This window comes from Amycolatopsis sp. cmx-4-61, from assembly GCF_046548775.1.
Lineage (GTDB): Bacteria > Actinomycetota > Actinomycetes > Mycobacteriales > Pseudonocardiaceae > Amycolatopsis.
In genome coordinates, this window is the sequence record NZ_JAEBEI010000020.1 from 113,644 (window position 1) to 171,314 (window position 57,671).

The window sequence follows — 57,671 nt, forward strand, 5'->3', positions numbered from 1 at the left end:
CGCGACCTGCCCGAGCGAGGCCGCGTCCGTGGCCCGCGGGGCGGGGTGCAGCCAGTAGTGCTGCTGGTCGAAGGCGTACTTCGGCAGGTCGACCCACCCGGTGACCGGCGGCAGCAGGGCGCCCCAGCCGACGGCGGTCCCGCGGACGAACAGCTCGGCGACCGCGGTGAGCAGCGCGGTGCCGTCCGGCCGGTCGTCCCGCAGCGCCGGGACGCACGTGACCTCGGCCGTCTCCTCGACGAGGGCGGTCAGCGCCGCCCCCGGCCCGAGCTCCACGAACCGGGAAGCGCCGAACTCGGCCGCGGCCGCGACCCCCTCGGCGAACCGCACCGGCCGCCGCACGTGCTCGGCCCAGTAGCCCGGTTCGGTGAGCTCGCCGGGCCCGGCGAGCCGGCCGGTCACGTTGGACACGACCGGGATCTCCGGCTCGTGCCAGGTCACGCCGGCCAGCTCGGCGGCGAACCGCGCGAGCATCGGCTCCATCCGCGCGGAGTGGAACGCGTGGGACACCTTGAGCTGCTTGGTCTTGTGCCCGCGTCCCCGCATGCGGGCGGCGGCCGCGAGGACCGCGTCTTCGTCGCCGGAGAGGACCACGGCCGAGGGGCCGTTGACGGCGGCGAGTTCCACGCCGTCGCCGAGCAGCTCGGCGACTTCCGCTTCGGACGCGGCGACGGCGGCCATCGCCCCGCCCGGCGCGAGGGCCTGCATCAGCCGGCCACGCGCCGCGACGATCCGGGCCGCGTCGGCCAGCGAAAACACCCCCGCGGCGTACGCGGCGGTGATCTCCCCCACGGAGTGGCCGATGACCACGTCCGGCCGGAGACCCCACGACTCCGCGAGCCGGAACAGCGCGCTCTCCACCGCGAACAGCCCGGCCTGGGTGAAGACCGTCTGGTCCAGCAGCCCGGTTTCCGCGGGCACGTCACCGAAAACGACGTCCCGGACGCCGTGGCCCGCCCGCCCGGCCAGGCAGGTGTCCAGCTGCGCGCAGGCGTCGTCGAACGCCGTCGCGAACACCGGGTACCGCTCGTACAGCTCCCGGCCCATCCCGAGCCGCTGCGAACCCTGGCCGGGGAAGACGTAACCCACCTTGCCCGGCTTGGCCGAACCGGTCACCACGCCGGGCGAGGCCTCCCCGCGCGCCAGCGCCCGCAGCCCGGCCACGGCCTCCTCGTCCGTGCCCGCGACCACGACCGCGCGGTCACCGAGCAGGGCGCGGCCCGACAGCAACGCGCTCGCCAGCCGCGCCCGGGACGCGTCGCCGGACTCCAGGACGTCCGCGAGACGACCGGCCTGGGCGGCCAGAGACGTGGGGCTGCCCGCCGAAACGACCAGCGGCACCGGCCCCTCGACCGGGGTTTCCTCCGGGACGGCGTCGGCCGGGGGTGCCTCTTCCAGGATCAGGTGGGCGTTCGTCCCGCTGATCCCGAACGCGGACACCCCGGCCCGGCGCGGCCGGTCGGCTTCGGGCCAGTCCCGCGGCTCGGTCAGCAGCTCGACCGCGCCGGCCGACCAGTCGACCTCCGGCGTCGGCTCGGCCACGTGCAGGGTCGGCGGCATGGCGCCGTGCCGCAGCGCCTGGACCATCTTGATCACGCCCGCGACCCCGGCGGCCGCCTGCGTGTGCCCGATGTTCGACTTGATCGACCCGAGCCGGAGCGGCTTCTCCGGGTCGCGGCCCTGTCCGTAGGTGGCCAGCAGCGCCTGCGCTTCGATCGGGTCACCGAGCGCGGTACCGGTCCCGTGCGCCTCGACGATGTCCACATCGGACGCCACCAGGCCGGCCCCGGCCAGCGCCTTGCGGATCACGCGCTGCTGGGACGGCCCGTTCGGCGCGGTCAGGCCGTTGGACGCGCCGTCCTGGTTGACCGCGCTGCCGCGCAGGACGGCCAGGATCCGGTGCCCGCGTTCCTGCGCCACCGAAAGCCGTTCGAGCACCAGCACGCCGGCGCCTTCGGACCAGCCGGTGCCGTCCGCGGTCGACGAGAAGGCCTTGGACCGGCCGTCGGCGGCCAGCACCCGCTGCCGCGAGAACGCCACGAAGGTGCCGGGGGTCGGCATCACCGTCGCGCCGCCGGCCAGTGCCATCGAGCACTCGCCCACGCGCAGCGCCTGGGCGGCGAGGTGGATGGCGACCAGTGACGACGAGCACGCGGTGTCGATGGTGACCGCGGGTCCTTCGAGCCCGAAGACGTAGGACACCCGGCCCGAGGCCACGCTCGACGCGGCGCCGATGCCCGCGAACGCTTCGAGGTCCGGCGTGATCGCCCCGGCGCCGTAGCCCTGGGTGAACACCCCGGAGAACACCCCGATGTCGCTGCCCTTCAGCGAAAGCGGGTCGACCCCGGCGTCTTCGAAGGCTTCCCACGACGTCTCCAGCAGCACCCGTTGCTGCGGGTCCATGACGAGGGCTTCCCGTGGCGAGATGCCGAACAGGCCCGCGTCGAACCGCCCGGCGCCGCGCAGGAACCCGCCCTGGCTGGTGTAGGACGTCCCCGGGTTGTCCGGGTCCGGGTCGAACAGGCCGTCGGTGTCCCACCCCCGGTCGTCGGGGAAGTCCGAGAGGGCGTCGACCCCGCCGGCCACGAGCCGCCACAGGTCTTCGGGCGAGGCCACGCCCCCGGGGAACCGGCAGGCCATCCCGACGACGGCGAGCGGTTCGTCGGCGTGCCGGGACCCCTGCTTGCGCAGGCTGTGCAGCTCCGCCGTGACGCGCTTGAGGTACTTGAGGAGTTTCTCGTCCGTGGCCATTCCTGTGTCCTCACAAAGGTTTGCTGGGAGCGTGGGTCTCGGTCCTGGATCAGGTGAGACCCAGCTCCTCGTCGATGAAGTCGAGGACTTCGTCGGCGGACGCGGACTCGAGCCGGTCCGCCAGCGTTGCGCCGTCCGCTTCCCCGAGCACCCCGTTGCACCGGGCCACCAGGCCCTGCAGCCGGAGCGTCAGACCGGTCTTCGTGGATTCGTCGAGACGCAGGCCGCCGAGCAGTGCCTCGACGTCTTCGAGGCGGGCGTGCACGGCCGACAGAGCGTCGTCGCCGGCCCCGAGCTCGTCGCGCAGGTGCCGGGCGAGGACCAGCGGGGTCGGGTAGTCGAAGGCGAGCGTCGCGGGCAGCTTCAGCCCGGTGCTCTCCCGCAGCCGGTTACGCAGGTCCACCGAGGTCAGCGAGTCGAACCCGGCGTCCTTGAACGCCGTGTCCGCGCGGACCGCGTCGGCCCCGGCGTGCCCGAGGACCGCCGCGACCTGGCTGCGCACGAGGTCGACGAGCAGCGCCTCCTGCTCGGGCGCGGCCAGCCCGGCCAGCCGCCGCTTGAGCGAGTCGTCCACTGTGGACGCGGCTTGGGCCTGCCGCCGTCCGGTGCGGACCAGGCCGCGCAGCAGGTGCGGCACGGTCCCGCCGGCCCGCACCTCCCCCAGGTCGAGCTTGACCGGCACGAGCAGCGGGAACTGCGCGCCCAGCGCCGAATCGAACAGGGCCATGCCCTCCTCGGCCGTGATCGGCCGCACGCCGCCGCGGCTCATCCGGGCCTGGTCGGCGCCGCCGAGGTGCGCGGTCAGGCCGGTGGCCTGCTCCCACAGGCCCCACGCCAGTGACAGCCCCGGCAGGCCCGCCGCCCGGCGCCGCGCCATCGCCGCGTCCAGGAACGCGTTCGCGGCCGCGTAGTTGCCCTGCCCGGGCGAGCCGAAGACGCCGGAGCCGGAGGAGAACACGACGAAACTGTCGAGGTCGAGCTCGCGGGTCAGCTCGTCGAGGTGGCGGACCGCGTCGACCTTGGGGGCGAACACCTTGGCCAGCCGCTCCGGTGACAGCGTCCCGATGACGCCGTCGTCCAGGACACCCGCCGTGTGGATGACGCTCGCCGGGCGGTGCTCGCCGAGCAGGGCGGCCACCTGGGCGCGGTCGGCCAGGTCGCAGGCGACGACGGAAACGTCCGCGCCCTCGCCGGTGAGGTCGGTGACGAGGTCCTTAACCCCGTCGGCGTCGAGGCCGCGCCGGCTGGCGAGCACCAGCTTCCGCACGCCGTGGTGGGTGACCAGGTGCCGGGCCACGAACTCCCCGAGCACGCCGGCGCCGGAGACGAGGACTGTCCCTTGTAGACCGTCCCCGGCGGTGGCGTCGGCACGGGCCAGGCGCGGCACGAAGAGGGCGGTCCCGCGCACGGCGACCTGCGGCTCACCGGCGGCCAGCACCGCACCCAGCGGCAGCTCGCCGTCGGTGTCCACCAGCACGATCCGGTCCGGGTTCTCCGCCTGTGCGGACCGGACGAGCCCCCAGACCGCGGCCGCGGCCGGGTCGGTCACCGGGGTGTCCCCGGCGGGCACCGCCCCCCGCGTCACGACGACCAGGCGTTCCGCTTCCGGCTCGGTCAGCCACGTCTGGAGCTTCCCCAGGACGCGGGCGGTCGCCGCCAGCGGGGAGTCGCCCGCGGGAACCTCCAGCACGTCGGCGTCGTCGGCTTCCGCTGTCCCCCCTTCGGGGAGTTCGAGCCAGTTCACCTGGAACAGCGAGTCCCGGGTGGTGCTCGGCGGTCCGACGGACACCGGCCGCAGCACCACTTCCTGCGCTGTGACGACCAGGTTGCCGGCGCCGTCGACCGCTTCCAGGGCCCCGCCGGTCCCCAGCCGGACCCGCAGTGCCGACGCTCCCGCGGCGTGCAGCATCAGGCCGCGCCACTCCATGGGCTGCGTCCGGCCGTCTTCGCCGGACAGGGCCGCGTCCAGGAGCGCCGGGTGGATGCCGAACGCGCCGGCGTCCACGCCGTCGGGCAGGGAGACTTCGGCGAAGACCTCGTCGCCGGTCTGCCGTGCGCCCGGAGGGGGCGGCGTCGCCGAGAGCGTGCCGGTGGCGTGCCGGGTCCACTCGTCGGTGGCGTCGTCGGGCTGGGAGTACACCGCCAAAGCCCGGACGCCGTGCTCGTCCGGGCCGGACACGGTGACCTGCACGCGGATCGCGCCGCGGTCCGGCACCACCGGCGGCGTTTCGATGACGAGTTCGTCCACCACTGGAGTGCCTGCCTCGTCGCCGGCCCGCACGGCCAGTTCCACCAGGGCCGCGCCGGGGACGACCACGACGTCGTCCAGGGTGTGGTCGGCCAGCCACGGCTGGGACTTCAGCGACCACCGCGAGGTGAAAACGAGGCCGCCGGTCTGCGGCAGCCGCACCACCGGCCCCGCGGCGTCCGTCGCGGTCTCGACGTACTGCAGCCAGTAGTGCTGGTGGTCGAAGGCGTACGTCGGGAGGTCCACGCGCGCGGGCGGCACCAGCGTCGCCCAGTCGATGTCGACTCCGCGCACGAACAGCTGGGCCATCGACGTGAGCAGCCGCCGCAGGCCGCCGTCGTCCCGCCGCAGCGAGCCGGTGACGACCGTGTCGTCGGCGATTTCGCTGATCGCCTGGACCAGTACGGGGTGCGCGCTGACCTCGACGAAGACCCGGTGGCCCGAGCCGATCAATCCGGCCACCGCCGGGCCGAAGCCGACCTGGTTGCGGAGGTTGCGGTACCAGTAATCGCCGTCGACGACTCCGGCGTCGGTGATCCAGTCACCGGTCAGGGTCGAGAAGAACGGCAGCGACGGTGCCTGGGCCTCGATCCCGGCCAGCGCATCGGCGAGCGGCTCCTGGATGTCTTCGACGTGCCGGGTGTGCGACGCGTAGTCCACGGCCACCCGCCGGACGCGGATATCCTGGGCGGACAACGCTTCGAGCACCTGGTCCAGCGCTTCGGCGTCTCCCGCGATCACCGTCGACGACGGGCTGTTGACCGCGGCCACCTCGACCCGGTCCGCCCACGGCGCCAGCCGCGCGACGGCGTCTTCCTCGCTCAGCGCGACCGACGCCATGCCGCCGCGGCCCGCGAGTTTCGCCGCGATGGCCTGGCTACGCACCGCCACCACCTTCGCCGCGTCCGGCAACGACAGCGCGCCCGACACGCACGCGGCGGCGATCTCGCCCTGCGAGTGCCCCAGCACCGCGTCCGGGCGCACGCCCACCGACTGCCACACCGCCGCCAAGGCGACCATCACCGCGAAACAGGCGGGCTGCAGCACATCGACCCGGTCCAGGTCGCCCTCGCCGCGCAGCACGTCGGGCAGCGACCAGTCGATCCACGGTTCGAGGGCGGCCGCGCACTCGCCGATCCGCTCGGCGAACACCGGCGAAGAGTCCAGCAGTTCGCGGCCCATGCCCACCCACTGCGAACCCTGCCCCGGGAACACCCACACGACCTTGCCCGGCACGCCGGAAGCGGCCACCGTGCCGGTCACGACGTCCGGTGCGCTTTCCCCGCGCGCCAGCGCCGCCAGCCCGGCCGAGGCCTCCGCGCGGGTCCCGGCCACCACGACGGCCCGGTCGCCGAACACGGAACGGCTGGAAACCAGCGCCCCGGCGACCTCGGCGAGGGACGCGTCCGTCTCGCCGAGGAACGCGGCCAGCCGCTCGGCCTGGCCCGCCAGGGCCCCACGAGCCGACACCACCACGGGCACCACGCTGCCAACAGGCGCTTCGGCGGAAGGCATCTCCTCCTCGGGAGCTTCCTCGAGGATGAGGTGCGCGTTCGTCCCGCTGATGCCGAACGAGGAGACCCCGGCCCGGCGCGGACGACCGTTCCGCGGCCACTCCCGAGCCTCGGTCAGCAGCGAGACCGCCCCGGCCGACCAGTCGACCTCGGTGGACGGCTCGTCGACGTGCAGCGTCGGCGGCAGCACGCCGTGGCGCAGCGCTTCCACCACCTTGATCACACTCGCCACGCCCGCGGCCGCCTGCGTGTGCCCGAGGTTCGACTTGACCGACCCCAGCCACAACGGCTTTTCCGGGTCGCGGCCCTTCCCGTAGGTGGCGAGCAGCGCCTGCGCCTCGATCGGGTCGCCCAGCGTCGTGCCGGTGCCGTGGCCCTCCACGGCGTCCACATCGGACGGTGCCAGCCCGGCTTCGGCCAGCGCCGCGCGGATCACCCGCTGCTGTGCCGGCCCGTTCGGCGCGGTCAAGCCGTTCGAAGCGCCGTCCTGGTTCACCGCGATCCCGCGCAGCACGGCTAGCACCCGGTGCCCGCGCTCGCGAGCGACCGACAGCCGTTCCAGCGCGATGACACCGACCCCTTCGGCCAGCCCCATGCCGTCGGCGCTGTCCGCGAAGGCCTTGCAACGCCCGTCTCGGGCGAGCCCGCGCTGGCGTGAGAAGGACACGAACGAACCGGGCTGGGCCATCACCATCGCGCCGCCGGCCAGTGCCATCGAGCACTCGCCGCGCCGCAGGGCCTGCGCGGCCAGGTGCATCGCCACCAGCGACGACGAACACCCCGTGTCGACGGTGACCGCCGGGCCCGCCAGCCCGAGGACGTACGACACGCGCCCGGAGGCGATGCAGGGTGCCGCGCCGGTGCCGACGAAGCCTTCCAGCTCCGGCGGGACCACCCCGCCGCCGGCGCCGTAGCCCATGCTCGCGACGCCGGTGAACACGCCGATGTCGCTGCCCTTCAGCGAAAGCGGGTCGGTGCCGGTGCGCTCGATGGCCTCCCAGGACGTCTCCAGCAGCAGCCGCTGCTGCGGGTCCATCGCGACGGCCTCGCGCGGCGAGATCCCGAAGAACCCGGCGTCGAACAGGTCGGCGTCGTGCAGGAACCCGCCCTGGTCGGTGTACGTCGTGCCCGGGCGGTCGGGGTCGGGGTCGACGAGCCTGTCGACGTCCCAGCCCCGGTTGCCGGGGAACCCGGTGACGGCGTCGGTCCCGTCGGCCACCAGCCGCCACAGGTCCTCGGGCGAGGACACCCCGCCCGGGTACCGGCACGCCATGGCGACGATGGCGATCGGCTCCCGCGCCTGCTCCTCGGCCTCGCGCAGCCGGGTGCGGGCGTCGCGGGCGTCGGCGATGGCCCGCTTGAGGTAATCGCGGAGCTGTCCCTCGTCAGCCACTGAACTCAACTCCCAGAAGTCTCACGTGTGCGGTTGTCAGTCGAGCCCGTCGACGAGGGCGAACAGCTCCTCGTCGCTGGCCGTGTCAAGGTCGTCGGTCGCGGCTGGCCCGGCCTCGGCGGTCTTGAGCAGGTCCCGCAGCCGCGCGGTGATCCGGTCGCCGTCCGGCCCGTCGGCGGCGGCCGTGATGGCCGCCTCCAGCCCGGCGAGCCCGGCCAGCACCGCGTCGGCGGGGGACGCCTCGTCGACGGCGAGTTCTTCGCGCAGGTGCCGGGCCAGTACCAGCGGGTTCGGGTGGTCGAAGACGAGCGTCGCGGGCAGCTTCAGGCCGGTCGCTTCGCGCAGCCGGTTGCGCAGTTCCACCGACGTCAGCGAGTCGAACCCGGCTTCCTTGAACGCCGCGTCGGCGCGGACGCCGGAGCTGTCGGCGTGCCCGAGCACCACCGCCACCTGGCCGCGGACGAGGTCGAGCAGCAGCGCTTCCTGTTCGGCCACGGTCAGCCCGGCCAGCCTGCGGACCAGGCCACCGTCCTCGCCGGACGCCGTGCGGGCGGCCTGCCTGCCCGCCCGGACGAGCCCGCGCAGCAGGTGCGGCACGGTGCCGCCGCCTGCCGCGTCGGCCCGCACCTCGCGCAGGTCGAGTTCGATCGGCACGAGCAGCGCCTGTCCGGCGGAGAGGGCGGCGTCGAACAGCGCCATGCCCTCGGCGGACCCGAGTGCCCGGACGCCGCCGCGGCCCTCGCGCCGGCTCATCCGGGACAGGGTGAGGTCGTCGATGGTGTCCGCCATGCCGGTGAGCTGCTCCCACGGGCCCCAGGCCAGGGACATCCCGGGCAGGCCCGCCGCGCGGCGGGCGGTCATCAGGCCGTCGAGGAAGGCGTTCGCCGCCGCGTACCCGCCGCTGCCCGCGCCCATGAAGATCGAAGAGGCGGACGAGTAGACGATGAACGCGTCGAGGTCTCCGGTCAGCTCGTCGAGGTGCTGAACGGCATCGACCTTGGGGGCGAAGACCTTGGCCAGCCGCTCCCGGGTCAGTGCCCCGGTGACACCGGCGTCGAACACGCCCGCCGTGTGCACCACGGCGGTGACCGGGTGCTCCTTCAGCAGCGCGGCCACCTGCTCCCGATCGGAGACGTCACAGGCCACCACGGACACCGACGCACCCTGCCCGGTCAGCTCGGTGACGAGGTCTTCCACGCCCTCGGCGTCCCGCCCGCGCCGGCTGGCCAGGACCAGGCGCCGGACGCCGTGCCGGGTGACCAGAGCGCGGGCCGCGAGCGCGCCCAGCGTCCCGGCCCCGGAGACCAGGACCGTCCCGTCCGGGCGGAACGTCAGCGGGGCTTCCGCCGGCTCGGTGACGCGGGCGAGCCGGGGCACCGAGAAGGTGTTGCCGCGCAACGCGAGCTGCGGCTCGCCGGTCGCCAGCACCGCGTCCAGTGGCACCTCGCCGTCGGTGTCGAGCAGGACGAACCGGTCCGGGTTCTCCGACTGGGCGGCCCGCACCAGGCCCCACACCGCGGCCCCGGCGGGATCGGTCACCTCGCGGACGGCGCCGCGGGTCACCACGACCAGCCGGGCTTCCTCCGCCGCGTCGGCAAGGAACGCCTGCACGGCTGCCAGCACCCGGGTGGCCAGGTCCAGGGGTTCCTCGCCGGAGGCTTCGAGCACCTCGGCCGGGCCCGACGGCAGCGCACTGTCCACAGTGGCCAGTTCGGTCCAGTCCACCCGGTACAGCGAGCTGGTGCGGGTCGTGTCGAGCTGGTCGAGGGCGACCTCGCGCAGGACCAGCGAGTCCATGGTCAAGACCGGGGCGCCGGTTTCGTCGGCGGCCTCGACGGTCAGCGCGTCCGGCCCGCCGGGCGCGACCCGGACCCGCAGGCCCGCGGCGCCCACGGCGTGCAGCGCCAGCCGGTTCCACGAGAACGGCATGACCGACTTCCCGGGCTGTCCGGACGCGGCCGCGGCGATCGTGCCGGTCTGCAGGGCCGCGTCGAGCAACGCGGGGTGCAGGCCGAACCGGGCAGCCTCCTCCCGCCGGTCACCGGGCAGGGCGACCTCGGCGAAGACTTCGTCACCGCGTTGCCACACCGCCCGCACGCCCTGGAACAGCGGCCCGTACGCGTACCCGCGTTCGGCGAGGTCCTCGTAGAAGCCACCGATTTCGACGCGCCGGCCGTCCGGCGGCGGCCACGCGGTGAAGTCGAATCCGCCGGTGCGGCCCGGCGTCGCCGAAAGGACGCCGGTCGCGTGCCGCGTCCACTCGCCGTCGTCACGCCGGGAATGCACCTCCACCGTGCGGGAGCCGCTCGGGTCCGGCCCGCTCACCGTGACCTGGACGTTCACCCCGCCCTGCGGGGGCACGACGAGCGGCGCCTCCGTGACGAGTTCGTCCAGCACCGGGCAGCCGGCTTCGTCACCGGCCCGCACGGCCAGCTCGACCAGCCCGGTGCCGGGGAAGAGCACCACCCCGCCGATCGTGTGGTCGGCCAGCCAGGGGTGCGTCCGCAGCGACAGCCGCGAGGTGCACACCAGGCCGCCGGTCTGCGGCACCTCGACGACCGCGCCGAGCAGCGGGTGCCCGGCCGGGGCCTGGCCGAGCGAGACGGCGTCGGCCTGCTCGGCCGGCCGGAGCCAGAAGTGCCGGTGGTCGAAGGCGTACGTCGGGAGGGCGGCGCGGGCGGGCGGCACCAGCGTGGCCCAGTCGACCCGGACCCCGCGGACGAACAGGTCGGCCATCGACGTCAGGAGCCGCCGCAAACCGCCGTCGTCGCGTCGGAGGGTCCCGGTGACGACCGCAGTAGTGTCTTCGGTGTCTTCGGTGAGTTCGCTGATCGGCTGGACCAGCACCGGGTGCGCACTGACCTCGACGAAGACGCCGTGGCCCTGCTCGATCAGCGCGGCCACGGCCGGGCCGAACCGGACCTGGTTGCGCAGGTTCCGGTACCAGTACCCGCCGTCCAGGACGCCGGCGTCCCGCACCCACTCGCCGGTGACGGTCGAGAAGAACGGCACCGCCGGGGCCTGGGCGGTGATTCCGGCCAGTGCTTCGGCGAGCGTGTCGCGGATGTCCTCGACGTGCCGGGTGTGCGAGGCGTAGTCCACGGCGACCTGCCGGACGCGGACGCCGTCGCCGGCCAGTACCTCCAGTGCTTCGTTCAGAGCCTGGGCGTCCCCGGCGATCACCACCGAGGCGGGGCCGTTGACCGCGGCCACCTCGATCCGGCCGTCCCACAGCGCCAGCCGCGCGTTCGCCTCGGCTTCGCCCAGCGCGACCGAGGCCATCCCGCCGCGGCCCGACAACCGCGCCGCGATCGCCTGGCTGCGCAGGGCCACCACCTTCGCCGCGTCGTCCAGCGTCAAGGCGCCCGACACGCACGCGGCCGCGATCTCGCCCTGCGAGTGCCCGAGCACGACGTCCGGCCGGACTCCCACGGACTCCCACACCGCGGCCAGGCCCACCATCACCGCGAAGCACGCGGGCTGCAGCACGTCGACCCGGTCGAGGTCGCCCTCGCCGTGCAGGACGTCGAGCAGCGACCAGCCCGTCCAGGGGTCCAGCGCGGCCGCGCACTCCTTGATCCGCTCGGCGAACACCGGCGAGGAGTCGAGGAGCTCCCGGCCCATCCCGGCCCACTGCGTGCCCTGGCCGGGGAACACCCACACGACCTTGCCGGGCTTGCCCGCGCTGCCGGTCACGACACCGGGCGCGGCCGCACCGCGGGCCAGCGCGTCCAGTCCCGCACGGGCTTCCCCGGCCGAACCGGCTACGACGACCGCGCGTTCCTCGAGCACCGCGCGCCCCGACACCAGGGCACCGGCGAGGGTCCCGAGCGGCACGTCCACCCCGGTCAGCCGTCCGGCCTGCCCGGCCAGGGAAGCCGTGCTCCGCGCGGAGACCACCAGCGGGACGACGTCGGCGGAAACCGGTGCCGGAGCGGCGGGTTCCCCGGGCGCCTCCTCGATGATCAGGTGGACGTTCGTGCCGCTGACGCCGAAGGACGACACCCCGGCCCGGCGCGGCCGGTCGCCGCGCGGCCAGTCCCGGCTCTCCGTCAGCAGTTCGACCGCGCCTTCGGTCCAGTCCACCTGCGAAGTGGGCTCGTCGACGTGCAGGGTCGGCGGCATGACGCCGTGCCGCAGCGCCTGCACGACCTTGATCACGCTGGCCACGCCCGCGGCCGCCTGCGTGTGCCCGATGTTCGACTTCAGCGAGCCGAGCCACAGCGGCGTCTCGCGCTCCTGCCCGTAGGTGGCCAGCAGCGCCTGCGCCTCGATCGGGTCACCCAGGCTCGTCCCGGTCCCGTGGGCCTCGACGAGGTCCACATCGGACGGTCCGAGCCCGGCGTTCGCCAGCGCGGCGCGGATCACGCGCTGCTGCGAAGGGCCGTTCGGCGCGGTCAAGCCGTTGGAAGCGCCGTCCTGGTTGACCGCGCTGCCGCGCAGCACGGCCAGGACGTGGTGCCCGCGCTCGCGGGCCACCGACAGCCGTTCCAGCACGACGACGCCGATGCCCTCGGCGAGCACCATGCCGTCGGCGCCCGAGGCGAACGCCTTGCACCGGCCGTCCTGGGCCAGGCCGCGCTGCCGGGAGAACACCACGAAGGAGTCGGGGCCGGACATCACCATCGCGCCGCCGGCCAGCGCCATCGAGCAGTCGCCCTGGCGCAGGGCCTGCGCGGCGAGGTGCATCGCGACCAGCGACGACGAGCACGCCGTGTCGATCGTGACCGCCGGGCCTTCGAACCCGAAGACGTAGGACACCCGGCCGGACGCCACGCTCGACGCCAGCCCGGTGCCCGCGAAGCTTTCCATCTCCGGCGCGGTCAGGCCGCCGCCGTAGCCCGAGCCGCCGGCGCCGGTGAACACGCCGACATCGGTGCCCGGCAACGAAGTCGGGTCGAGGCCGACGCTTTCGAGGGCTTCCCAGGACGCTTCCAGCAGCAACCGCTGCTGGGGGTCCATGGCCAGGGCCTCGCGCGGCGAGATGCCGAAGAAGGCCGGGTCGAACAGGGCCGCGTCGTGGAGGAAGCCGCCCCGGTCGGTGTACGACGTCCCCGCGTGGTCGGGGTCCGGGTCGAACAGGCTCTCCAGGTCCCAGCCGCGGTCGGCGGGAAACCCTGACACGGCGTCGCGGCCCTCGGCCACCAGCCGCCAGAGCTGGGCCGGGCCGGTGACGCCACCGGGCAGCCGGCACGCCATGCCGACGATCGCGATCGGTTCACGGGAGGCGTCGACCTGCTTCTTCAGCGTGCCGACCTCGCCGAGGGACTTCCGCAGCGCCTCGACGACCTTTTCATACGACGCACTCACCACTTGCTCCCCATCACTCGTCGCCGAACGCCAGTTGCACGAGGTCGTCCACGCCCAGCTCGGCGATCGACGGTTCCTCGGTCGTGCCGGACGCCAGAACGTGCCGCAGCCGGTCGTCGTCGTGCCCGTTCCCGTGCCCGTTCCAGTTGTGCGCGTTCCCGTTGTGCCCGTTGCTTTCCGGGACCAGCCGCGCGCTGAGATAACGGGCGACGGCCACCGGGTTCGGATAGTCGAAGACCAGCGTGGCGGGCAGTTTCAGCCCGGTCGCCTCGCGCAGCCGGTTGCGCAGTTCCACCGACGTCAGCGAGTCGAAGCCGGTGTCCTTGAACGCCGTGTCCGGGCGGACCGCCTCCGGCCCGTCGTAGCCGAGCACGACCGCGACCTGTCCGCGCACCAGGTCGACGAGCCGCGCCTCCCGGTCGGCCGGGGCGAGCCCGGCCAGCCCGCGGTCCACTGTGGACGACGTCCGCGCCTGGGTCCGGCTCGGCCGGACCAGGCCGCGGAACAGGACCGGGACCGTGCTCGCCCGCATCGCGGCGAGGTCGAGCTTGATCGGCACGAGCAGCGGCTCGGCCATCCGCAGCCCGAGGTCGAACAACGCCAGGCCCTCGGCCCGGGTCAGCTCCAGGACGCCGTTGCGGCTGGCCCGGGCGTGGTCGACGTCGCTGAGGTGGGCGGCCATGCCGCTGCTGCGCTCCCACAGGCCCCACGCCAGGGACAGGCCCGGCAGGCCCGCGGCCCGGCGGCGGGCCATCGCCGCGTCCAGGAAGGCGTTGGCCGCCGCGTACGGGCCCTGGCCGCCGCCACCCATGACACCCGCGACGGACGAGAAGACGACGAACGCGCCGAGGTGCCGGTCGCGGGTGAGCTCGTCGAGGTGACTCGCGGCCGTGACTTTGGCCGCGTACACGGTGGCGAGCTGGTCGGCGGTCAGTGCCTCGATGACGCCGTCCTCGAAGACACCGGCGGTGTGCACCACCCCGGTGAGCTCCGGCAGGTCCGCGAGCAGGGCGGCGACCTGGTCGCGGTCGGCGACGTCACAGGCCACGAAGGACACGTCCGCGCCTTCGCCGCCGAGCTCGGTGATCAGGTCCTGCGCGCCTTCGGCGGCCGGGCCCTGCCGGCTCGCGAGCACCAGCTTCCGCACGCCGTGCCGGGTCGCCAGGTGCCGGGCGACCAGCGCGCCGAGCGAGCCGCCGCCCGAGATCAGGACCGTGCCGTCCGGGTCGAACGCGGCCGGGGTGTCCGCGATCCGGGTGGCGCGGGCCAGCCGGGGCGCGAAGAACGCCGGGCCGCGCACCGCGAGCTGCGGTTCGCCGGCGGCCAGTGCCGCACCGAGCGGGAGTTCGCCGTCGGTGTCCAGCAGGACGATCCGGTCCGGGTGCTCGGCCTGCGCCGAGCGGACCAGGCCCCAGACCGCGGCCGCGGCCGGGTCGGTCAGCGTGTGGTCGCCGCCGGCGGGCACGGCCCCGCGGGTCGTCACGACCAGCCGGGAGTCTTCGAACGCGGACGCGGCCAGCCACGCCTGCACCACTTCGAGGGCCCGGGTGCTGACGACCAGGGCCGTGGCTCCCCCGGTGGCTTCCCAGACCACCACCGGTGGCGCGTCCGCCTTCTCCGCCAGGGCCGTGACGTCGGCCGCGGTGTCCACCTGGACCCACGGCAGCCCGTCCGCGCGAGGCGCGGCGGGCAGTTCGGTCCAGTCGACGCGGAACATCGCGTCGTGGCCCGCGTCGGCCGCGGCGCCCAGCTGCCCGGCCGAAACCGGCCGGGACACCAGCGACTCCATCGTCAGGACCAGGCCGCCGGTCTCGTCGGCGGCCGCGACCGACAGCGCGTCCGGGCCGCTCGGGGAGAGCCGGACCCGCAGGGCCGAAGCGCCCGCAGCGTGCAGGACCAGGCCGTTCCAGGCGAACGCGAGCACCGGCTCACCGGGCTCACCGCCGACGGTCGCCGCCTGCAGGGCCGCGTCGAGCAACGCCGGATGGACGCCGAAGCGGCCCGCGTCCTTGCGCAGGTCCTCGGGCAGGGCGACCTCGGCGAAGACGTCGCCGTCCCGCCGCCACACCGCCCGCAGCCCTTGGAACGCGGGTCCGTACCCGTACCCGCGCTCGGCGAGATCGGTGTAGAAGGTCCCGACGTCGACGCGCTCGGCGTCCGCGGGCGGCCACGCGTGGAAGTCGACGCCGGGATCCTGGGCGGGGGCCGACGACAGCACACCGGTGGCGTGCCGCGTCCAGCTTCCGGTGCCGCCGTCGCGCCGGGAGTAGAGGTCGAGTGTGCGCGAGCCGGTCTCGTCCGGGCCGCTCAGCGCGACCTGGACGCGGACCGCCCCCTCGGCCGGCACGACCAGCGGCGCCTCGATGACCAGCTCGTCGAGGGTGGTGCATCCGGCCTCGTCACCGGCCCGCACGGCCAGTTCGGCGAGCGCCGAGCCGGGCAGGATCACCACGCCGCCGACCGCGTGGTCGGCCAGCCACGGGTGCGTCCGCACCGACAGCCGCGAGGTGAACACCAGCCCGTCGGACCGGGGCAGCTCGACGACGGCGCCCAGCAGCGGGTGGTCGGCCGCCGCCTGGCCCAGCGAGGCCGCGTCGGTGGCGGACTCGGCGGGCCGGAGCCAGTAGTGCCGGTGGTCGAAGGCGTACTTGGGCAGATCGACGCGGCCGCTCGTCCGCGGCAGAACCGCGGTCCAGTCGAGCGGGACACCCCGCACGAACAGCTCGGCCATCGACGTCAGCAGGCGGCGGAGACCGCCGTCCGCGCGCCGCAGCGAGCCGGTCACCACCGCGTCGTCGCTGAGTTCGCTGATCGGCTGGACCAGCACCGGGTGCGCGCTGACCTCGACGAACACCCCGTGCCCCTGCTCGCGCAGCGCGGCCACGGCCGGGCCGAACCGGACCTGGTTGCGCAGGTTCCGGTACCAGTAACCGCCGTCGACGACCCCGGCGCCGGTGATCCAGCCGCCGGTGAGCGTGGAGAAGAACGGCACCTTCGGGGCCTGCGCCTCGATTCCGGCCAGTGCCTCGGCGAGCAGGTCCTCGATGGCTTCGACCTGGTCGGTGTGCGAGCCGTAGTCCACGGCCACCCGCCGGACGCGGACTTCCCGACCGGACAACGCTTCGACGACCTCGTCGAGGGCCCCAGCTTCTCCCGCGATCACCACGGAGGTGGGGCTGTTGACCGCGGCCACCTGGACCCGGTCGGCCCACGGCGCCAGCCACGCGGTCGCGTCTTCCTCGCTCAGCGCCACGGAAGCCATGCCGCCGCGGCCGGCCAGCCGGGTGGCGATCGCCTGGCTGCGCAGGGCCACGACCTTCGCCGCGTCCGGCAGCGACAACGCCCCGGCCACGCAGGCCGCGGCGATCTCGCCCTGCGAGTGCCCGACGACGGCGTCCGGCCGGACGCCCACGGACTCCCACACCGCGGCGAGGCCGACCATCATCGCGAAGCTCGCGGGCTGCACCACGTCGACGCGGTCCAGCAGATCCGCGTCGCCGCGCAGAACGTCCAGCAGCGACCAGTCGACCCACGGTTCGAGGGCGGCCGCGCATTCGGCGATCCGCGCGGCGAACACCGGGGACGCTTCGAGGAGCTCCCGGCCCATGCCCACCCACTGCGAACCCTGCCCCGGGAAGACCCAGACGAGCTTGCCCGGCGCACCCGCCCGGCCGGTGACCACGGCACCCGCCGTTTCCCCGCGGGCCAGCGCGGCCAAGCCCGTCACGGCTTCCTCGCGGGAGCCCGCGACGACGACCGCGCGCTCGGTCAGCGCGGCGCGGCTCGTCACCAGCGCCCGGGCCACGCCCGCCGCCGGCACGTCTCCATCGAGGAGCGAAGCGAGCCGTCCGGCCTGCCCGGCCAGCGAAGTGGTGCTGCGGGCGGAAACCACGACCGGCACCACCGGCACCTCGGGCGTGGGCACCGGCTCTTCCGCGGGTGCCTCCTCCAGGATCAGGTGCGCGTTCGTGCCGCTGACGCCGAACGCGGACACGCCCGCCCGGCGCGGACGGCCGGTGCGGGGCCACTCGCGCGCCTCCGTCAGCAGCTCGACCGCCCCGGCCGACCAGTCCACCTCAGGTGTCGGCTTGTCGACATGCAGCGTCGGCGGCAACACCTCATGCCGCAGCGCCTGGACCATCTTGATCACGCCCGCCACCCCCGCGGCCGCCTGCGCATGCCCGATGTTCGACTTCAGCGACCCCAGCCACAACGGCCGCTCCCGCTCCTGGCCGTAAGTCGCCAGCAGCGCCTGCGCCTCGATCGGGTCACCCAAGGTCGTCCCGGTCCCGTGCGCCTCGACGACGTCCACATCGGACGGTGCCAGCCCGGCGCTGCCCAGGGCCCGGCGGATCACCCGCTGCTGCGAGGGCCCGTTGGGGGCGGTCAGGCCGTTGGACGCGCCGTCCTGGTTGACCGCGCTGCCGCGCAGCACGGCCAGGATCCGGTGCCCGCGTTCCCGCGCCACCGAAAGCCGTTCGAGCACGATGACGCCGACACCCTCGGCCCAGCCGGTGCCGTCGGCCGCGGCGGCGAACGCCTTGCAGCGCCCGTCGACGGCCAGGCCGCGCTGGCGGGAGAACTCCACGAACGCGCCGGGGTTCGCCATCACCGTCGCGCCGCCGGCCAGGGCCATCGAGCACTCGCCCTGCCGCAGCGACTGCGCGGCGAGGTGCATCGCGACCAGCGACGACGAGCACGCGGAGTCGATCGTCACCGCCGGCCCTTCGAAGCCGAACACGTACGACACGCGGCCGGAAGCCACGCTCGACGACCCACCGGTACCGGCGAAGCCCTCCAGCTCCGGAGTGACGACGCTGTCCCCCGGGGCGACGTAGCCCTGGCCGAACATGCCGGTGAACACGCCGACGTCGTTGCCCGCCAGGGAAAGCGGGTCGACCCCGGCGTCCTCCATGGCCTCCCAGGACGTCTCCAGCAGCAACCGCTGCTGCGGGTCCATGGCGACGGCCTCGCGCGGCGAGATCCCGAAGAAGCCCGCGTCGAAGAGGCCGGCTTCGTGCAGGAACCCGCCGTGCCGCGTGTAGGTCCTACCCGGAACGGCCGGGTCCGGGTCGTACAGGCCGTCGGTGTCCCAGCCGCGGTCGGTGGGGAACTCCGACACCGCGTCCCGGCCTTCGGCCACCAGCCGCCAGAGGTCCTCGGGGCCGGCGACCCCGCCCGGCAGGCGGCACGCCATGCCGACGATGGCGATCGGCTCGTCGAGGTCGGCCTTCGCGGCCGGCGTGGCGACGGGCGTCTCCGCCGCGCCACCGAGCTCCTCGCGCAGGTGGCGGGCGAGGGCCTGGGGAGTCGGGTAGTCGAAGACCAGCGTCGCGGGCAGCTTGAGCCCGGTGGCCGTCCGCATCCGGTTGCGCAGCTCGACCGCGGTCAGCGAGTCGAACCCGGCGTCCTTGAACGCCGTGTCGACGCGGACGGCGCTCGCGTCGGCGTGCCCGAGCACCGCCGCCACCTGCGCCCGGACCAGGTCCAGGAGCCGGGTGAGCTGGTCGGCCGGGGTGAGCCCGGCCAGCTCACCGGCCAGTCCGTTGTCCACAGTGGACGCCGTGCGCGCCTGCGCCCGGCCCGCGCGGACCAGGCCGCGCAGCAGGTGCGGCACGGCCCCGCCCGCGGCGGCGTCCGCACGCACGCCGCGCAGGTCCAGCTTGGCCGGCACCAGCAGCGACTCGGCCGAGCCCAGTGCGGCGTCGAACAGGTCCATACCCTCGGCCTGCGTCATGATCTGCAGGCCGCCGCGGCGGCTCATCCGGGCGCGGGTGGCCTCGTCGGTGTTCGCCGCCATGCCGGTGCTCTGGTCCCACAGGCCCCACGCCAGCGACAGCCCGGGCAGGCCCGCCGCCCGGCGGTTCGCCATGAGGCCGTCCAGGAAGGCGTTCGCCGCGGCGTAGCTGCCGCTGCCCGCGCCCATGAACACGGCTGAGACCGAGGAGTAGACGACGAAGGCGTCGAGATCGCGCTCGCGAGTCAGCTCGTCGAGGTGCCGGACCGCATCGACCTTCGGGGCGAATACCCGGGCCAGCCGCTCGCGATCGAGCGTCCCGATGACGCCCGCGTCGAGGACACCGGCGGTGTGCACCACGGCGGTCGGCCGGTGCTCGTCGAGCAGCGCGGCCACCTGGGCGCGGTCGGAGACGTCACAAGCCACCACGGACACCTCGGTGTCTTGGCCGGCCAGCTCGGCGATCAGGTCCGCCACGCCATCGGCGTCCGGGCCGCGCCGGGACGCCAGCACCAGCTTCCGCACGCCGTGGCGTTCGACCAGCCGCCGGGCCACCAGGCCGCCGAGCGCACCGGCACCCGAGATCAGGACCGTCCCGTCCGGGCGGAACACCGCATTCCCGCTCCGGTCCGCGCGGGCGATGCGGGGCACGAAGTACTTCCCGCCGCGCAGCGCGAGCTGGGGCTCGCCGGAGGCGAGGACCGCGCCGAGCGGCACCTCGCCGTCGGTGTCGAGCAGCACGATCCGGTCGGGGTTCTCCGCCTGGGCGGCCCGCACCAGGCCCCACACGGCGGCGCCGGCGGGATCGGTCACGTCGCGGACGGCGCCGCGGGTCACCACGACCAGCCGGGCTTCTTCGGCCGCGTCGGCGAGCCAGGTCTGCACGGCTGCCAGGACCCGGCCGGTCAGTTCCAGGGGCTCCTCACCGGAGGCCTCGATCACCTCGACGTGCTCCGCCGGTGCCGCACTGTCCGCAATGGACACCTCGGTCCAGTCGACCCGGTACAGCGATCCGGCGCGGGTCCGCCCGGTCGAGAGTTCCCGGGCCACCACCGAATCCGCGGTGAGCACCAGGCCGCCGGTTTCGTCCGCCGCTTGGAGAGCAACACCGGGCTCGCCGGGCACGAGCCGCACCCGCAGGGCGGAAGCACCCGCGGCGTGCAGGACCAGGCCGTGCCACTCCGCAGGCTGCTCCTCGTCCGCGAGGACCGGACGCACGGCCGCGTCCAGCAGCAAGGGGTGGATGCCGAACGCACCGGTGTCCTCCGGCACGGTGACCTCGGCGAAGATCTCCTCGCCGCGCCGCCAGCCGCCGTCGACCTGCTGGGCGCCGGCCGGGGGCCAGGAGGTGAAGTCGAACGGCTCGTGCGCCGGAGCCGTGGCGGACAGGTGTCCGGTGGCGTTCCGGGTCCAGTCCTCGTCCCCTTCGCGCTGCGAATACACCTCGACCGTACGCTCGCCGCTCACCACGACCTGCACCCGCAAGCCACCGCTTTCGGGCAGCTCCAACGGCGTTTCGACGGTCAGGTCGTCGAGGACCGGGCAACCGGCTTCGTCGCCGGCCCGCACGGCCAGCTCGACCAGGGCGGCGCTCGGGACGCCGTCGGCCAGCCACGGGTGCGTCCGCACCGACAGGCGCGAGGTGAAGACCAGGCCGTCGGACTGCGGCAGCGGCAGAACCGCCCCGAGCAGCGGGTGGTCCGCCCCGGCCAGACCGAGCGCGGGCGCGTCGGCCGCGGCGGGCGGGCTGAGCCAGAAGTGCCGGTGGTCGAAGGCGTACGTCGGCAGCTCGACGCGCGCGGGCGGCGCCGTCGTCGTCCAGTCGACCGGGACACCGCGGACGAACAGCTCGGCCATCGAGGTCAGCAGCCGCCGCAGGCCGCCGTCCTGGCGCCGGAGCGTCCCGGTCACGACGGCTTCCGCTTCGGTCCCGTCAGTGTTGTCGATGACGTCGGTGATCGGCTGCACCAGCACCGGGTGGGCGCTGACCTCGACGAACACCCCGTGGCCCTGCTCGATCAGCGCGGCCACGGCCGGGCCGAAGCCGACCTGGTTGCGCAGGTTCCGGTACCAGTAGCCGCCGTCGACGACCCCGGGTTCGGTGATCCACCCGCCGGTGACGGTCGAGTAGAACGGCACCACCGGCGCCTGCGCGTCGATCCCGGTCAGGGTCTCGGCGAGCGTGTCACGGAGGTCTTCGACGTGCCGGGTGTGGGACGCGTAGTCCACGGCCACCCGTCGGCCGCCGAGGGCTTCGACGGCCTCGGTGAGCGCTTCGGCGTCCCCGGCGATGACCACCGAGGCCGGGCCGTTGACGGCGGCGATCTCGACGCGGCCCGCCCACGGCGCGAGCCGGGCGGCCACTTCGTCGTGGCCCAGCTGGACCGACGCCATCCCGCCGCGGCCCGACAGCCGCGCCGCGATCGCCTGGCTGCGCAACGCCACCACCTTCGCGGCGTCCTGAATGGACAGTGCGCCCGCGACGCAGGCCGCGGCGATCTCGCCCTGGGAGTGCCCCAGCACGGCGTCGGGCACGACGCCGACCGAGGCCCACACGGCGGCCAGCCCCACCATCACCGCGAAACACGCGGGCTGCAGCACATCGACCCGATCCAGGTCGCCTTCCCCGCGCAGGACGTCCAGCAGGGACCAGTCGGTCCACGGCTCCAGCGCGGCCGCGCACTCCTCGATCCGCTCGGCGAACACCGGCGAGGACTCCAGGAGCCCCCGGCCCATGCCCGCCCACTGGGTCCCCTGGCCGGGGAACACCCAGACGGTCCTGCCGGGCATCCCAGCGGTGCCGGTCACCAGGTTCGCCGCGCTCTCACCGCGGGCGAGCGCGGTCAGGCCCGCCCGGGCCTCCTCGGCCGAGCCCGCCACGACGACGGCCCGATCGGTCAGCGTCGCGCGGGTCGCCAGCAGCGCACCGGCCACACGGGTCAGCGAGACGTCCCCGTCGAGGAACTCCGCCAGCCGCGCGGCCTGGCCCGCCAGGGATCCGGTGCTGCGCGCCGAAACGACCACGGGCACCACGCCGTCGGGCGCGTCCGCCTCGGCGGTGTTCTCGGCGGGGTCCTCGGCGGGGGCCTCCTCGAGGATGAGGTGCGCGTTGGTGCCGCTGATGCCGAACGACGAGACGCCGGCCCGGCGCGGGTGGCCGTTGCGGGCCCACTCGCGGCCCTCGGTCAGCAGCTCGACCGCGCCCGCGGACCAGTCCACCTGCTTGGTGGGCTCCTGCACGTGCAGGGTCGGCGGCAGCGTGTCGTGCCGCAGCGCCTGGACCATCTTGATGACGGCGGCGACGCCCGCGGCGGCCTGGGTGTGGCCGATGTTCGACTTCAGCGACCCGAGCCACAACGGCGTCTCGCGGTGCTTGCCGTAGGTGGCCAGCAGGGCCTGGGCCTCGATCGGGTCGCCCAGTGCGGTGCCGGTGCCGTGCGCCTCGACGACGTCCACTTCGGACGGTTGCAGGCCGGCCGTGGCCAGTGCGCTGCGGATCACCCGCTGCTGCGACGGCCCGTTCGGCGCGGTCAGGCCGTTGGACGCGCCGTCCTGGTTGACCGCGCTGCCGCGCAGGATCGCCAGTACGCGGTGACCGCGTTCCCGGGCCACCGAAAGCCGTTCGAGCACGACGATGCCGACGCCCTCGGAGAGCACGGTGCCGTCGGCGCCGTCCGCGAACGCCTTGACCCGGCCGTCTTCGGCCATGCCGCGCTGCCGCGACATGCCGATGACGCCGATCGGCGAGCCCATCACGGCGACGCCACCGGCCAGGGCCATCGTGCACTCGCCCTGCCGCAGGGCCTGGGCCGCCAGGTGGATCGCGACCAGCGACGACGAACACGCCGTGTCCACCGTGACCGCCGGGCCCTCGAACCCGAAGGTGTAGGAGACGCGGCCCGAGGCGACGCTGCCCGCGGTGGCCGTGGTGACGAACCCTTCGAGGTCCGCGGGCATGTTGCTCAGCGACTCGAGGTAGTCGTGGATGGAGACGCCGGAGAAGACGCCGACGGCGTCGCCGCGGGCCTTCGTCGGGTCGATGCCCGCGCGCTCCAGCGCCTCCCAGGACGCCTCCAGCAGCAGCCGTTGCTGGGGGTCCATGGCCAGCGCCTCACGCGGCGAGATGCCGAAGAAACCCGGGTCGAACAGCGCGGCTTCGTGCAGGAAGCCGCCCTGGCGGATGTACGCCGTGCCCGGGCGCTCCGGGTCGGAGTCGAACAGGCCGTCCAGGTCCCAGCCGCGGTCTTCGGGGAAGGCCGACATGCCGTCGCGGCCGTCGGCGACCATCCGCCAGAGGTCGTCGGGGCTCAGGACGCCGCCCGGCAGGCGGCAGGCCATGCCGACGATGGCGATCGGCTCGCCCGCGTCCGCGGTGGTCGTCACCGGCGTGGCCGGGGCGCCCGCGACCGACTCGCCCAGCTCCTCGCGCAGGTGCCGGGCCAGCGCCACCGGCGTCGGGTAGTCGAAGACGAGCGTGGCGGGCAGCTTGACGCTCGTCGCCGCGCTGAGCCGGTTCCGCAGCTCGACCGCGGTCAGCGAATCGAACCCGAGGTCGCTGAACCCCTTGGTGCCCTGGGCCAGTTCGGGGGCGGCGAAGCCGAGCACCGCGGCCGCCTCGGCCTGGACGATGCCCAGCAGCACGGCTTCCTGCTCCTCGGCGGGCCGCCCGGCGAGCTTGGCGACCAGGCCGCCACCGCCGCTCGCGGCGGCCGTCCGCGCGACGCGGCGGCTCGCCCGGACCAGGCCGCGCAGCAGGTGCGGGACCTCCCCACCATTGCGCAGGGTCTTCAGGTCGAGCTTGATCGGCACCAGCAGCGCCTGCTCGGCCCGCAGGCCGATGTCGAAGATGTCCAGGGCTTCGGCGGGGGTCATGGCCAGCACGCCGCCGCGGCTCATCCGGGCCTGGTCGGTCGCGCTGAGGTGGGCGGTCAGGCCGTCGGCCTGCTCCCACAGCCCCCACGCCAGCGACACGCCGGGCAGGCCCGCCGCGCGGCGCCCGGTCATCAGGCCGTCGAGGAAGGCGTTGGCCGCCGCGTAGTTGCCCTGGCCGGCCGAGCCCATGAGCGCGGCCGCGGAGGAGAACACGACGAAGGCGTCGAGGTCGCTGGCGCGGGTCAGCTCGTCCAGGTGGCGAACCGCGTCGACCTTGGGGGCGAACACCCCGGCCAGCCGCTCCCGGTCGAGGGCCGCGATGACGCCGTCGTCGAGCAGGCCCGCCAGGTGCACGACGCCGGTCGGGCGGTGCTCGGCCAGCAGCGCGGCCACCTGGTCGCGGTCGGCGACGTCGCACGCGACCACGGCCACTTCCGCGCCCTGCCCGGTCAGCTCCGCGAGCAGGTCTTCCGCGGCCACGCCCCGGCGACCGGCCAGCACCAGGTGCCGGACGCCGTGCCGGGCGACCAAGTGCTTGGCCACGAGCGCGCCCAGCGAGCCGGTGCCGCCGGTGAGCAGCACCGTCCCTTCCGGACGGAACACCGCGGGCGCCTCCGGTGCTTCGCCGGCGGCACGGGCCAGCCGCGGGACGGAGAACGCGCCGCCGCGCACCGCGAGCTGCGGCTCACCGGTGGCCAGCACCGCACCGAGCGGCACCTCGCCGTCGGTGTCGACGAGGACGATCCGGCCGGGGTTCTCCGCCTGGGCGGCCCGCACCAGGCCCCACACGGCGGCACCGGCGGGGTCGGTGACCTCGCGAACCGCGCCGCGGGTCACCACGACCAGCCGGGCGTCGTCGGGCGCGTCGGCGAGCCAGGTCTGCACGGCTTCCAGCACCCGGCTGGTCAGGTCCAGGGGCTCGCCGCCGACGGCTTCGAGCACCTCGGCGTGGTCCGTGGCCACGCTTTCCGCCGCGGGTACGTCGATCCAGTCGAGCTGGAACAGCGTGTCGCGCTCTTCGCCCGCCGCCGTCTCCAGCTGCGCGGCCGACACCTCGCGGGACACCAGCGAATCCATGGTGACGACCAGGCCACCGGTCTCGTCGGCGGCCTGGAACGTCAGCGCGTCCGGCCCGCCCGGCGCGACCCGCACCCGCAGGGCCGACGCACCGACGGCGTGCAGGACCAAGCCGTTCCACGCGAACGGCAGGACGCTGCGGTCGTCATCCGGGTTGGCGAAGGCGTTCGTGTGCAGGGCGGCGTCGAGGAGCGCGGGGTGGAGGCCGAACTTGCCGGCGTCCTCGCGGTGGTCGCCGGGCAGCGCGACCTCGGCGAAGACCTCGTCACCGCGGCGCCAGACCGCCCGCATGCCCTGGAACGCGCCGCTGTAGGCGTACCCGCGCTCGACGAGGTCGGAGTAGAAGTTTTCGACGTCGATCGGCTCCGCCCCGGCGGGCGGCCAGGCGGCGAAGTCGAAGCGGTCCGGTTCCCGGGACGTCGAGGCCCCGAGCAGACCGGTGGCGTGCCGCGTCCACTCGTCCCCGTCTTCCCGCACGGAGAAGACGTCGACCGCGCGCGAACCGGTCTCGTTCGGCCCGCTCACCGCGACCTGCACGCGGACCCCGCCGCGCTCGGCCAGCACCAGCGGTGCCTCGATGACGAGTTCTTCCAGGACCCCGAAGCCGAGCTCGTCGCCGGCGCGCAGCGCGAGGTCGACGTACACCGTGCCGGGGATCAGCACGACCCCGCCGATCGCGTGCCCGGCGAGCCACGGGTGCGACTGCAGCGACAGCCGGGAGGTGAAGACCAGCCCGTCGGACTGCGGCAGCGGCACGACCGCGCCCAGCAGCGGGTGGTCGGCGCCGGCCAGGCCGAGCGACCCGGCGTCGGTCGCCGAATCGCCCATCCGCAGCCAGTAGTGCTGGTGGTCGAAGGCGTACGTCGGCAGGTCGGCGCGGCGGAACGGCGGCAGGACGCCGGCCCAGTCCACGGTCACGCCCCGGACGAAGAGCTCGGCCGCCGAGGCCAGCAGGCGCCGGAGGCCGCCGTCCTCGCGCCGCAGCGTGCCCGTGACGACGGCTTCGGCGTCGTCGGCGAGTTCGCTGATCGGCTGGACCAGCACGGGGTGCGCGCTGACTTCGACGAACACGCGGTGGCCCTGCTGGATCAGCTCGGCCACCGCCGGGCCGAACCGCACCTGGCGGCGGAGGTTCCGGTACCAGTAGCCGCCGTCGAGCACGCCGGCGTCTTCGACCCAGCTGCCGGTCACGGTCGAATAGAAGGGCACTTCCGGCGCCTGCGCGCGGATTCCGCCCAGCATCTCGGCCAGTGCGTCGCGCGCGGCTTCGACGTGCCGGGTGTGGGAGGCGTAGTCCACCGCCACGCGCCGGATCCGGACGCCCTGGTCGTCGAGCGCGTCGAGGGCTTCGTCCAGTGCCTCGGCGTCACCGGCGATCACCACGGACCGGGGCCCGTTGACGGCGGCGACCTCGACGCGGTCCGCCCACGGCTCGATCCGCGCGGTCGCGTCTTCTTCGCTCAGCGCGACCGAGGCCATGCCGCCGCGTCCGGCCAGCTCCGCCGCGATGGCCTGGCTGCGCAGGGCGACCACCTTCGCGGCGTCGTCCAGTGACAAGGCACCGGACACGCACGCGGCCGCGATCTCGCCCTGCGAATGGCCCATCACGGCTTCGGGCTCGACGCCGAGCGAGGCCCACACCGCGGCGAGCCCGACCATCACGGCGAAGCTCGCCGGCTGCACGACGTCGACCCGATCGAGCAGGTCGGCGTCCCCGCGCAGGACGTCGGTCAGCGACCAGTCGACCCACCGGCCGAGCGCGGTCTCGCACTCGGCGATCCGCGCCGCGAACACCGGCGAGGCGTCGAGCAGCTCGCGGCCCATCCCGGCCCACTGCGTCCCCTGGCCGGGGAACACCCACACGACCTTGCCCGGAGCGCCGGAGCCACGGCCGGTGAGCAGGCCGGGCGCGCTTTCGCCGCGGGACAGCGCCCGCAGCCCGGTCACGGCCTCTTCGGTCGAGCCGGCCACGACGACCGCGCGCTCGCTCAGCACCGCGCGGCCGGACACCAGCGTCCCGGCGATGTCGGCGAGGGAGACGTCGGCGACCTCCGCCAGACGACCGGCCTGAGCGGCCAGCGACGCCGCCGTAGCCGCCGAAACGACCAGCGGGACCACGCCCGCGGACGCCGGCCCGTCGGCTACCGCCTCTTCTTCGGGCGCCTCTTCCAGGATCATGTGCGCGTTGGTGCCGCTGGCGCCGAACGAGGAGATGCCGCCGCGGCGCGGGTGGCCGTTGCGCGGCCACTCCCGGGCCTCGGTCAGCAGCTCGATGGCCCCGGCCGACCAGTCGACCTGCGGCGTGGGCGCGTCCACGTGCAGGGTCGCCGGCAGCTTCCCGTGCCGCAGGGACTGCACCAGCTTGATCACGCCGGCCACGCCGGACGCGCCCTGCGTGTGCCCGACGATCGACTTCACCGAGCCGAGCAGGAGCGGCTGCTGCGGGTCGCGGCCCTGGCCGTAGGTGGCCAGCAGCGCCTGCACCTCGATCGGGTCGCCCAGGACCGTGCCGGTGCCGTGCCCCTCCACCGTGTCCACATCGGACGGTGACAGCCCGGCGCTCGCCAGTGCCTTGCGGATGACCCGCTGCTGGGCGGGACCGTTCGGCGCGGTGAGGCCGTTGGACGCGCCGTCCTGGTTGACCGCGCTGCCGCGGATGACGGCGAGGACCTGGTGCCCGCGCTCGCGCGCCACCGACAGCCGCTCCAGCAGCACCACGCCGACGCCTTCGGCCCAACCGGAGCCGTCGGCGGCCGCGGCGTAGGACTTGCAGCGCCCGTCGAAGGCCAGCGCCCGCTGCCGCGCGAAGCCGACGAACCCGCCCGGCGTCGCCATGACGGTCGAGCCACCCGCGAGGGCCATCGAGCATTCACCACGGCGAAGTGCCTGGGACGCAAGGTGAATCGCAACGAGGGAGGACGAGCACATGGTGTCGACGGTGACGGCGGGGCCTTCGAGCCCGAGCGTGTAGGCGACCCGGCCGGAGGCGACACCGCCCGCGGTGCCCAGCGCGCGCTCCAGGCTCATGAAGCCCTCGAACCCGCTGAGGTCGGGGGCGTAGTCCTGGTGCACGACCCCGGCGTAGACACCGATGTCGCTGCCCCGCACCGAATGCGGGTCGATACCGGCCCGTTCCAGGGTCTCCCAGGACACCTCCAGCAGCTGCCGCTGCTGGGGGTCCATGGCGAGGGCCTCGCGCGGCGAGATGCCGAAGAAGCCCGCGTCGAACTGGGCGGCGTCGTGCAGGAAGGCGCCCTCCCGCACGTACGTCGTCCCGGGGTGGTCGGGATCCGGGTGGTAGAGGCCTTCGACGTCCCAGCCGCGGTCGGCCGGGAAGCCGGTGTAGACGTCGGCGCCTTCGGACACGACCCGCCAGAAGTCCTCCGGGCCGCGGATCCCACCGGCGTAGCGGCAGGCCATGGAGACGATCGCGATGGGCTCCGCGGCGGCCGCGGCGAGCGCGGCGTTCTCCTGCTGGAGGCGGACGTTCTCCTTCAGCGAGGCGCGCAGTGCGTCAACGATCTGCTCGTTCGGCGCGGACATGTTCTTCCTCCACGATTCGTTCGCCATCGGCGGTCAGCTCGTCTGCCCGAGGGCCCGTTGCACGAGACCGGAGATGTCCAGTGCGTCGATCAGTTCTGCGTCGTCGGCGGCCGGTCCGGGGGTCCCCGCCGCCTCGGTGTCGGTGTCGGTCTCGGGGTCGGTGTCGGCCAGGCCGAGCAGGGTGTCCAGCACGCCCGCCTCCTTGAACCGGGCGAACGGCACGGACGCCAGGACCCGCCGGAGGTCGTCTTCCCGCCCCGCCAGGCCGTCGTCGGCCTCGCGGAGGAGCTCGACGCGCAGGTAGCCGACCAGCGCCTCCGGGGTGGGGTAGTCGAAGATCAGCGTCGCGGGCAGCCGCAGCCCGGTGGCCGCGTGCAGGCTGTTGCGGAGGTTGACCGCGGCCAGCGAGTCGAAGCCGACCTCCTGGAACGCCTGCCGCGGGCCGATGCCTTCGGCGCCGCTGTGGCCGAGGACGGTCGAGGCGTGCCCGCGGACCAGCTTGAGCAGGATCCGGTTCTGCTCGGCGTCCGGGACCGCCCGCAGGGAGTCCGCGAGCGACGACGCGGTGTCGCCGTCTCCGCCGTCGTCCGGCGCCGCCTGCAGGATCGCCTTCGCCTCCGGCAGGTCGGCGAACAGCGGGCTGGGCCGGACCGAGGTGAACGCCGGGATGAACGCGGCCCAGTCCATGTCGGCCACGGCCACGGCCTTCTCGTGGCCGGCGACCGCCTGCACCATCGCGGTGACCGCCAGCGGCGGCGCCATCGGCAGGACCCCGCGGCGGCGCAGCTGGGCGAGGGCGGCCTCGTCCATGCCGATGCCGATCTGGTCCAGTGCACCCCAGGCGATCGACGTCGCCTTGAGGCCGCGGGCCCGGCGCCACTCGACCAGGGCGTCGAGGACGGCGTTCGCCGCGCCCGCCGGGCCCTGGCCGCCGCCGCCCCAGATGCCCGCGATCGAGGAGAACACGACGAAGGCGTCGAGCGGGGTGTCCTCGAAGAGCTGGTCCAGCCACACCGCGGTGGTCACCTTGGCGGTGAAGACCTCGTCGAGGTCGGCGCGCCCGGTGTCGTCGACCGAGCTGGTCTGCGCGATGTCGGCGGCGTGCACCACCGCGGTGACCTCCGACTCCGCCACGAGCCGCGCAATGGCGTCCCGGTCGGTGCCGGCGCAGAAGTCGACCGCGGTGCCGAACTCGGCCAGCTCGGCCTTCAGGTCTTCGCCGCCGTCCCGGCCGGTGACGATGAGCCGGTCGGCGCCGGACTGCGCGAGCCAGACCGACGCGTGCCTGCCGAGCCCTTCGGCCCCGCCGGTCACCAGGACCGTGCCCCGCGGCACCCACTTGCTCGCTGCGGACTCCGGCACGGGCTTGCGGACCAGCCGCCTGCGGTAGACGCCGGAGCGCCGGACCGCGAGCTGGTCTTCGCCGCCGGCGCCGTTCAGCACACCGAGCAAGGCCTGGGCCGTGCGCGCGTCGATCGCGGCGGGCAGGTCGACGAGACCGCCCCACCGGTCGAGGCGCTCCAGCGCGACGGCGCGGCCGAGGCCCCACACGGCCGCCTGGGCCGGTGCCGTCACGGCGTCCTGGATGCCGATGTTCACCGCGCCGGAGGTCAGGCACCACAGCGGCGCGGACGTGGTGGTGTCGCCCAGTGCCTGGACCAGCGCGAGCGTCGAGGCGGTGATTTCGGTGGCGTCCGCGGGCCCGCCGTCGAGCGCGAGCAGCGACAGCACACCGGTGAGGTCGTTGTCCGCCAGGACACCCCGCACCCGCTCGGCGAGCCGCTCCCGCGAGGCTGCCTCGACCTCCAGCCGGACGATGTCGAGTCCCTGCCCGGTCAGCTCCGTCAGGAGCGCGTCGGTGGTGCCGGCCGGGACGACGGCCAGCCAGCGCCCGCCGGGGACGCCGGTGGCTTCGCGCTCCAGGGGCTGCCAAGTGACCTGGTATCGCAGCTTCTCCGCGGTCGAGCGCTCGCGGCGCCGGTCCCGCCACTGCGCGAGCACGGGCACCACCGTGGACAGCGCCCCGCGCTGCTCGGGCACCAGGTCGAGCAGCTCGGCCAGGCTGTCCACATCGGACTGTTCGATCGCGGTCCAGAACTCGCCGTCCACGCCTTCGGCCGCCTCGGCTTTCTCGCCTTCGTGCAGCCAGAAGTGCCGCCGGTCGAAGGCGTACGTCGGCAGGTCGACCCAGCCCGCCGCGGGCAGTGTCGCGGTCCAGTTCACGGCCACACCGCGGACGAACAGCTCGGCCGCGGACGCCAGCAGGCGGAGGAGACCACCGTCGTCCCGGCGCAGCGAACCGGTCACCACGGCGTCGTCGCCGATCTCGCTGAGGGGCTGGACCAGCACCGGGTGGGCACTGATCTCCAGGAACACCGTGTGCCCCCGCCCGGCGAGGTCCGCCACCGACGGCCCGAACCGCACCTGCTGCCGCAGGTTCCGGTACCAGTAGCCGCCGTCGACGACGGCGTCTTCGATCCACGCGCCGAGCACGGTGGAGTAGAACGGGATTTCCGGCGCCTGCGCGGTGATCCCGGCAAGGGCCTGGTCGAGGGTTTCCTCGATGGCCTCGACGTGCCGGGTGTGCGAGGCGTAGTCCACCGCGACCCGCCGCACCCGGACGCCGTCGCTTTCGAACGCGTCCAGTGCCTCGTCGAGCGCCTGCGCGTCCCCCGCGACGACGACCGACGACGGGCTGTTGACCGCGGCCACCTCGACCCGGTCCGCCCACGGCGCCAGCCGCGCGACCGCGTCTTCCTCGCTCAGCGCGACGGACGCCATCCCGCCGCGGCCGGCCAGTTCCGCGGCGATCGCCTGGCTGCGCAACGCGACCACCTTCGCCGCGTCGTCCAGTGACAGCGCCCCGGACACGCAGGCGGCGGCGATCTCGCCCTGTGAGTGGCCCAAAACGGCGTCCGGGGCGACCCCTAGGGAGGCCCACACCGCGGCGAGGCCGACCATCATCGCGAAGCTCGCGGGCTGCACCACGTCGACGCGGTCCAGCAGGTCGGCGTCGCCGCGCAACACGTCGAGCAGCGACCAGCCGGTCCACGGCTCCAGCGCGGCCGCGCATTCGGCGATCCGCGCGGCGAACACCGGCGAGGAGTCCAGCAGTTCCCGGCCCATCCCGGCCCACTGCGAACCCTGGCCGGGGAACACCCAGACGAGCTTGCCGGGCCGGCCCGCGGTCCCGGTCACGACACCGGGCGCGTTCTCCCCGCGGGCCAGTGCCTGCAGGCCTTCCCGGGCTTCGGCCGCCGAGCCCGCGATGACGACCGCGCGCTCGTTCAGCGTGGCGCGGCCCGACACGAGGGCACGGGATACTCCCGCCGGCGAGACGTCACCCTCGAGGAACGTCGCCAGCCGACCGGCCTGACCCGCCAGGGACCCGGTGCTGCGGGCGGACACCACTAGCGGCACCACGGCGGCCGGCTCGTCCGCCACGGGTTCCTCGGCGGGGCCTTCCTCGATGACCAGGTGCGCGTTGGTGCCACTGGCTCCGAAGGAGGACACGCCCGCGCGGCGCGGGCGGCCGTTCCGCGGCCACTCCCGGGCCTCGCTCAGGACCTCGATCGCGCCCGCGGACCAGTCGACCTGGGTCGTGCGCTCGTCGGCGTGCAGGGTGGCGGGCATGACGCCGTTCCGCATGGCCATGACCATCTTGATCACCCCGATGACCCCCGCGGCCGCCTGCGTGTGCCCGATGTTCGACTTCAGCGAGCCGAGCCACAGCGGTGTCTCGCGCTCCTGGCCGTAGGTGGCCAGCAGCGCCTGGACCTCGATCGGGTCCCCCAGCGCCGTCCCGGTCCCGTGCCCTTCCACGACGTCCACTTCGGACGGCGCCAGCCCGGCGCTCGCCAGCGCGCCGCGGATCACCCGCTGCTGCGACGGCCCGTTCGGCGCGGTCAGGCCGTTCGAAGCACCGTCCTGGTTGACCGCACTGCCGCGCAGGACGGCCAGGACGCGGTGGCCGCGTTCCCGGGCCACCGAAAGCCGTTCGAGCACGACCACGCCGACGCCCTCGGCCCAGCCGGTGCCGTCCGCGCCCTCGGCGTACGCCTTGCAGCGGCCGTCGGCGGACAGGCCGCGCTGGCGCGAGAACTCCAGGAAGGCGTCCGGGCTGGCCATCACGGTCGCGCCCCCGGCCAGTGCCATCGAGCACTCGCCCTGCCGCAGCGCCTGGGCCGCCAAGTGGATCGCCACCAGCGACGACGAACACGCGGTGTCCACCGTGACCGCCGGGCCCTCGAAGCCGAAGACGTAGGCCACCCGGCCGGACGCGACGCTCGAAGCCGTGCCGGTCATGGTGTAGCCCTGGACGTCCTCGGGCACTTCGCGCAGCCGCGTCACGTAGTCGTGGTGGACGATCCCGGTGAAGACGCCGACGTCGCTGCCGCGCGCCGATAGGGGGTCGACCCCCGCGCGTTCGAGGGCCTCCCAGGACGTCTCCAGCAGCAGCCGCTGCTGCGGGTCCATGGCCAGGGCTTCGCGCGGCGAGATGCCGAAGAGCCCGGCGTCGAACTGGGCCGCGTCGTGCAGGAAGCCGCCCGAGCGCGTGTAGCTGGTGCCGGCGTGGGCCGGGTCCGGGTGGTAGAGGCCGTCGAGGTCCCAGCCGCGGTCGACGGGGAAGCCGGAGATCGCGTCCCGCCCCTCCGCGACGAGGTTCCACAGCTCTTCGGGGCTGTCCGCCCCGCCCGGCAGCCGCGTGCTCATGCCGACGATGGCGATCGGCTCGTCGGAGACGTCCCGCGTCACCGGCACCGGCGCCGCCGGGCGCTCGCCGCGGAGTTCGGCCCGCAGGTGGTCGGCGAGGACGGCCGCGTTCGGGTAGTCGAAGATCAGCGTGCTGGGCAGCTCGACGCCGGTGAAGTCGCGCAGGCGGTTGCGCAGCTTGATCGCACTGAGGGAATCGAACCCGAGGTCCTTGAAGGACCGGTCGACGTCGAACGCGCCGGTGTCCCGGTGCCCGAGCACCACCGCGGCGCTCTCGCGGACCAGGTCCAGCACGTCCGCCACCGGCTCGGCCGGCCGGCTCACGACCGGCTCGGCCGCGGGGGTGCGCACCGCGGTTTCGTCGACGTCGACCCAGAAGCGCTCGTGCTGGAACGCGTAGGTGGGCAGCACGGTCCCGACGGCCGCACCCGGCCGGCCGAGCACCGCCGTCCAGTCCACCGCGATCCCGCGGACGTGCAGTTCGGCGAGGGCGGTGAGCACGTCGGGGACCTCCACGCCGTTCTTGCGCAGCGTGGCGACGCAGCTCTGCTCCGGGCCGCCGAGCGTGCCGAGCGCCATCGCGGCCAAGGCCCCGCCGGGGCCGAGCTCGAGGTACGTCGTCGCGCCCTCGGCGTGCAGCGTGGTGACGGCGTCACCGAACCGCACGGCGCCGCGCACCTGATCGACCCAGTACTCCGGGGTGTCGAGCGCGGCGAGTTCCCCGGTCAGCGTGGAGACGACGGGCAGCGACCCGGCCCGGTAATTCAGGCGCTGCGCGACCGCGCGGAACTCGTCGAGCATCGGTTCCATGAGCGGCGAGTGGAAGGCGTGGCTGACCGTCAGCCGCCGGGTCTTGCGGCCGCGGCCCGCCAGTTCGGCCGCGGCGGCGAGCACGGCGGCCTCGGCGCCGGAGAGCACCACCGAGTCCGGGCCGTTGACCGCGGCGACGCAGACGGCGGCCCCGAGCAGCGGCGCGACCTCGTCCTCGGTCGCCTGGACGGCGACCATCGCGCCGCCCGCGGGCAGGGCCTGCATCAGCCGGCCGCGCGCGGCGACCAGTTCGCCCGCCTCGGCCAGGGCCAGCACGCCGGACACGTGCGCAGCGGCGAGTTCGCCGATCGAGTGACCGGCGAGCAGGTCCGGCCGCACGCCCCAGGACTCGAAGAGCCGGAACAGCGCGGTCTCCACGGCGAACAGCGCGCCCTGGGTGTACATGGTCTGGTCGAGCAGGGCGCGGTCGGCGAACACGACCTCACGCAACGGACGTCCGCCCAGGTGCGCGTCCACGGCCTCGCACGCGGCCTCGAAGGCGGCGCGGAAGACCGGGAAAGCTCGGGACAGCTCGCGGCCCATCCCGGCCCACTGGCTGCCCTGGCCGGTGAACAGCACCCCCAGCTTGCCGTCGACCGCCGTCCCGGACACGACCCCGGGGCCGAAGGCGGCAAGGTCGCTGCGGAGCTGTTCCCGGTCGGCGGCCAGGACGACGGCCCGGTGGTCGAGCCGGGCCCGGCTCGTGGCCAGGGCGTGGGCGACGTCGGGGACGCCGACATCGGGCCGGTCGCCGAGGAAGCCGGCGAGGCGTCCGGCCTGCCCACGCAGGCCCGCCGCGGTTCGTGCGGAGAGCAGGACCGGCACGAGGAACTCGGCGGGCTCCGGCTCCGGCGTCACGACCGGCTGCGGGACTTCCTCGAGGACGACGTGCGCGTTCGTGCCGCCGATGCCGAAGGACGACACGCCCGCCCGGCGCGGGTGGCCGTTGCTCGTCCACTCGCGGGCCTCGGTCAGCAACTCGACCGCGCCCGAGGACCAGTCCACATGGGACGACGGCCGGTCGACGTGCAGGGTCTTGGGGAGGACGCCGTGGCGCATGGCCATGACCATCTTGATCACGCCGGCGACACCGGCGGCGGCCTGCGTGTGCCCGAGGTTCGACTTCACCGAGCCCAGCCACAGCGGTTGCGCGCGGTCCTGGCCGTAGGTGGCGAGCAGCGCCTCGGCCTCGATCGGGTCACCCAGCGTGGTGCCGGTCCCGTGCGCCTCCACCGCGTCGACGTCCGAAGTGGACAGACCAGCGGCCGCCAGTGCCTTGCGGATCACGCGCTGCTGGGACGGGCCGTTCGGGGCGGTCAAGCCGTTCGACGCGCCGTCGGAGTTGACCGCCGAACCGCGCACCACGGCCAGGACCTGGTGCCCCTTCCGCCGCGCCTCGGACAGCCGCTCCACCAGGAGCAGCCCGACGCCCTCGGACCAGCCGGTGCCGTCCGCGGCCTCGGCGAACGCCTTGCACCGGCCGTCCGGGGCCAGCCCGCGCTGGCGCGAGAACTCGACGAACGTCTCGACGGTGCCCATCACCATCACGCCGCCGGCCAGCGCCATCGAGCACTCGCCGCGTTGCAGCGCCTGGACCGCCAGGTGCAGGGCCACCAGGGAAGACGAGCAGGCCGTGTCGACGGTGACGGCCGGGCCTTCGACGCCGTAGTGGTAGGCGACGCGGCCGGACAGGACGCTGGCCGAGCCGCCGGTGAGCCGGAAGCCCTCGACGCCGGTGGCCTGGTGCATCCGCACGCTGTAGTCGTGGCTGTTGACGCCGGCGAAGACGCCGATGTCCTGCCCGGCCAGGGTGGTCGGGTCGATCGCGGCCCGTTCGAACACCTCCCAGGACGTCTCGAGCAGCAGCCGCTGCTGCGGGTCCATGGCCAGGGCCTCGTTGGGCGAAATGCCGAAGAAGGCGGCGTCGAACCCGGCGGCGTCGTCGAGGAAGGCGCCGTGCCGGACGTACGTGGTGCCTTCGTGGTCGGGGTCTTCGTGGTAGCGCCGCTCGGTGTCCCAGCCACGATCGGTGGGGAACTCGGTGACGGCGTCGCCGCCGTCGGCGACCAGCCGCCAGAGGTCCTCGGGGCTGTGGACGCCCCCGGGGAAGCGGCAGGCCATCGCGACGATCGCGATCGGCTCGTCGGCCGAGGCGGTCCCGATCTCGGCGGGCCGGGCGGTCGTCGCCCCGAACAGCTTGCCGCGCAGGTGTTCCGCGAGGGCCGGGGGCTTCGGGTAGTCGAAGATCATCGCCGGGGACAGGGTGAGCCCGGTCGCGGCGGCGAGGCGGTTCCGCAGTTCCACCGCGGTCAGCGAGTCGAACCCGGCGTCCTTGAACGTCCGTCCGATGTGGACGGCGTCGATGCCGGGGTGGCCGAGCACCTCGGCGGCGTGCCGCCGCACCAGGTCGAGCAGGGCCGCGGTCCGCCCGGCCTCGTCCAGCCCGGCGAGCCGTTCGGTCAGCGACGCCGTCTTCGCGGCCGCCCGGCGCGGCAGCGGGGCCAGGCCGCGCAGCAGCGGCGGCACCGGGTCGCCGGACTTCGCCGTCGCCCGCAGGGCGGTGACGTCGAACTTGGCCGCCACGAGCGCGCCGCCGGTGCCGATGGCCGCGTCGAGCAGGGCCATGCCTTCGCCGGCGGGGAGGCCGGACATCCCGATCCGCCGGTTGCGCCGCAGGTCGGCGGCGCCCAGGTGCTCGGTCATGCCGCTGACCGCCGCCCAATAGCCCCAGGCGATGGACACCGCGGGCCGGCCTTCGTCGTTCCGCTTGCGCGCCAGCGCGTCCAGCTCGGCGTTGGCCGCCGCATACCCGGCTTGGCCGGGGTTGCCCAGCACGCCCGCCGCGGACGAGAACAGCACGAACGCCGCGAGGCCGGCGTCCCGGGTCAGCTCGTCCAGGAGCCGGGCGGCGTCGGTCTTCGGCCGCCGCACGGTCTCGAGCTGCTGCGGGGTCAGCTCGCTGACGACGCCGTCGGCCAGGACGCCGGCGGTGTGGATCACGGCGGTGAGCGGGTGCTCGGCCGGGATCGCCGCCAGGACGGCTTCGAGCTGCGCGCGATCGGCCACGTCGCAGGCGGCGACGGTGACGGTCGCGCCGAGTGCGGTCAGTTCACCGTGGAGTTCGGGCGCCTCGCCGCGGCGGCTGACCAGCACGAGGTGCCGGACGCCGTGGGCGGTGACGAGGTGCCGGGCGGTCAGCGCGCCGAGGGTGCCGGTGCCGCCGGTGATCAGGACGGTGCCGTCCGGGTCGAGCGGCCGCGCGTCCTGCCCCGGCGAAACCCGGGCCAGCCGCGGCACCGACGCGACGCCGCTACGCACCCGCACCTGGGGTTCGCCGCTCGCCACCACGGCGGGCAGCACGCCCGCGTCGTCGAGGTCGGCCAGCACGATCCGGCCCGGGTGCTCGGACTGCGCCGAGCGCACCAGGCCCCAGATCGCGGCCGCGCCGGGTTCGGTGCAGTCCCCCGTCACCACGGCCAGCCGCGTCCCCGCGGGGTCGGCCAGCCAGGTCTGGAGTGCGGCCAGTGTCTCCTCCACCGACGTGGCTTCGTAGGTCGAGAAGTCGGCTTCGCCCGCCGTGGGCAGCGGGACTTCCGGCCACTCGACGCGGAAGAGGGAGTCGGTGGTCCGCGGTCCGGCGGCGAACGGCGTACCGCGCACCGCGTCGACGGTCAGGACCGGCTGCCCGGCCGGGTCGGTCAGCCGCAGGCCGGTCGCCGTCGGCGTCACGGTCACCGTCGTGGCCCCGGCGGCCAGCAGCGACACACCGGTCCAGCCGGACGGGAGGAGGTCGTCGCCGACGACCGTGCGGACGGCCGCGTCCAGCAGCGCGGGGTGGATGCCGTAGCGGTCCGCGTCCCGCACGCCCTCGACCGTGACTTCGGTGGCGTCTCCCGCCGTCGCCGGGTCCGTCACCTCGGCGACGGCGGGAGCAAGCGTGCCGTGGGCGTGCCGCGTCCACGGTTCGTCCCCCGCGCGGGAGAAGACCTCGATCGGACGGCGGCCCTGCTCGCCGGGCTCGCCGGCGAGCAGCTGGACGTCCCGGCCGCCGCGGGGCGGCAGCACCACGGGGGTGTCGATGGTCAGGTCGGCGAGGAAGGGGGTGGCGGTCAGGTCGCCGAGCCGGATGGCCGCCTCGACCAGCGCCGCGTTCGGCACCCGGCCGTCGGCCGCCCACGGGAGGGCCCGGCGCGTCCACCGGGCCACGGCGGTGCGGCGGTCGGAGCCGGGCGTGCCGACGATCGTGCCCAGGAGCGGGTCGCCGGCCGCCGCCGGTTCGGCCGCCGCCAGCCAGTAGTGCCGGTGGTCGAAGGCGTAGGTCGGCAGGTCCACCCAGCCGGCGGTGGGGACGAACGGGGTCCAGTCCACGGCGACACCGCCGGTGAACAGCTCGCCCATCGAGGTGAGCAGGCGGCGCAGGCCGCCGTCGTCGCGCCGCAGCGTCCCGGTCACCACCGTGGCCCCGGTGAGCTCGCTCAGGGGCTGGACCGTCACCGGGTGGGCACTGACCTCGACGAACACCGGGTGGCCCTGCTCGATCAGGGCCGTCGCGGCCGCGCCGAACCGGACCTGGTGGCGCAGGTTGCGGTACCAGTAGCCGCCGTCCAGGACGCCGGCGTCGCGAATCCACTCGGCGGTGACGGTGGAATAGAACGGCACGGCCGGGGCCTGCGCGGTGATCCCCGCCAAGGTGTCGGCGAGGGTCCCCTCGATGTCTTCGACGTGCCGGGTGTGGGACGCGTAGTCCACCGCCACCCGCCGCACGCGGATGCCCTGCGCGGAGAGGCGTTCCAGCGTCTCGTCGAGAGCCTGGGCATCCCCGGCGATCACCACCGACGACGGGCCGTTGACCGCAGCCACCTCGACCCCGTCCGCCAGCCACGCGACGACGTCGTCCTCGCCCAGGGCGACCGACGCCATCCCGCCGCGGCCGGAGAGTTCCGCCGCGATCGCCTGGCTCCGCAGGGCCACCACCTTCGCCGCGTCCGCCAGCGACAGCGCACCCGACACGCACGCGGCCGCGATCTCGCCCTGCGAGTGGCCGACGACGGCGTCCGGGCGCACGCCCACGGACTCCCAGACCGCCGCCAGGCCGACCATCACCGCGAAACACGCGGGCTGCAGCACGTCCACGCGGTCCAGCTCGCCTTCGCCCCGCAGGACGTCGAGCAGCGACCAGTCGATCCACGGCTCCAGCGCGGCCGCGCACTCGGCGATCCGCGCGGCGAACACCGGGGAGGCGGCCAGCAGCTCCCGGCCCATCCCGGCCCACTGCGTCCCCTGGCCCGGGAAGACCCAGACGACCTTGCCCGGCGTCCCGGCGCCGGCCGCGTTCAGCGCCCGCAGCCCGGCCACCGCTTCCGCACGCGAACCGGCCACGACGACCGCGCGTTCGTCCAGCACCGCACGCCGCGACACCAGTGCGGCCGCCACCTCGGTCAGCGAGACGTCCCCTTCGAGGAACGCCGCCAGCCGTTCGGCCTGCCCGGACAGCGACTCCTGGCTGCGTGCCGACAGCACCAGCGGCACCACCGCGGCTTCCGGCGCGGGCACCGGCTCTTCGGCGGGTGCCTCCTCGAGGATCAGGTGCGCGTTGGTGCCGCTGACACCGAACGACGACACCCCGGCCCGGCGCGGACGGCCGTTCCGCGGCCACTCCCGGGCTTCCGTCAGCAACGAGACCGCACCGGCGGACCAGTCCACCTCAGGTGTCGGCTTGTCGACATGCAGCGTCGGCGGCAAGACCTCGTGCCGCAGCGCCTGGACCATCTTGATCACGCCCGCGACCCCCGCGGCCGCCTGCGCGTGCCCGATGTTCGACTTCAGCGACCCCAGCCACAACGGCGTCTCACGGTCCTGGCCGTAAGTCGCCAGCAGCGCCTGCGCCTCGATCGGGTCACCCAAGGTCGTCCCGGTCCCGTGCGCCTCGACGGCGTCCACATCGGACGGTGCCAGCCCGGCCGCGGCCAGCGCGCGGCGGATGACCCGCTGCTGCGAGCGGCCGTTCGGCGCGGTCAGGCCGTTCGAGGCGCCGTCCTGGTTGACCGCGCTGCCGCGCAGCACGGCCAGGATCCGGTGGCCGCGTTCCCGCGCCGCCGAAAGCCGTTCGAGGACGACCACGCCGACACCCTCGGCCCAGCCGGTGCCGTCGGCGGCCGCCGCGAAGGGCTTGCACCGGCCGTCGGGCGCCAACGCGCGCTGGCGGGAGAACTCGACGAACGAACCCGGCGTCGCCATCACCGTGACCCCGCCGGCCAGGGCCATCGAGCACTCGCCCTGCCGCAGCGCCTGCGCGGCGAGGTGCATCGCGACCAGCGACGACGAACACGCCGTGTCCACGGTGACGGCCGGGCCTTCCAGCCCGAGCACGTACGACACGCGCCCGGACGCCACGCTCGACGCCACACCGGTGGTGACGAAGCCTTCGAGTTCGGGCGCCACCGCGCCGCCGGACCCGTAGCCCTGGCCCATCAGGCCGGAGAACACGCCGGTGTCCGTGCCCTTCAGGGCGATCGGGTCGACGCCGGCGTTTTCCAGTGCTTCCCACGACGTCTCCAGCAGCAACCGCTGCTGCGGGTCCATGGCGACGGCCTCACGCGGCGAGATCCCGAAGAAGCCCGCGTCGAAGTTCCCCGCGTCGCGCAGGAACCCGCCCTGGCCGACGTACGACGTCCCGGCGCGTTCCCGGTCCGGGTCGAGCAGGCCGTCGAGGTCCCAGCCCCGGTCCCCGGGGAACTCCGAGACGGCGTCGACGCGCTCGGCCACCAGCCGCCACAGGTCCTCCGGCGAGGCGACGCCGCCGGGCAGCCGGCAGGCCATCCCCACGATGGCGATCGGCTCGTCCGGGTCGGCCGCCACCACCGGCTCGGCGACGGCCCGGGTGAGACCGAGCAGTTCGTCCCGGACCCGGGCGGCCAGCGCGGCCGGTGTCGGGTGGTCGAAGACGGCGCTGACGGGCAGCCACCGCCCGGTGTGTTCGGTCAGCCGGTTGCGCAGCTCGACGATGGCCAGGGAGGTGAAGCCGAGGTCGCGGAACGCGCGTCCGGCCGGGACCGGCTGCCCCAGCACCTCGGCCGCCTGGGTGCGGACGAGCTCTTCCAGCAGCTCACCCTGCGCGCGTTCGTCCAAACCGGACAGTCGCGTCCGCAGCGCCGTCGCGACGGCCGCGTCGGCCTGCCGGGACTCCTCCGCGTGTTCGGCCGCGGTGTACCGCAGCTCGCCCGGCTCGTCGGCCAGCAGGCCGCGCCGGATCTTACCCGACGCCGTCCGCGGGATGCGGGCGACTTCGAGGATCCGCTCGGGCACCTTGTAGGCGGACAGCTGTTCGCGGCACTTGCCGATCAGGGCCGCGGGGTCGAACCCGGACGGCCCCGGGATCACGTAGGCGACCGGGACCTCGCCGAGCGTGTCGTGCGGTACCCCGCCGACCGCCGCGTCGGCGACGCCGTCGGCCGTGCGCAGGACCGCCTCGATCTCGCCGGGGTGGATGTTCGACCCGCCCCGGATGATGAGCTCCTTGATCCGGCCGCAGATGGTGAAGTAGCCGGCGTCGTCGCGGCGAGCCAGGTCACCGGTCCGGAACCAGCCGTCCCGCAGCACCTCGGCGGTCGCTTCCGGGCTGTTGTGGTAGCCGAGCATGACGTTCGGCCCCTTGACCCAGACCTCGCCCTCGTGGCCGGCGGGGACGTCGAGCCCGGTTTCGGGGTCGACGAGCCGTACGCCGACGCCCGGCACGGGCAAGCCGCACGAGCCGTCGACGCGGGCGCCGTCCGGCGGGTTCATGGTGATGGCCCCGGACGTCTCGGTGCTGCCGTAGGCGTCGATCAGCGGGACGCCGAAGGTCTCTTCGAACTCACGGCGCAGCCCGGCGCCGAGGACCGCACCCCCGGCCAGGCCGATCCGCAGGCTCGGCGCGGTGAACCCCCGCTGCCGGGCGGCCCGCACCAGGTGGTGGTAGGTGGTGGGCACCCCGGCCAGGAACGTCGAGTCCTCCGCCCGGAGCAGCCGCATCACGTCGTCGGCGGAGCTGCCGTCCGCGATCCGGACGGTCGCGCCGACCACGGTGGCCGAGAGGACGCAGGCGATGTGGGACAGGCTGTGGAACAGCGGCAGCGGCCAGAGCACCCGGTCGGCGTCCGACAGCCCGGGGAACGGCACGTAGCAGGACGCGACGGACCACAGGCCGTTGCGCTGCGTCGACACCACGCCCTTGGGCCGGCCCGTGGTGCCCGACGTGTAGAACATCCAGGCCGGCTCGTCGAGCCCGAGGTCGTCCGGCGCGGGCCGGCCGGGTTCGCGGCCGGCGAGCTCGTCGTACGAGTGCGCGCCCGCCGGGACGTCGTCGCCGGTCACCAGCACCTGCACGGCCGGCGCGAACGGGAGCCGGGCCGCCTGCGCGGCGTCGGTGATGACGACCGTGGCGCCGCTGTCGGTCAGCGGGTGCACCAGCTCGGCCGTCGCCGCCCCGGGGTTGAGCGGCACACCGACCGCACCCGCGCGCAGGACGGCGTAATAACTCTCCACAGTGGACACGCGGTTGCCGAGGCAGATCGCCACCCGGTCCCCGTGCCGGACGCCGAGGCCGGCCAGGTGCCCGGCCAGCCGGCGGCTCCGGGCTTCGAGGTCGCCGTAGCCGACCGCCCGGTGGTCGTCGGCGAAGGCGACCTTGCCGGGGAACCGGGTCGCGTTCTCCAGGAGTGCGACGTGAAGTGGCTTGACGAGATCGGTGCGCACTGGGCCGCAGATCCTTTCGGGTGTTCGAAGAGAAGACCGCTCACCAGGAGACGGGGAGCCGCTTCACCGAGAAGACGGAACCCTTCAGCCGCAACGGCACCTCGTCGGCCGCGACGGCCAGCCGCAGCTCGGGGAACGCCCGCAACAGGGCCGTGAAGCCGGCCCGCAGCTCGATGCGCGCCAGGTTCTGGCCCAGGCACTGGTGGATGCCGAAGCCGAAGGCGACGTGGCCCGAGGTGTCGCGCTCGATGTCGAGCTCGGCGGGACAGCCGAACTTGGCCGGGTCGCGGTTGGCCGCGGGCAGCGACACCGTGATCGTGTCGCCCTTTTTGACCAGCTCGCCGTCCAGCTTCACGTCCTCCAGCGCGGTGCGGTAGGTGTGGTACTGGTTGACGGTCAGGTAGCGCAGCAGCTCCTCGATCGCGGCGTCGAGCTTCTCCGGCTCGGCCCGCAGCTTCGCCAGCTGGTCGGTGTGGTGCAGCAGCGCGAAGACGCCGGTCGCCAGCGCGCCCTCCGTGGTCTCGTACCCGGCGAACAGCAGCAGGGTGACGATGTTGCGCAGCTCTTCCCGGGTCAGGTCCTCGTCGACCAGCGAGCTGATGAGGTCGTCGGCGGGCTGCTCGCGCCGCCGCTGGATGACCTCGTCGAAGAACTTCCCGGCTGCCTCGTAGGCGGCCCCGGCCTCGGCCGGGTCCGCTTCCGCGTCGTGCAGGAGCGTCACCGCGGGCACGTACCGGTCGCGTTCCTCGTACGGCAGGCCGATGAGCTCACCCAGCATGCGCAGGACGAGCGGCTTGGCGAAGTCCGTGACGATGTCGGCCGGGGCGCCCTTGGCCCGCATGACCTCGATCTGCTCGGCGGCCACGGCCTCGACGCGCGGGATCAGCCTGCTGGTGCGGCGGACGGTGAACTCGCCGGTCAGCAGCTTGCGGTACCGCGTGTGTTCGGGCGGGTCCATGTGGATGAACATGCCGGGAATGAGCGGGTGGGTCGGGATGACCTGGCCCTGGTGGGTCACCGGGAAGTGGCCGATTTCGCAGCTGTGGCTGAACCGCGGGTCGCTGAGGACCTCGCGGACCAGTTCGTAGCTGGAAACGATCCAGCCGACGTGCCCATCCGGGTAAACCATCTTCGCGAGCGGACGTTCTTCGCGCAGAGAGTCGAACACCGCGGGCGGGTCGAACTTGTCGGTCCGCGCCCACGGAACCTCGAACGAAATCGCGTCGGTCATGGAAACCTTTCCCGGGGGAGATCCGCTGGTCCTATTCGGCGATCTTCGTGCGGTGCGACCACCGGAAGACCGCGATCTCGCAGCCGTCGACGGCCTGGAATTCCCCGCCGTGCACGAAGTGCTCGTAACCGGCGCCGTGGCGGATCTTGAGCGTGTTCTCCAGCGCGGCGGCGTCTACGCTGCGGTGCGCCAGTGCCAGTTCGGCCGGTCCACCGTTCAGCGCGATTTTCACCTGCGTAGCACTCATCGCGGCCTCCACCTGTTTCGCGGGATCTGGCGAGCACAGAACAGTCTTTTCGTTCTCGATTCAGGCTAGGCGAGCCACCGGAAGGCGACATCCCTCACTCTGGTAGAGCCCTCCGGCACCACCCGGCCGCACGAAAAAGGGGCTTTCCCCTGTCTTGCAGGAGAAAGCCCCTTCGAGACGAAGCTGCGTCAGCCGCCGGAAGGCAGGTCCACGGGCTGTCCGGTGTGCGCCGATTCGTAGGCCGCCTGGACGATCCGGAACGTCCGCAGGGCCGCCTGGCCGTCCGGTCCGGGACTCTTACCCGAACCCAGGAAATCTCTGAGCATCAGGGCATCCAGGTCTTCGCCACCGAGTTCCGGGCGGTCGCCGTCGAGCAGCCGCGGACCGGCGTCGTACTGCACACTCGCCTTGTCCCCGACGAAGGTGACGGCGGGCCGGCCCGTCCCCGTCGCGCTGCGGCGGCAGTCGAACGAGGCGACTTTGCCGCTGCGGTACCGGACCGTGAGCACCGCCGCGCTTTCCGCGATCCGTCCATTCAGGACGGTGTTGGTCTGGGCGTACACCTGTCGCGCGGGCTCGCCCCCGAGGACGGCGTCCGCCAGGTCCAGCAGGTACGGCGCGGCCGCGCCCAGCACCGCGTCCGCTCTGGTGGTCAACGAGCCGAGGACGGTCGTGAGCGCACCGATGCCGCCGTCGGCGATTCCTCGGCGCACCACGGCGAACGCCTCGCCGTGGCAGGCCGGGGACGCGAAGGTGAGCCGGTCACCTCCGGCGTCCACCACGGCTCTCAGGTCCGCTTCCTTGGCCGCGGACGGGTATTCGCACAGCACGCGCGCCCCGGCCTCGGCCGCCCGGAGCACCGGCTCGACCGCGTCCCACGTTTCCGCGGCCACGACTTCGACGTCCGGCAGGCCGCACAACACCTTGACGTGGTTCTCGGGCGTGGACGACAGGATGGCGACCTTCACGCTGCTCCCCTCACCGGCAGTTCGACGGCCCGCCCGGTCCACGCGGACTCGGCGGCGGCGTGGATGATCCGGACGGCGGCCAGCGCGTCCTTCGCCCCGATGCGCGGCTCGGGACCGCCGGCGAACGCCGTGGCGAACTCCCGCATTTCGGTGGCGAACACCGACGGCCCGCCGTAAGCGAAGTTCGCGGCCTCTCCGTCGACGACCCGGACTTCCTGGGGCCATTCGGAGTCGTAGCTCACCGTTCCGCCGGTGCCCGACACGTGGAAGGCCACCCGCACGGGCGGCTGCGGGGTCGCCGTCCACCGGCTCACGACCTGGCTGATGGCCCCGCCGGCGTGGGTCAGCACGGCGGTCCCGGTGGCCACGGCCCCTTCGGGCGCCGGAGTGGCGATGTCGCCCTGGTAGCAGGCGTGCACGCGGACGACGTCCCCGAAGACCCAGTGGGCGAGGTCGGCGCCGTGCAGCAGCTGGTCGGTCAGGATGCCCCCCGACCGCGCGGACGCGGTCCCGGTCCAGGGCCGGGGGTGGTAGGCGGAGAAGGAGAACCGGCCGATCGCGCCTTCGCCCAGCTTCCCGCCCGCGACGAGTTCGTGGAGCCGCGCGTAGGGCGCGGCGAACCGCACGTCGTGGGCGGCGTAGAGCCGCACCCCCGCCTTCTCGGCGGCGGCGACGATCTCTTCGGCCTCTTCGGCACTGGCCGCGAGCGGCTTTTCGCACACGACACCGACACCGGCGGCGATGGCGGCCAGGGCGATCTCGCGGTGACTCGCCGTCGGCGTGCAGATGTCGACCGCGTCGGCGCCGTCGAGCGCCGCCGGCAAGGACCCCACGGCCGTCGCGCCGAACTCCGCCGCGAGCCCGGCGCCCTGGCCGTCGTCGGAGTACACCCGCACGGCGGCCCCGGCGCCGAGCCACGCTTCCAGGTGCAGCCGGGCGATGAGCCCCGCGCCGATCAGGGCCACCTCGGGCTGCCGCAACGTCTTCACGTACCGAGACTCGCTCACCCCGGCCGGTGGGAGCCATTACCAACGTGGGTAGTTCGGGGGAACGCGCTGGCAGGAGCTACTTCGAGGGCGACGGGGACGCCGGCGCCGACGAGGGGGCCGGCGCCGCCGCCGGGACCTTCGGGGCGTTGTAGGTGTCCATGTCGGTGATCTTCCACTTGTCGCCCTGCAGCTGGGCGTTCAGGTGGAGCTGGGCCGTGCCCGCCGTCGTCTTCTTCGTGTCCGTGCGGGTCGAGGTCTGGTCGACGAAGACCATCACCTTCGCCAGGTCGCCGTTGAGCATGATCACCGCCGCGCGCGTCACCTTGCACGTCACGATCATCTTCTGCTGCGGCGCCAGCCGTTTCACCTCGCCCATCAGCGAGTTGTACTTGGCCTTGACGTCGTCGTTGGCCAGCAGGTCGTTCGCCGCGTCCTCGGTCTTCTTGATGTTGTTGAAGTCGTAGGAGAACAGCGCCTCGGCCGCCTTCGAGACGGCGTCCTTGACCTGCGCGGTCTTCGCGACGTCCAGCAGGGCCGTGTTGCTGGTCGCCGAGGAGACCTTGACCTCCTCGGACTTGAACCAGAACGCCAGCCCGCCCAGGACCAGCGCGACGACCACCAGCGCACCCGCCACCAGGTACGGCCTCGGCACCTTGGCGCCCGCGGGCTTCTCCGGGTCGTCCGCCCCGGCGACCGGGACCTCGGCTTCCTCCGTCGGCTTCGCGGTCCCGCTGTCCCGCTTCTTGCGCCGCGGAGCCGGCCGCGCCGGGACTTCCTCCGCCTCGGCCTCGGGGTCGCCCGTGAGGGCGTCGACCTGCGGCTCGGCTTCGGCACCGGTATCGGCCTCGACCGCCGCGAACACCTGCGTGTCTTCGGCCGGCGCCGGGTCGAGCTGCCCGGAGTCGGACTCGAACGGCTCGGGCTCGGCGGCCGGCCGGGGCACCGGACGCGGGGCCGGCCGGGGCCGCGGCTTCCGCGGCTCGGCGGGCGGGACGGCGGGCAGCTGTCCGGTCCGCTCGGCGGCGGACTCGTCCACCGAAGGCTTGCGCAGCCCGGCCACGCGGGGACGCCGCGACGGCGTCGGGGTGGTGCGCGGCGGCTGGCGGCGGGAGGGGGGCACTACGAGGCTCCTTCTGTACTACTGGCCGGCCGCGACGAGCGGGACGCTGTCGATGCCGGACAGCTTCCACTCGTCACCCACCCGGGTCATCGAGACTTCGAGGCGCAGCGGCTTCGCGCTGCTCTTGTCCCCCTGGGTGACGGTGGTGGCGATGGCGGCGAGGAAGCTGGCCTTGCCTTCGTGGTCGTCCAGCTCCTCGACGGCGATGTCCTGGACGTCCGTGGTGACCTTCGTCTTGGCGTCGGAGAGCGCCTTGCGGAACGTCGGCGCGGACTGGTCGATCTGCTGGGTCATCTTGTCGTCCGACACGGCCTTCTGCCGGGCGAAGAAGCCGTCGAGGTCGGTGTAGTCGACCTCGGTGTAGGCCTTCAGCGCGTTCGTGCCCGCCTTGACCACGGCGTCGCGCGACGCCGCCAGACCGGCGTTGTCGTCGTTCGCGGCCACCCACCACTGGATGCCGAAGATCGCGGCGGCGATCAGGGCGGCCAGCGCCAGCGCCCCGGCGCCGAGGACCAGGGTCCGCGAGGGGTCCTTCGGCGGCGTCGGCGAGGACTGTTCGTCCTCCACCGCCGGGGCGGCCGGCTCGTCCGTGCTCATGACACTCCAGAGTAGGTAACGGTCATCAAATCCCCGTCAGGACAGCCCGAGCAGCGAGCCCAGGCTGTTCAGGCTGACGCCGGGGCTGCCGACGATGCCCGGAACGCCCCGGGTGTTCCGCTCCTCGGCCAGCTCTTCGGCGGGCCGGTTCGCGTTGGCCGCGACGTCGCTGTCCGACGGCGCGACCGGCACCCCGCCGTACGGCGCGTTCTGCGCCCCCCGGACGTTGATCGGGCTGCCCTTCGGTTCGGCACAGTACGCGTTCTCGGCCGCGGGCCGCGGCGTGAGGTCGTTCCCGGTGCGGAACTGCGAGTACGGGATGTACCCCTTCGTGCAGGCCGGCGGGTTGAACAGGTTCAGCACCAGGCCGAGGTGGGCGGTGCCGTCGCCGGGGGCGACGCTGCTCGCCGCCCCGGCCAGCGCCGGGTAGGTGACCAGGCCCTGCTCGATCCCGTCCAGGCGGGTCACGGTCAGGTTGGCCGTGGTGAGCAGGTTCGCCGTCAGCGCGCCCAGGCCCGGGCCGGACTCGGCCAGCACCTGGCTGATCTGCGACGCCACCTGCGGGGTGATGCCGATGAGCTTGCGCAGGTCGCCGTCGGAGTTCTTCAGCGTGCCGGTGAGCTCGTTGAGGCTCTTGCTGAACGAGGCGAAGTTCGCCGCCTCGGCGTTCTGCGTGTCGAGCACCTGCCCGCCGGCGTCCAGCAGCTGGATCGTCTGCGGCAGGTACTGCTGCGCCGTCGTGGTGAAGCTGCGGGCGGTGTCCAGCAGCTTCTGCAGGTCGCCGCCGGTGCCGCGGAAGGCGTCGTAGGACTCGTCGACGACCGTGCGCAGCGAGTCGACCGGGACCGACGCGGCGAGCGAGTCGAGGTCGCCGACGAGCCGGTCGGTGCTGACCGGGGTGGTCGTCCGGTTCGCCGGGATGACCGAACCGGCCTGCAGGTACGGGCCCTGGTCGGCTTTCGGCTTGAGGTCGACGTACTGCTCGCCGACCGCCGACCGGTTGGCGACCACGGCGTCGAGGTCCGCGGGCACCTTCGGCGCCGACGGGTCGATGTTCAGGTCGGCCTCGAGCCCGGCCGGGGTGAGCCGCATTTCGCCGACGCGGCCGATGTTGTAGCCGCGGTAGGTGACTTCGGCGTTGGTGAAGATGCCGCCCGATTCGTTGAGCTGCAGTTTCACCGTGTAGCCGTCGTTGCCGAACACCGTGCCGAGCCCGGCGAACCGGACCAATGCGTACACGATCGCGACGACGGAGATGACCGCGAAGGCCACCAGCTGGATCTTCGTCCGGCGGATCAGCATCAGCCCGCACCTCCCGGCAGGAGCCCGAAGAGGTTGCCCAGGCCCGGCTTCGACTGCACGGGCTGCTGCCCGGCGCCGGGGATCGGCAGCGGCGGCGGCTGGTTGGCCGGCGTGCCCTGGACCCCGCCGGTCAGGCCGGCCAGCGGCAGCTGTCCGGACAGCGCGTTCTGCCTGCTGTTGCCCAGGTTCTCGACGATGGTCTTCAGGTTCAGGTCCACCTTCGCGAACAGGTTGAAGTAGTCGCCCTTGACGCCGTTGACGGCCTGGTCGCTGAACGGGAACGTCAGCAGGATCTCCAGCGCCTTCGGCAGGTCGTTGCCCGCCTCGCCGAGCTTCTGCAGCGTCGGCGTCAGCGCCTTCAGGTCGGCGACGAGGTCCTTCTGCGACTTGTTCACCGTGTCGGTGGCGACGCCGGAGAGGTGGTCGAGCGCCTGCAGCATCGTCACCAGCTGGCCGCGCTGCTGCTCCAGCACGCCGAGCCCGGGTCCCAGGTTGTCGACCGCGCCGACCAGCTTGTCCTTCTGGTCGTTGAGGGTCGAGGACAGCCGGTTCAGCCCGTCGATGGCCCGGGTGATGTTCTGCGACTGCCGGTCGAGGTTCGTCACCAGCTGGTTCGCGTTGTCCAGCAGCGCCTTGATGTCCGGTTCGCGGCCGGACGTGGCCTTGTTGAGTTCCTTGGTGATCGTGTTGAGCTGGTCGACCCCGCCGCCGTTGAGCAGCAGCGACAACGCCCCGAGCAGTTCTTCGACCTCGACGCTGCGGTTGGTGCGGGCCAGCGGGATGGTCGCGTTGTCGGTGAGCTTGCCGTGGGCCTGGTCGGCGCCGGGCGAGGCCAGCTCGACGTACTTCTCCCCGAGCAGGCTGGACTGCTTGACGTTGGCGATGGCGTTGGCCGGCAGCTTGATGTCGCCGTTGACCTTGAGGGTCACCAGCGCGTGCCAGCCGTCCTTGGTCAGCCCGACGTTCTCGACCCGGCCGACCGGCACCTCGTCGACCTTCACCCCGGCCTGCGGGGTCAGGTCGAGCACGTCCTTGAACTCGACGTTCACCGTGTACGGGTGGTCGCCGAGGTCGGCACCGCCGGGCAGCGGCAGGTCGTAGATGCCCTTGAAGGAGCAGCCGGACACCGCGAGCGCGGACGCCGTCACGAGGACTCCCACGGTCAGGAGCTTCTTCACTGGCCACCTCCGTAGAGCTGCCCCGCGATGGGCAGCGGCAGCGGCGGCAGCTGACCGGACTGCAGGGCCTGCACGGTCTGCGCCACGGACGGCAGCGGGATCACCTTGTCGACCACGCCGGCGATGCTCTCGCAGGCGTTGCCGAGCACGTCCGGGATGCCCTTGGTGCCGACCTGCTTGAGCAGCCGGCAGATCATCACCAGCGGCGGCTGGGTCAGCTCGTTGAGGTTCGGCCGGGCGTCGAGCGTGCCGGCCGCGCCGTTGTAGGTGTTGACCAGGTTGCTCAGGCCGACCGGGGCGACGTCGAGGATCTCGGCGAGCGAGCTGCGCTGGTCGACGAGGACCTTCGTGATGCCGGCCAGCTTGTCCACATTGGACTTCAGCCGGTCGTGGTTCTGGTCGATGAACGACTGCACCGCCGTGAGTGTCGTGCCCAGCTGCTGCACGGTCGCGGCCAGGTTGTCCTTTTCGGACGCGAGGTAACCGCTGACGTCGGCGAGCTGGCTCTCGAAGCTGCGGACCTGCTTGTCGGAGTCGGCCAGCGTCTGCGAGAACCGGCCGAGGTTCTGGACGGTGGTGAACAGGTCGTCCTTGTTGCCCGCCAGGGTTCCCGCCGCCTGGCCGAGCTTGGTGATCGTGTCGTGCAGGGCCTGCCCGTTGCCGTCGACGTTGGCCGCCGCGGTGTTCAGCAGGTTCGACAGCGACCCGGTCTTGTTGGCGCCGTTCGGGCCGAGGGTCTCGCTGACCCGGGCCAGGCTGGCGGCCAGCTGGTCGACCTCCAGGGGCACCTCGGTGCGGTCGAGGCCGATGACCGCGCCGTCGGAGATGCGCGGGCCACCGGTGTAGGCGGGGGCGAGCTGGACGTACCGGTCCGACACGAGCGACGGCGCCACGATGAGCGCCTTGGCGTCGGCCGGGACGGCGACCGAGCGGTCGTACTCGAAGTCGACCTTCACCTGGTTGCCCATCGGCGTGATCTTGGTGACCGTGCCCATGTCGACGCCGAGCATCCGCACGCTGTTGCCCTCGTACAGGCCGACGGCGCCGGCGAAGTACGCGGTCAGGTGGTTGCGGCCGGCGTCCTTGAGGGTCCACCAGATCCCGCCGGCGACGACGAGCGCGAGGACGATCGCGATGGTGAAGCCCCTGGTCAGGGCGGCGCCGAAGGGACTGGCACCGGAGCGGGTGTCACTCATTTCGTGTAGCACCCCTCTTCGTTGATCGGGCCGAACGACGGCAGCAGCAGGCCGCAGATGTAGTTGTCGAACCAGCGGCCGTTGCCGATGGTGTTGGTGAAGACGCGGATGAAGGGCGCGAACTTCTTGAGCCCCTCGGCCAGCGAGTCCTGGTTGCGCTGCAGCATCGAGGTCAGCTGGTCGAGCTGGGTCAGCACCGGGTCGAGCTGCTTGGAGTTGTCGTCGATCAGGCCCTGCAGCTGCGTGGCCAGCTCGCGGGAGCCGTTCAGCAGCGCGGTGATCGCGTCCTCCCGCTTGGCCAGCTCGGCGAGCAGGTCGTTGCCGTCGTCGAGCAGCTTCTGCACCTCGGCGTCGCGGTCGACCAGCGTCTGCGACACCTCGCGGGTGTTGGCCAGCAGGTTCGACAGCTGCTGGTCGCGCGAGGCGATCGTGTCCGACAGCTTCGACAGTCCCGACAGCGCGCCCCGCACGTCCTCCGGGGTGTTGGCGAAGGTCTGCGAGATCGTGTCGAAGCTCTGGGCCAGCTGCTTGGTGTCGATGTTGTCGACGGTCTGGGAGAGCCCGCGGAAGGCGTCGAGCACGTCGTACGGCGCCATCGTGCGGTCCCGCGGGATGCCGGTGCCCGGGTTGAGCGCGTGCTCGCCCTGCGGGTCCAGCGACAGGTACTTCTGCCCGAGCAGCGTCTTGATCTTGATCGCGGCGCTGGTCCGGTCGCCCAGCCAGGCGTCCTTGACCTTGAACGACACCTTCACCGACGCGCCGTCGAGCTCGATGGCGCTGACCTTGCCGACCTTGACGCCGGCGATCCGCACGTCGTTGTCCTTCTGCAGCCCGGAGGCCTCGCTGAACTCGGCGCTGTAGGTGGTGCCGCCGCCGATCACCGGCAGGTCGTCGGAGTTGAGCGCGGCGATGAAGCCGAGCGCCAGCACGACGATCCCGACCAGCGCGATCGGCACGGGGTTGCGCTTCTGGAACGACTTCATCCCGAGCACCTCGCCCGGTTCGCCGGGATCAGGGGCAGGGCGACGTCGTTGATCAGTGGCGGCAAGCTCACGCTCCCGGAGAACTCACAGGCGTAGAAGTTGAACCAGGAGCCGTAGTCCGCGGTGCGGGTCAGCGTGCTCACCTTGGTCGGCAGGAACTGGATGAAGTGCTCCAGCTCCGGCTCGTTCTTGTTGAGCTGGCTCGTGAGGTTCCCGAGCGCGCTGATGTCGTTCTTCAGCGGCTCCCGCACCTCGCCGAGCAGCCCGGACGTCGTCTGGGCGAGGTTGCCGAGGCTCTCGATCGCGTCGCCGATCGGCTTGCGGTCGGCGGCCAGCCCGGACACCAGCTGCTGCAGCTTCACGATCAGGTCGTTGAGCTGCGGGGTGTGCGCGTTGACCGTGTCGAGCACCGAGTTGAGGTTGTCGATGACCTCGCCGATCACCTGGTCCTTGTCGGCGATCGTGGTGGCCAGTGACGCCGTGTGCGACAGCAGGCTCTCCACGGTGCCGCCCTCGCCCTGCAGGACCTGGATGACCTCGTAGGACAGCTTGTTGACGTCCTCGGGGTTGAGCGCGGTGAACAGCGGCTTGAAGCCGTTGAACAGCTCGGTCAGGTCCAGCGCCGGCGTGGTCCGCTCCAGCGGGATGGTGCCGCCGGGCGGCAGGGTCTTGCCGGAGTTGTCGGCGCCCTCGCCGAGCGAGACGTACCGCTGGCCGACCAGGTTGCGGAACTTGATCTGCGCGGTCACCCCGGCCGGCAGCGTCCGCCCGGCGTCGACCTCGAACTCGACCTCGGCCTGGCGCTTGTCGACGATGTGCACGTCCTTGACCTGCCCGACCCGGACGCCGGCGATGCGGACGTCGTCGTTGGGCAGCAGCAGCGTCGCGTCGGTGAAGCGCGCCTTGTAGGCGTTGGTGCTGGTCGTGTTGATGTTGGCGATGCTGATCCCGAGGATCGTCGTGAACAGCACGGTGACCACCACGAAGATGCCGAGCTTGATCAGCGGCGCGAGCAGGCCCCTCACTTGACCGTCACCTCCGCACCCCGGTACAGCGGGCCGACGAGCAGCGAGCTCCAGCCCGGGACGTCGGCCGCGGTCATGCCCAGCTGCGGGCCGAGCAGGTCGGCGAGGAAACCCTGTTCCGCCGTCGAGTAGGCCAGGTCAGCACCGGACCCCCCGTTGCCCGCCGCGTCGGCCTTGAACTTCGCCGGGTTGAGGCCGTCGCCGGCGCTCTTCGGCGCGGCCTGGTGGATCGTGCCGTCCTTGAACGCGCCGTCCGGCGGCTCGGAGGGGAACGGCTTCGGGATGTCCTTGATGTCGTAGCAGCGCGGGCCGCGCTTGTCGTCGAACCGCGGCTCTTCCTTGCCCGCCTGGTAGGGCGCGCGCGGCACGATGATCTCGATGGTCGCGTGCAGGCCGGGCTGGTTGGTGCCCTTGCCGAGCGCCTGGTCGATCAGCGGCACGTTCTTCGCCATCTGGGAGATCACGCAGGGGTACTCCGGCGCGTACTTCGCCAGCAGTTCGGCCGTCGGCCGGGCGGTGCCGACGAGGGAGATGATGTTGTCCTTGTTGTTCTGCAGGAACGTCTGCAGGTCCACCGAAGCCTGGGTCAGGCTGCCGTAGAGGGTGCTCAGGTTCTGCCGCTCGTCGACCACGGTCCGGGTCGTCGTGCTCAGGTTGTCCAGGCTCTGCACCAGGTCCGGCGCGGCGTCCTTGAGGTGGTCGGAGAACTCCGCGAGCGCCTTGAGGTTGTGCTGCAGCTCCGGCTCGTGCGGGTTCAGCTCGCCGATGTAGGTGCCCAGCTGCGAAAGCGTGTCGCCGAGCTGGTCGCCGCGGCCCTGCAGCGCCGTCGAGATCGCGGTGAGCGTCGCCGAGAGCTTCTGCGGCTGGACCGCCTGCAGCACCGGCATCAGGTGCTCGAAGGCCTGGTCCAGCTCGATCGCGCTCGACGTGCGGTCCTGCGGGATGACGTCCCCGTCGGCGATGGTCCTGGCCGAGGGGTCCTTCGGGATCTCCAGCGAGACGAACCGCTCGCCGAAGAGCGTCTTCGGCAGGAACCGCGCCGAGACGTTCTCCGGGATCAGCTTCGCGGACTCCGGCTTCAGGGCCAGCGTCAGTTCGGCGCCGTGGTCGGTGGCGACGATGTCCTGCACCGAGCCGACGATCAGCCCGCGCACCTTGACGTCGGACTGCTTGATCAGCTGGTTGCCGATCTTGTCGGCCTGCAGCTTGACCGTGACGACCGGCGTGAACGCCTTGTCGTAGAGCGCGATGGACAGCGCCACCCCGCCGACCATCACGGCGATGAGCAGCAGGCCGAGCAGCCTGCGTCGGAGCGTCCTCATCCCGCGATCCTTACCGTGACGTCGGTTCCCCAGATGGCGAACCCGATGAAGAAGTTCATGATCGACACCGTGACGATGGACAGCCGCACGGCCTTGCCGACCGCGACGCCGACACCGGCCGGGCCACCGGTGGCCCGGTACCCGAAGTAGCAGTGCGACAGGATGATCAGGACGCTGAACAGCAGCACCTTGATGAACGAATAGAGCACGTCCTGCGGTGGCAGGAACAGGTCGAAGTAGTGGTCGTACGTGCCCGCCGACTGGCCGTAGATGTAGATGACGACCAGTCTCGACGCCAGGTACGAGCTGAGCAGGCCGATGATGTAGAGCGGGATGACCGCGACGAACCCGGCGATGATCCGGGTCGTCACCAGGTACGGCAGGCTCGGCACGCCCATGACCTCGAGCGCGTCGATCTCCTCGGAGATCCGCATCGCGCCCAGCTGGGCGGTGAACCCGGCCCCGACCGTGGCGCTCAGGGCGAGCCCGGCGACGAGCGGCGCGATCTCGCGGGTGTTGAAGAACGCGGTCAGGAAGCCGGTGAAGGCCGACGTCCCGATCGAGTTCAGCGCCGAGTAGCCCTGGAGGCCGACGAGGACACCGGTGAACAGCGTCAGGCCGACCATCACGCCGACCGTGCCGCCGATGACCGCCAGCGAGCCGGAGCCGAAGCTCACCTCGGCCAGCAGCCGGAGCACCTCTTTGGTGTAGCGACGGAGAGTCCGCGGGGTCCACAGCAGCGCCCGGCCGTAGAACGACATCTGGTCACCGAGGGTGTCCAGCGTCTGCAACGGACGGTTGGCGACGCGTTTCGCGCCCTGGAGGAACGTCATGGCGCTAGTCCAGCTTTCCGGGCACGATCTGCAGGTAGATCAGGGTGATCACGAAGTTCACGACGAACAGCAGCAGGAACGTGATGACCACCGACTGGTTCACCGCGTCCCCGACGCCCTTCGGGCCGCCGGAGGGGTTCAGCCCCCGGTAGGACGCGACGACGGCGGCGATGAACCCGAAGATCAGCGCCTTGAGCTCGCCGACCCAGAGGTCGGGCAGCTGCGCGAGGGCGGAAAAGCTGGCCAGGTACGCGCCCGGCGTCCCGCCCTGCAGCACGACGTTGAAGAAGTAGCCGCCGAGCACGCCGATGACGCTAACCATGCCGTTGAGCAGCAGCGCGACCAGCATCATCGCGAGGGTGCGCGGCACGATCAGCCGCTGCACCGCGGAGACGCCGAGCACCTCCATCGCGGCGATCTCTTCGCGGATGGTCCGCGCGCCGATATCAGCACAGACGGCGCTTCCTCCTGCGCCCGCCACCAGCAGCGCGGTGACCAGCGGGCTGGCCTGCTGCACGGTGGCGAGCACGGAGCCCGCGCCGGTGTAGGACTGCGCGCCCAGCTGGCGGGCGAGCGAGCCGAACTGCAGCGAGATGACCGCGCCGAACGGGATGGCCACCAGGGCCGTCGGCAGGATGGTCACGCTCGCGATGAACCAGGACTGCTGGATGAACTCCCGCAGCTGGAACGGGCGCTGGAACAGGCCGCGGACGATGTCCAGGCCGAGAGCGAACAGGTTCCCGGTCTCGCGGAGCATGCCGATCCCGGGGATCTTCGCCTGTGTTGCGGGAGAGCTCACCGGCCACCTGGCCCGTTGCTCGGCGGCATCCGGTGCGTGCCGGTTCTCGGCGGCTGGGGGATGCGCGCGACCTGCTCGGGGGGCAGCTGGCCGTGGTGCTGGTTCGGGACGCCGTCACCCTGGGGCCGCGCGCCGGCCGGGACCTGCTGCGGCTGCCCGCGGTGCGGCCGCACGCCGTAGTGGCGCTGCTCCTCGGGGCTCAGCGACTCGATGATGCTTTCCTGCGCGGCCGGCGGCAGCCGGTGCAGGACCTCCATGACGCGGTCCTTCCGGCGGACGGCCCCCATCCGGGTCGGCACGCCCGGCGTCGGCTGCATCTGCGGCGGAACGCCGCTGATGTCCTCGACCCCGCCGGCGTGGTGGCCGGCCTCGAACATGGCCTGCTCGGCGGCCATCTGGGCGCTGTCCTTCTCTTCGGACATCCCGATCGGGCCCTGCATCTTGCCGTTGAGGAACTGCTTGACGACCGGTTCTTCGCTGGTCAGCAGCACCTCGCGCGGGCCGAACATGACCAGTTCCTTGCGGAAGAGCATGCCCAGGTTGTCCGGGACCGTGCGGGCCAGGTTGATGTTGTGCGTGACGATCAGGAAGGTCGCGTCGATCTGCGCGTTGACGTCGAGGAACAGCTGCGAGATGTAGGTGGTGCGGACCGGGTCGAGGCCCGAGTCCGGCTCGTCGACCAGGATGATCTCCGGGTCCAGCACCAGGGCGCGGGCCAGGCCGGCCCGCTTGCGCATCCCGCCGGAAATCTCACCGGGGAGCTTCTTGTCGGCGCCGTTCAACCCGGTCATGTCGAGCTTTTCGAGGACGATCCGGCGGATTTCCGTCTCGGACTTCTTCGTGTGCTCGCGCAGGGGGAACGCGACGTTGTCGTAGAGGTTCATCGAGCCGAACAGCGCGCCGTCCTGGAACAGGACGCCGAAGAGCTTCCGGATTTCGTAGAGCTTGTGCTCGGAGCAGGTGACGATGTCGACGCCGTTGATCACGCAGCGGCCGCGGTCGGGCTTCAGCAGCCCGATCATCGACTTGAGGAAGACCGACTTGCCGGTCCCCGACGGGCCGAGCATGGCCGACACTTCGCCCGGGGGGAGCGTCAACGTGACGTCCCGCCAGATGGCCTGCTTACCGAAGGACTTCGTCAGGCCTTCGATGACCACCTCGGCACCCATCGCACCTCCAG

20 protein-coding genes (1 of these 20 running past the window's edge) are annotated in these 57,671 nt (G+C 73.2%); all 20 read right to left on the reverse strand.

Annotated elements, in window-relative coordinates:
* Positions 1-2,751: the 5' portion of a beta-ketoacyl synthase N-terminal-like domain-containing protein gene (locus ACLJOU_RS38655; RefSeq protein WP_410574225.1), read on the reverse strand. The gene continues 7,548 nt to the left of window position 1, outside the view; the window shows 2,751 of its 10,299 coding nt (coding positions 1-2,751); it begins with the start codon at positions 2,749-2,751; its stop codon lies off the left edge, out of view.
* A 49-nt stretch (positions 2,752-2,800) separates the two neighbouring features.
* On the reverse strand, positions 2,801-7,906 hold the full coding sequence (locus ACLJOU_RS38660) for an acyltransferase domain-containing protein (protein ID WP_410574226.1): 5,106 nt from the start codon (positions 7,904-7,906) through the stop codon (positions 2,801-2,803).
* 36 nt (positions 7,907-7,942) lie between these two features.
* Positions 7,943-13,219 carry a beta-ketoacyl synthase N-terminal-like domain-containing protein gene (locus ACLJOU_RS38665; RefSeq protein ID WP_410574227.1) on the reverse strand — a complete coding sequence of 1,759 codons (5,277 nt, stop codon included), beginning with the start codon at positions 13,217-13,219 and terminating at the stop codon, positions 7,943-7,945.
* A gap of 10 nt (positions 13,220-13,229) precedes the next feature.
* Entirely contained in the window at positions 13,230-28,445 is a 15,216-nt protein-coding gene (locus ACLJOU_RS38670) for an SDR family NAD(P)-dependent oxidoreductase (RefSeq protein ID WP_410574228.1), read from the reverse strand.
* Between the two features lie 33 nt (positions 28,446-28,478).
* Positions 28,479-42,701 (reverse strand): type I polyketide synthase, encoded by a 14,223-nt coding sequence (locus ACLJOU_RS38675; RefSeq protein ID WP_410574229.1) that lies wholly within the window; start codon positions 42,699-42,701, stop codon positions 28,479-28,481.
* 40 nt (positions 42,702-42,741) lie between these two features.
* Positions 42,742-43,932, reverse strand: a complete 1,191-nt coding sequence (locus ACLJOU_RS38680; protein WP_410574230.1) for a cytochrome P450 — start codon at positions 43,930-43,932, stop codon at positions 42,742-42,744.
* Between the two features lie 31 nt (positions 43,933-43,963).
* Positions 43,964-44,179, reverse strand: coding sequence for a DUF5988 family protein (locus ACLJOU_RS38685; RefSeq protein WP_410574231.1), 216 nt, complete (start codon positions 44,177-44,179; stop codon positions 43,964-43,966).
* 188 nt (positions 44,180-44,367) lie between these two features.
* Positions 44,368-45,147: a Gfo/Idh/MocA family protein gene (locus ACLJOU_RS38690; RefSeq protein WP_410574232.1), complete on the reverse strand. Its 780-nt coding sequence runs from the start codon at positions 45,145-45,147 to the stop codon at positions 44,368-44,370.
* Entirely contained in the window at positions 45,144-46,136 is a 993-nt protein-coding gene (locus tag ACLJOU_RS38695) for a Gfo/Idh/MocA family protein (protein WP_410574233.1), read from the reverse strand. The genes ACLJOU_RS38690 and ACLJOU_RS38695 overlap by 4 nt, the downstream gene beginning before the upstream one ends.
* A gap of 76 nt (positions 46,137-46,212) precedes the next feature.
* Positions 46,213-47,196: a hypothetical protein gene (locus ACLJOU_RS38700; RefSeq protein ID WP_410574260.1), complete on the reverse strand. Its 984-nt coding sequence runs from the start codon at positions 47,194-47,196 to the stop codon at positions 46,213-46,215.
* Between the two features lie 78 nt (positions 47,197-47,274).
* Entirely contained in the window at positions 47,275-47,853 is a 579-nt protein-coding gene (locus ACLJOU_RS38705) for a hypothetical protein (protein ID WP_410574234.1), read from the reverse strand.
* A gap of 36 nt (positions 47,854-47,889) precedes the next feature.
* Complete coding sequence (locus ACLJOU_RS38710; protein WP_410574235.1) at positions 47,890-49,155, reverse strand: MCE family protein; 1,266 nt, start codon at positions 49,153-49,155, stop codon at positions 47,890-47,892.
* On the reverse strand, positions 49,155-50,333 hold the full coding sequence (locus ACLJOU_RS38715; RefSeq protein WP_410574236.1) for an MCE family protein: 1,179 nt from the start codon (positions 50,331-50,333) through the stop codon (positions 49,155-49,157). Before ACLJOU_RS38715 ends, ACLJOU_RS38710 begins: the two co-directional genes overlap by 1 nt.
* A complete protein-coding gene (locus ACLJOU_RS38720) occupies positions 50,330-51,529 on the reverse strand; it encodes an MCE family protein (RefSeq protein ID WP_410574237.1) in 1,200 nt (399 codons plus the stop codon). Before ACLJOU_RS38720 ends, ACLJOU_RS38715 begins: the two co-directional genes overlap by 4 nt.
* Positions 51,526-52,512 (reverse strand): MCE family protein, encoded by a 987-nt coding sequence (locus ACLJOU_RS38725; RefSeq protein ID WP_410574238.1) that lies wholly within the window; start codon positions 52,510-52,512, stop codon positions 51,526-51,528. The genes ACLJOU_RS38720 and ACLJOU_RS38725 overlap by 4 nt, the downstream gene beginning before the upstream one ends.
* Positions 52,509-53,537, reverse strand: coding sequence for an MCE family protein (locus tag ACLJOU_RS38730; protein WP_410574239.1), 1,029 nt, complete (start codon positions 53,535-53,537; stop codon positions 52,509-52,511). The genes ACLJOU_RS38725 and ACLJOU_RS38730 overlap by 4 nt, the downstream gene beginning before the upstream one ends.
* A complete protein-coding gene (locus tag ACLJOU_RS38735) occupies positions 53,534-54,859 on the reverse strand; it encodes an MCE family protein (protein WP_410574240.1) in 1,326 nt (441 codons plus the stop codon). The genes ACLJOU_RS38730 and ACLJOU_RS38735 overlap by 4 nt, the downstream gene beginning before the upstream one ends.
* Entirely contained in the window at positions 54,856-55,692 is an 837-nt protein-coding gene (locus ACLJOU_RS38740; protein ID WP_103351766.1) for an MlaE family ABC transporter permease, read from the reverse strand. The genes ACLJOU_RS38735 and ACLJOU_RS38740 overlap by 4 nt, the downstream gene beginning before the upstream one ends.
* A gap of 4 nt (positions 55,693-55,696) precedes the next feature.
* A complete protein-coding gene (locus ACLJOU_RS38745; RefSeq protein ID WP_013222532.1) occupies positions 55,697-56,449 on the reverse strand; it encodes an MlaE family ABC transporter permease in 753 nt (250 codons plus the stop codon).
* A gap of 38 nt (positions 56,450-56,487) precedes the next feature.
* Positions 56,488-57,660 carry an ATP-binding cassette domain-containing protein gene (locus ACLJOU_RS38750; RefSeq protein ID WP_410574241.1) on the reverse strand — a complete coding sequence of 391 codons (1,173 nt, stop codon included), beginning with the start codon at positions 57,658-57,660 and terminating at the stop codon, positions 56,488-56,490.
* Positions 57,661-57,671 lie beyond the last annotated feature (11 nt).

Excerpts from the sequence above, each read along its gene's own strand:
- ACLJOU_RS38670 (WP_410574228.1), bottom strand. The coding sequence starts at position 28,445 with ATGTCCGCGCCGAACGAGCAGATCGTTGACGCACTGCGCGCCTCGCTG.
- ACLJOU_RS38680 (WP_410574230.1), bottom strand. The coding sequence starts at position 43,932 with ATGACCGACGCGATTTCGTTCGAGGTTCCGTGGGCGCGGACCGACAAG.
- ACLJOU_RS38685 (WP_410574231.1), bottom strand. The coding sequence starts at position 44,179 with ATGAGTGCTACGCAGGTGAAAATCGCGCTGAACGGTGGACCGGCCGAA.
- ACLJOU_RS38705 (WP_410574234.1), bottom strand. The coding sequence starts at position 47,853 with ATGAGCACGGACGAGCCGGCCGCCCCGGCGGTGGAGGACGAACAGTCC.
- ACLJOU_RS38710 (WP_410574235.1), bottom strand. The coding sequence starts at position 49,155 with ATGCTGATCCGCCGGACGAAGATCCAGCTGGTGGCCTTCGCGGTCATC.
- ACLJOU_RS38720 (WP_410574237.1), bottom strand. The coding sequence starts at position 51,529 with ATGAGTGACACCCGCTCCGGTGCCAGTCCCTTCGGCGCCGCCCTGACC.
- ACLJOU_RS38725 (WP_410574238.1), bottom strand. The coding sequence starts at position 52,512 with ATGAAGTCGTTCCAGAAGCGCAACCCCGTGCCGATCGCGCTGGTCGGG.
- ACLJOU_RS38735 (WP_410574240.1), bottom strand. The coding sequence starts at position 54,859 with ATGAGGACGCTCCGACGCAGGCTGCTCGGCCTGCTGCTCATCGCCGTG.
- ACLJOU_RS38740 (WP_103351766.1), bottom strand. The coding sequence starts at position 55,692 with ATGACGTTCCTCCAGGGCGCGAAACGCGTCGCCAACCGTCCGTTGCAG.
- ACLJOU_RS38745 (WP_013222532.1), bottom strand. The coding sequence starts at position 56,449 with ATGCTCCGCGAGACCGGGAACCTGTTCGCTCTCGGCCTGGACATCGTC.
- ACLJOU_RS38750 (WP_410574241.1), bottom strand. The coding sequence starts at position 57,660 with ATGGGTGCCGAGGTGGTCATCGAAGGCCTGACGAAGTCCTTCGGTAAG.